This window comes from Leifsonia sp. NCR5 (assembly GCF_002105485.1).
Taxonomy (GTDB): domain Bacteria; phylum Actinomycetota; class Actinomycetes; order Actinomycetales; family Microbacteriaceae; genus Leifsonia.
In genome coordinates this window covers 1-55,505 of the sequence record NZ_NCSR01000003.1, presented here as the reverse complement: position 1 = coordinate 55,505, position 55,505 = coordinate 1, and the positions used below count along the sequence as shown (strand labels likewise).

Sequence of the window (55,505 nt, the reverse complement as noted above, 5' to 3'; positions counted from 1 at the left end):
GGACGGGGTTCCGGTGGTCTCGGCGAGTTCGGTGATGAGCATGCGCCGATAGTAACACTACCGGTAGCGCCACTACCAGTGTCTCAGAGCGCGTCGTCTCCGCGCGAGCGCTTCGATCGGGACGGGGCCTCCTGCAGCGAGAGCCAGAACAGGATCGCCAGCAGGCCGAAGATCACCAGCGAGGAGGCGAGGTCGCTCCAGGTGAACGGCACGAGCTCGCCGTCGATCGACAGCACCAGCGCGGACTCGATGAAACCGAAGACCAGGAAGAACGCGGCGAGCAGCGCCCTCGTCCTCCGCACCGAGCGTCCGCGCCTGTGCAGTTCGAGCCTGCGCAGCTCCACCATCAGGGTCAGCAGCAGCAGCGGAAGGATCTGGGCGAGTGCGGCGGCGGTCGCGCTGTCCATGAGCACGATCCGCACATCCATCGGGTCAACCACGTCCCCATCTTTCACCGCAGGGCCGCCCCGCGCCACCCCGCTCGTTACGGCGGGGGAAACATTTGTTGCGCGTGGCACCGAACAGCGAAATGATGAGCCCGACGGGCCTACAGCGCCGCACACCGACCGTCGTGCGGCGACGCGTGGAGGGGAGCCCACACATGGAGTTGGATGTCGATGGAGTAGCCGAACGGGTCTCGACCGGCGCGCTCCCGTCCTGGGACGACGTCGAGCACCTCGTCCAGGATGCGTACGAGCGCAACCGGGCGGTGACCGCGGGAACGGTCGCCGACTACATCCCCGCCCTGGCCGTCGCCGACCCCGCCCTGTTCGGTGTCAGCGTCGCCGAGGTGAACGGCGCCGTGCACAGCGCGGGCGACGTCGGGCACGCGTTCTCCATCCAGTCGATCTCGAAGGCGTTCGTCTACGCCCTGGTCTGCGAGGAACTCGGCCACGAGCTCGCCCTCGAACGCGTCGGGGTGAACAACACCGGCCTCGCCTTCAACTCGGTGATGGCCATCGAGCTGAACGACGGGCACCCGATGAACCCGATGGTCAACGCGGGAGCTCTCGCCACCACGGCGCTCGTTCCGGGATCGACCGCCGACGAACGGTGGGCGTTCATCCAGGACGGCCTCTCGCGGTTCGCCGGGAGGCGGCTCGAACTCGACACCGGCGTGTACGAGTCGGAGGCGGCGACCAACCAGCGCAACCAGGCCATCGCCCGGCTGCTGGAGAGCTACGGCAGGATCACCGCGGACCCCGTCGAGGTCGTCGACGTCTACACGCGGCAGTGCTCGCTCCTCGTCACGGCACGCGACCTCGCTGTGATGGGCGCCACGCTCGCCGACGGCGGCGTGAACCCGGTCACCGGCGAACGCGTCGTCTCCCCGCACGTCTGCAGGGACACGCTCGCCGTGATGGCGGCCAGCGGACTCTACGAGCAGTCGGGGGAGTGGCTGTTCGAGATCGGGATACCGGGCAAGTCCGGCGTCGCGGGCGGCCTCGTCGCCATCGCGCCGGGCAAGGCGGGGATCGGCACGTTCTCTCCCCCGCTGGATGCGGCGGGCAACAGCGTTCGCGGCCAGCGGGCCACGGCGTTCCTCTCACGCAGCCTCGGGCTGAACGTCTTCGCGTCCGACGTGCACGGCAGGCCGGACGCGCAGCTCCATGACACGTCGACAGAAGGGCAGGAACGATGAGTGCAACAGAAGCCGTCGCACCGGTGATCGAGAAGGCCTCGTGGCGACCGATGATCGCGCTGTTCTGCGCGCAGATCCTGATGTCGTTCAACGTCGCGGCCCTGCCGGTGTCGCTCGGAGGAATGGTCGACGACTTCGGGGTCCCCCCGACCACCGTCAGCACCGCCATCGTCATGTACGGCATCGCGGTCGCGGCGCTCGTGATGGTGGGTGCCAAGCTCGGTCAGCGCGTCGGCTGGGTGCTGATCTTCCGCATCGTTATCGGGCTGTTCGCGGTCGCCGAGGTGATGATGATCTTCGCGCCGACCGTCGGCTGGGTGATCGGCGCCCAGGCGCTCGCCGGAGCGTCCGCGGCCATCATCGTCCCGGCGCTCGTCGCGCTGATCGCGGAGAACTACCGGGGGACGCAGCAGGCGACGGCCATCGGATCGCTCGGCTCTGCCCGCGCCATCTCCGGGTTCAGCGCGTTCTTCATCGGCGGCGCGCTCGGCACCCTGGTGGGCTGGCGGCCGGTGTTCGCGATCCTGGTGGTGCTCGCGGTCGTGGTGTTCATCCTGAGCTTCTCGCTGCGCTCCGACCGTGGGGACAGCAGCGTCAAGATCGACGTGGTCGGCGCCATCCTGATCGGTCTCGGCATCGTGCTGCTGACGCTCGGCTTCAACAATCTGAACGCGTGGGGCATCATCGAGGCCAGGCCGGATGCGCCGTTCGACATCCTGGGGCTCTCTCCCGCGATCGTGTTCATCGTGGTCGGCATCGTGCTCGGGCAGGCGTTCTTCCTCTGGACCCGCCGCCGCACCAAGACGGGCCGGGTGCCGCTGATCGCGCTGAGCGTGCTGCGCTCGTCGCGGGAGCGCTCGGCGGTGTACGCGATGTTCATCATCGTGCTGCTGGAAGCCGCCATCAACTTCACCATCCCGCTCTACACGCAGATCGTGCAGGGCCGCACGCCGTTCGACACGTCGCTCGCCATGATCCCGTTCAACCTGACGGTGTTCGTCACTGCGATGCTGGTGGTGCGGTTCTACCGCAGGTTCAGCCCGCGCACGATCGGCGTCTTCTCCTTCATCCTGACCACCGCGGCGCTGGCCTGGCTGTCGCTCGTGGTGACCAACAACTGGGAGACGCTCCCGACCATCCTGGGGCTGATCGTGTTCGGCATCGGGCAGGGCGCCCTCGTGACCCTGGTGTTCAACGTGCTGGTCACGGCGTCGCCGAAGGAACTCGCCGGAGACGTCGGCTCGGTGCGCGGGACCACGCAGAACCTGGCCTCCGCGGTCGGCACGGCGATCGCCGGCGCGCTGCTCGTCACCATCCTCGGGCTGAACGTCGGGCAGGCGGTGATCGCGCATCCCAAGCTGCCGGAGTCGCTGACCTCGCAGGTGGATCTCGACAACGTCAACTTCGTCAGCAACGACCGCCTCCGCGACGTGCTCGCCCAGACGGACGCCTCACCCGCCCAGGTGGATGCGGCCGTGCAGATCAACGAGCAGGCGCGCCTCGACGCCCTCCGCCTCGGGCTGCTGATGCTCGGCGCTGTGAGTGCGCTCGCCATCATCCCCGCCGCGCGTCTCCCGCGCTACCGCTCCCACGAGATCCCGGACCCGTCGCCGGCCGCCGACTGACCATCGGGCCCCAACACATCCACGCGACACCCGAGACGGGTGCCGCGTGAGTGTGTTCGAACTCGATGATCGCGCTCATTCCGAGGTCAGCTGATCTTCCGCCGGTAGATCGCGATGGCGAAGCCGTAGGCCACCACCAGGATGCCGACGAGCCAGGCGAGGGCGATCCAGATGTCCCCGCCCACCGGCTGCTCGGCGAAGAGCGCGCGGATGGTGTTGACGATCGAGGTCACCGGCTGGTTCTCGGCGAACCAGGCCACCGGGGCCGGCATCGACTCGGTCGGCACGAACGCGGAGCTGATGAACGGGAGGAAGATCAGCGGGTAGCTGAAGCCGCTCGCCCCGTCCACGGTCTTGGCCGAGAGTCCGGCGATCACGGCGATCCAGGTCAGCGCGAGGGTGAACAGGATCAGGATGCCCGCGACGGCCAGCCACCCACCGACCGACGCCCCGGTGCGGAACCCCATGATCAGCGCGACGCCGATGACGACGGCCACGGAGACCAGGTTCGCGGCCAGCGAGGTGAGCACGTGGCCCCAGAGCACGCTCGACCGGGAGATCGGCATGGACTGGAACCGCTCGAAGATGCCGCCCTGCAGATCCAGGAACAGCCGGTACGCGGTGTACGCCACGCCGGATGCGATCGTGATGAGCAGGATGCCGGGGAGCATGTAGTTGACGTACGACTCGTCCGAGCCGGTGTGGATGGCCCCGCCGAGCACGTAGACGAAGAGGAGCATCAGCGCGATCGGGGTGATCACGGTGGTGATGATGGTGTCCGGGCTGCGGAGGATGTGGCGCAGCGACCGACCGGTCAGAACGCCGGTGTCGCTGATGACGTGCGTGGTCATCGGTCTGCCTTTCGTGTGGTTTCGGTTGCGGTCTCTTCGGCTGTCTCGCCCGTCTCACCGACGAGGGCGAGGAACACGTCCTCGAGCGACGGCTGCTTCTCCACGTACTCGACTTTCGCCGCGGGGAGGAGCTGCTTCAGTTCGGCGAGCGTGCCGTTCTGGATGATCGTGCCCTTGTGCAGGATCGCGATGCGGTCTGCGAGCTGCTCGGCCTCGTCGAGGTACTGCGTCGTGAGCAGCACCGTCGTGCCCTGGCCGGCCAGCTGCTTGACCGTCTGCCACACCTCGATGCGCGCCTGGGGGTCGAGGCCCGTCGTCGGCTCGTCGAGGAAGATGACCGGCGGGTTGCCGATCAGGCTCATCGCGATGTCGAGGCGGCGGCGCATCCCTCCGGAGTACGTGGCCGCCTTGCGGCTGCCGGCGTCGGTGAGCGAGAACCGGGCGAGCAGGTCGTCCGCGATGCCGCCCGGGTTCTTCAGGTGGCGCAGCTTGGCGACCAGGATGAGGTTCTCCCTGCCGGTGAGCACCTCATCCACTGCGGCGAACTGGCCGGTCAGGCTGATCGACTCGCGCACGCTGCCCGGCTCGGCCGCCACGTCGTATCCGGCGACCGTCGCGGTCCCCGCATCCGACTTCAGCAGCGTCGACAGGATGCGCACGAGGGTGGTCTTGCCCGCGCCGTTCGAGCCGAGCAGGGCGAAGATGCTGCCGGGGGCGACGTCGAAGTCGACGCCGCGGAGCACGCTCAGCTCCTTGAAGGACTTCTCGATGCCGTGCACCCGGATGGCGGGTGCCGGCATGGTGGTGGTGGTCATTCGTCCGTCTCCTTGTTGTCGGGGGCGGCCTTTCCGCTGACCGCCGCGTCGATCGCGTTGGTGAGGCGTGCCCGCTCCTTGTCGATCCACTGGTGGCCCGAGTACGAGGCGGCGAACTCTTCCGCGAACTCCACGGGGTCGTCGCCGACGATGTCGCGCACCGGAGTGCCGTCGATGGATGCGCGCTCCCACAGGTCGGTGTGGTCGCCGATCATCGTGACCAGGGTGTCGCCGTCTGTGATGCCGCCGTAGTACATGAAGTACCTGTTGAGGGCCTTGGCCGTGCTCCGATAGGGCTCGGGGAGAGCTTCGACGCGGGCGACGGCCTGCTTGTACTGCTTCTTCTGTTCGAGGGAGCCGGTGAGGGCTTCGATCCATTTCGCGACCATGACTACTGTTCCTCTTCCTGGGTGTGTGTTTCGGTCTGTTCGGTGTGGCGGAGCTGTTCCAGTCGCTCGGAGAGGAAGCTCCAGGTGGTCCAGAATTCGTCGAGGTATTCCTGGCCCTGGCTGTTGAGGGAGTACACCTTGCGGGGCGGCCCCTTCTCGGACGGGACCTTCTCCACATCCACGAGGCCGCGCTGCTCGATGCGGACGAGCAGTGCGTAAATGGTGCCCTCTGCGATGTCGGAGAAACCCTGGTCCCTCAGCCAGGAGGTGATCTCGTAGCCGTATGCTGCGCGGCCGGCGAGGATGGCAAGGACGATGCCCTCGAGGGTTCCCTTGAGCATCTCTGTCGCTTGCTTGCTCATGACGCTCTCCTTACTACTCAGTGTTGCTTGGTACTACTAGATAGTAAGGCAGAGTACCGGTAGTTAGCAAGACTGAATAGTGAACTTTTTCCAAGCGGGTGGAAATAGGGGGGTGCGAAAGAAAGTTGAGCCTAGTAGACTCAAGTTTGCCCGACCGAGGAAAGGACACCAATGGCGAACATGCAAGGCGCGCCCTCCACTCAAGAGGAGCAGAAAAGCGCGCTCGAACAGTACGGCGTCAACCTCACCGAGATCGCCAAGAGCGGCAAGCTCGACCCGGTCATCGGCCGGGACGCCGAGATCCGCCGCGTCAGCCAGGTGCTCACGCGCCGCACCAAGAACAACCCCGTGCTCATCGGTGAGCCGGGCGTCGGTAAGACCGCTGTTGTCGAAGGCCTCGCCCAGCGCATCGTCGCGGGCGACGTCGCAGACTCCCTGAAGGGGAAGCAGCTGGTCTCCCTCGACCTCTCCGCCCTCGTGGCCGGCGCGATGTACCGCGGCCAGTTCGAGGAGCGGCTCAAGGCCGTCCTCAAGGAGATCAACGACGCGGAGGGGGAGATCATCACCTTCGTCGACGAGCTGCACATCCTGATGGGCGCCGGTGGTGGAGAGGGCTCCGTCGCGGCCTCCAACATGCTGAAGCCGATGCTCGCCCGCGGCGAGCTGCGCCTCATCGGCGCGACCACGCTCAACGAGTACCGCGAGTTCATCGAGAAGGACGCCGCCCTCGAACGCCGCTTCCAGCAGGTCTACGTGGGTGAGCCGAGCGTCGAGGACACCGTCGCGATCCTCCGCGGCCTCAAGGGCAGGTACGAGGCGCACCACGGCGTCACGATCGAGGACTCCGCCCTGGTCGCAGCCGCATCCCTGTCGAACAGGTACATCACCGCCAGGCAGCTGCCGGACAAGGCGATCGACCTCATCGACGAGGCCGCGAGCAGGCTCAAGATGGAGATCGACTCCGCCCCCGTCGAGATCGACACGCTGCAGCGCGTCGTCGAGCGCATGAAGCTCGAAGAGTTCGCGCTCAAGAAGGAGAAGGACGAGGCCAGCAAGGAGCGCCTGGAGCAGTTGCGCACCCGGCTGCACGAACAGGAGGCCCAGCTGGCCGAGCTGCAGGAACGCTGGCGTGCGGAGAAGGCGTCGCTGAACCGCGTGGGAGAACTGCGCTCCCAGCTGGATGAGGCCAAGACCAAGCGGGACCTCGCGCTGCGGGACGGCCGCTACCAGGAGGCGTCGCGCATCGAGTATGAGACCATCCCGGCCATCGAGCGGGAGCTCGCAGAGGCGGAGAACGCCGAGAAGCACCCCGACCAGCCGCGCATGGTCAACGAGCAGGTGACCGCCGACGACATCGCCGCCGTCGTCGCCGCGTGGACGGGCATCCCCGTCGACCGGCTGACGCAGGGCGAGACGGAGAAGCTGCTGCACCTGGAGGCCGAGCTCGGCCGCCGCATCATCGGGCAGAAGAAGGCTGTCGCCGCGGTGGCGGACGCCGTGCGTCGCACGCGCGCCGGAATCTCCGACCCCGACCGGCCGACGGGTTCCTTCCTGTTCCTCGGGCCGACCGGTGTCGGCAAGACGGAGCTGGCGAAGGCGCTCGCGGCCTTCCTGTTCGACGACGAGAAGTCGATGGTGCGCATCGACATGAGCGAGTACGGCGAGAAGTTCTCGGTGTCCAGGCTCGTCGGCGCCCCTCCCGGCTATGTCGGTTACGAGCAGGGCGGTCAGCTGACCGAGGCTGTCCGCCGCCGTCCGTATTCGGTGATCCTCCTCGACGAGGTGGAGAAGGCGCATCCCGAGGTCTTCGACGTGCTGTTGCAGGTGCTCGACGACGGGCGCCTCACCGACGGCCAGGGCCGCACGGTCGACTTCCGCAACGCCATCCTGATCCTCACCTCCAACCTCGGAAGCCAGTTCCTGGTCGACCCGGCCCTGAACGAGACCGAGAAGGAGGAGGCGGTGATGCAGATGGTCCGCCAGGCCTTCAAGCCGGAGTTCGTGAACCGCCTCGACGACATCGTGGTGTTCTCGGCTCTCGACAAGGAGGAGCTGGGCGAGATCGTCGAGCTCAACATCGACCGGCTGATGCGCCGCCTGCAGGAACGCCGCCTCGAACTGGCGGTGACCCCGGATGCACGGCGCTGGCTGGCCGAGCGCGGCTACGACCCGATCTACGGTGCCCGCCCGCTGCGTCGCCTGATGCAGCGCGAGATCGACGACAGGCTCGCCACGGAGCTGCTGGCCGGAGAGATCCGGGACGGCGACGTGGTGAGGGTCGACCTCGCGGAGGATGGCGAGCACCTGACCGTGGCGCCGGTGCGGGAGTAGCGCGTCCGCCGCTGTGCCGTACTAGCCGCTCTGCCGAACTACGGGCGCGGCGGGAAGACGCCCTGGAGGGCGATGATGTAGTTGAGCGAGAGGTATGGCTGCAGGTTGTTGTGCGGCTGGCTGCTGCCCGCGACGGCGAATGCGTCGGCCGCGAGCGGCACGGTTGCTTGGCCGGTCGAGTACGCCCGCTCGGTCACCCTGCCGTAGCGCGGGATGGCGAGCGAGGCGTTCGGAGACACGACGCCCGTGGTTCCGGGCGCGTTGACGGCGAGCACGTTGTGCGTGTGCGACGGGATCGTGCTCTGGTCGAGCGAGACGGCCGGTTCTCCACCGCTCTGACCGAGGTCGTACGCCGAGAGGACGCCGCGTGGCCCGTTCGGCGTCCAGCCGAGCGCGGTCCGCCCTTGCAGATTCGGCAGCGCGAACGTCGACCTTCCGTCTCCGCCGTACGTGGTGCCGAGCAGGGAGAAGAGCGCCGTGTTCTGCGAGAGCGGCAGGAGCTGTCCCAGGCAGAACGCCCACCCCTGAGGGGCGAACGCGAAGGCGACGAGGCGGATCTCGCCGACGAATTGGTCAGACATCGGTTCCTCAGTTCGGGGTGGGGAAGATGCCCACCAGGGCGATCAGGAAGTTGACGGTGAGGTATGGAGCGGTGTTGGTGTGCGCCAGGCCGCCGCCGACCTGCGACACGGCGATGGGCGCCATCGTCGCCGTCGGAGCGGCTGCGTACGCCGCCTTTCCCGGCTGGGCGAGCTGCGATCCGGTCGGCGTCGCCGTGTTCGGCACGACGGCGACGGCCGCTTGATGCGTGTGCGCGCCGAGCTCGCTCGCGGTCAGCGTGTGGTCGTACTCCCCGCCCGCCTGGCCCTGCGGGAAGTCGTTCGCGAACCCGACGGGCACCCGCCCGCGCAGGTCGGGGAGGCGGAAGTTGGTCTGACCGTTTCCGCCGTAGGTCGTGCCGAGCAGCGAGAACAGTGCTTGATTCTGGTTGATCGGAAGGAATTGCCCGTCGCACATCGCCCAGTTCTTCGGCGCGAATGAGAACGAGGCCAGGCGGATTTCGCCCAGGTACGGTGTGCTCACGCTGGTCTCCTCAATGTGTTCAAGTCTGGGACGGAAACAGGCCGTACAACGAGATGATGTAGTTGATGGCGAGGTACGGCGGCATGTTGTCGTGCGCCTGATTGCCGCCGGCCGGGTTGAGTGCCGTTCCGAGCTGGGCCGTGGGCGTGTCCGTGCTGAACGGGACGTCGGCCCAGCCGGCCAGGTAGTTGCCGGAGGCGGACGGCGTGGTCGCCGTCGCCGCCGCGGCGATCGGGTGCCCGTGCCGGGGGAGCTGCTGCACACCGAGCTGGACCGTCTCCGCCCCAGCGGCTTCGCCCATCGTGAAGGTGCGACCCAGCGAGGGCCCGGTGCCCTGGTGCACGGGAAGGCGCCCGCTCAGGTCCGGCAGGCCGAAGGTCTCGATGCCGTCGCCGCCGTATGTCGTCCCGATGACCTGGAACAGCACATCGTTGTCCGAGATCGGCAGCAGACCGCCGGTGCAGAGCGCCCATCCCACCGGCGCGAAGGTGCCCGCGAACATCCGGATCTCTCCGACGTACGGCTGACTCATGCCTGCTCCTTGTCCTGGGTGAAGACGGCTTCGAGGCGGAGCCCCTCTGCGTCGCGCGCGAGCGGCACGACGAAGACGGGTTCGGCGATCCCGGCGCCGACGATGTCGTAGCTGTTCTGCTCGGCGGGGAAGTCCGTCCCCGCGCGGAACTCGAGTGAGAACGTCGTCCAGGCGCCGTCGGTCTGCTGGTCGCTGATCGACGCCAGGTGGATGCGGTACCGCGTTCCTGCCCCATCCACGGCCTCCAGGTCGGCGCCGTTCGCCGCGCTCCAGCGCTCGTATGCCGTAAGGCTCATCGGGCGGCCCCCGTGCTCATGGCCAGGTAGCCTCCCTGTTCGGACACGGTCGTGAAACCGTGCCGCCGATACAGCCGGATCGCGCCGTCGTTCAGCGCCCAGACGGTGAGGGTCACCCGGTCGGCCGAGGCCGCGAGCCAGGACAGGGCGCGCGAGCCGAGGCCGCCGCCTCTGTGCTGTGAGAGGATCGCGAGATCGACGAGGTGCGCATCCCTGCCGGTGTGGTCGGCCGTGATCGAGCCGACCACCTCGCTGTCGAGGAGGACGAGCGAGGTGACGGCGCCGGGATGCCGCGATGCCCGCTCCGCCGATGCTGCACGGAACTGCAGGTCGAGCAGCTGGTCGAGCGCGGGGCCGTCGATGCCGGGGAATTCGCTCCGCTTTGCGTCGTCGAAGATCGCGCGCACCAGGGCGGCGTCGTCCGGGGTGGCGGCACGGAACCCGATCGTGTCGGTCAGCATCACAGGTTCCGAATGACGATGGCCTGAAGCGAGCGCGTCATGCGCCTCGGCCCGATCGCGACGAGGAACAGCGTCGTCGCCGGCACGCCGTCGGCGGTGAGCGTGTAGATGCCGTCAGCCGCCTCGTATCCGGCGGCGGCGGTGAAGTGCAGACCGAAACGGTGCTCGTGACCCGCGTCCGCCCCTCCGGCGACGTCGTCGACGCTCGCGAGGGTGAGGTGGATGGTGCGCTCGTCCGAGACGGCGGTGAAGGCGCGTCCGACGGCGGGGAGGTAGAGCGAGCGCGTCGGCTCGACGGCGGCCGCAGCGGTCGCCGGGATCGCGGCGGCTGCTCGGGATGCGGTCCCCGCGAACGCGGGAACGGCGGGAGCTGCCGCGGCGACGGCGGCGACACCCAGCCCGCTCAGCGCAGAGACCATGACGGTTCGACGTGACACCTCGGGCACGAGAGTCCTTCCTGCGGGCACCGCGCGGGTCGGGTCGCCGCGGGAGTTCGACTGCGAGCCTAGGGCATCGCCGCCTCGCGTTCTGACACTCACAGAGGGGGCATTCGCGGACGCGCCGGTGCCGATAGCATCGCAATGCACTCATAACTAGGCCAGCGACCCGGGTTGGCAGAGGGAGCCCGACCGCCCATGCCGTCCGTACCCGTGCGCGCCCTCTCGGTCGTCACCGCCCTCCTTCTCGCGACCGCCGGGATACTCACCGGTCCCGCACCAGCGCTGGCGGCGGGCTCGACCGTCGTGGTCACCAGCACGGCCGACACGGATACGACCGGTGCATGCTCGGGCGGGACCACACTGGCGAACCCGGTCACCCTCCGCAACGCGCTCTGTGTCGCGAACAACGCGGGCGGCGCGTGGGACATCACGGTCGGCGCGGGAACGTACGCGCTCGACGACACGCTCGGCCCGCTGACGGTGGGCACCGCATCCGGAGCGGACATCACCCTGGCAGCGGCATCCGGTGCGTCCCCGAAGGTGGTGGGCGCCGGGGAGAAGCAGGTGTTCGTGCTCGACCCGAGCGGTGTCGGCGGCGTCTCCGTGACGCTGGACGGACTCTCGGTGCTCGGCGGCGTCGACAACGTCATGGGAGGCGGGGCACTGATCGGCGGCTCCGGCAGCGCAGCGACGCTCGACTCCCTCACCATCCGCAACTCGACGTTCTCCGGCAACAAGGCCAACGCGGCGACGGGCCAGAGCACAGCGAACCCCGGCGGCGCCATCCAGTTCATCGGCGGTGCGCTCACCGTCGTCGACTCGACCTTCACCGGCAACGACGCCGGCAGCAGCGCGGGCGGTGCCATCGCATACCAGGCGCAGGGCACGGCGTCCGGCGAGAAGCTCTCGATCACCGGCAGCCGGTTCACCGGCAACACCACGACGGCGACGAGCCCGGTCGGCAACGGCGGAGGAGCGCTCGCGATCAGCGACGTCGCCGGGTCGACGCCGATGAGCATCACGGGAAGCACCTTCGCGAACAATGCAGGAGTGTCGAGCGGAGGACCGTCCACCGGCTCGGCCGTCTGGCTGAACGGCGGCTCGCTCTCGATCACCGGTTCGACGTTCACCGGCAACACCGGAACGGGCGGCTCCGCCGTCGCCGTGATGGCCGGTTCCCTCACCGCCCACTTCAACAGGATCACCGGGAACACCGCTCCGGCGCTCGCCGTCGCCGGGGGCTCGGCGCTCGCGACCCAGAACTGGTGGGGATGCTCGACCGGCCCGGGCGGCTCCGGATGCGACACGGTGAGCGGCACCACGGCCGCGGCGTACACGCCGTACCTGCGCTTGACGGCCACCGCGAACCCGTCGCCGATCGTGCGCCCGGCGACCACGTCGACCTTCACCGCGAGCCTCCTCCTCGACTCGGCGGGCGCGGCGGTCGCGTCGTCGTCGCTCACGGCGTTCGACGGCCTCCCCGTCGCCTGGTCGAACGCGCTGCCGGCCGGGTCGTCGATCGGTGCGTCGTCGACCATCGCTGCCGGTGTCGCCTCCTCGACATACACGGCGGGCGCGACGGGCGGGGTGGGTTCCGCGACCGCTCAGCTCGACGGCGGCACGGTGTCCGCCCCCGTCTCGGTCTACACGCTCGCGTCGTTCACGTCGCCGTCCACGTTCGGCGCCGTCGTCGGCACCCCGGCATCGTTCACGGTGGTCGCCACCGGCTATCCCGCTCCTGCGCTCACTTTCACCGGCACCCTGCCGCCCGGACTGACCGCCACGATCAACGGCAACGGCACCGCGACCATCAGCGGGGTCCCGGCAGCGGGCAGCGCGGGCGACTATCCCGTCACCGTCACGGCCAGGAACGCCGCATCGCCGTCCAGTGTCGCTCAGACGGTGACCATCGTGGTGCAGCAGGCCGCCGCCTTCACGAGCGCGGCAGCGAGCACGTTCGCGGCTGGATCGAGCGGGAGCTTCACCGTGACCGCATCCGGCCGCCCGACCCCCACGCCGATCACCGTGACCGGCACGCTCCCGTCCGGCGTGACGTTCACCGACCACCACGACGGAACCGCCTCCATCGCCGGGACACCGTCGGCAGGGTCTGGCGGGGTGTACCCGGTGACCCTCCAGACCTCGAACGGCGTCGGCGCCACGGCTGTCGAGTCGTTCACGCTGACCGTGAACGAGTCGCCGCGCATCACCAGCGCGCCGAGCGTGACCACCACGCTCGGCACCGCGGCGGCGTTCACCGTCACCACCGGGCACGCGTACCCCGCCGTCTCGGCGCTCGCGGTCACCGGGACTCTGCCCGCCGGTCTGGTCTTCGCCGACAACGGCGACGGCACGGGCACCATCTCCGGCACCCCCACCGGTCCCGGCGGGAGCACGGTCGTCACGATCACCGCCGCCAACGGGGTGGGCCAGGATGCGACCCAGTCCTTCCAGCTCCTCGTGCACGCGGCCCCCGTGGTGACTGTCGCCGCGGCGGACCAGACCGCGAACGTCGGAGCCACGGTGAGCTTCACGGCCGCCGCGAGCGGCTTCCCCGCCCCGGCGGTTCAGTGGTGGGTCTCGTCGGACAACGGGGCGTCGTTCGTCCAGATCCCCGGAGCGACGTCGACCACGGTGTCGCTCACCGCGCGCACCATCGACGACGGCCGCATCCTCCGCGCCGTCTTCACCAACGCGGCGGGCAGCTCGCACACCGACGCACGTCTGACCGTCGGCGACGCCCCCACCATCTCGAGCCCGGCCGCCGCCGAGGTCACGGCGGGCGCCGGCGTCCAGGACATCGCTGTCACCACGGCGGGCTTCCCGTCTGCGACGCTTGCCGCGACGGGCGCGCTTCCCGCCTGGGCGACCTTCACCGACCACCACGACGGAACGGCGACCATCTCGGTCGACCCACCCGCAGCATCCGGTGGCCTGTACCCGTTCACGATCACCGCGAACAACGGCTTCACGCCGAACGCCAGCCAGGCCTTCGTGCTCACCGTGCTGCAGTCCCCGGGCTTCACCTCCGCGGCCACCGCCGGGATGAGCGTTGGCAGCGCCGGATCGTTCACCGTCACGACGGCGCCGGGATTCCCCGCGGCGACGACCGTCTCGGCGAGCGGGACACTGCCGTCCGGACTGGCGTTCACCGACAACGGCGACGGCACGGCGACACTGTCCGGGACCCCGGCACCTGGTGAGGGCGGCGCGTACGCGGTCACCCTGACGGCGACGAACGGACGCGCAGCCTCGGCGACGCAGACGCTCACGGTCACGGTGATCGAGACGCCGACGTTCACCAGCCCAGCCGCCCTGACAGTCACGCGCGGTGTCGCGGTCGACGCGACGGTGACCACCGGCCACGCCTACCCGGCGATCGGCGCACTGTCGTCGACACCCCTCCCCGCCGGGCTGACCTTCACGGACAACGGCGACGGGACCGCGAGCATCCGGGGCGTCACGACCGACCAGGCCGGCGCATCCACTGTCACCATCACCGCAACGACGCCGGGACAGCCCGACCTCGTGCAGGTCGTGACCGTCGCGGTCGTCGACGCCGCCGCCGTGCCCCTGCCGCCCCTCCCGCCCACGGCGGCAGGGCCGCTCTCCGGCGTTCCGACGACGGTGACAACGGGCCAGCAGCTCACGCTGACCGCCAGCGGCTTCGCCCCAGCGGCCCCCGTCACCTTCGGCATCTACTCCAGCCCGGTCGTCCTCGCGACGGTCACGGCCGACGCCACGGGCTCGGCCACGGCGACGGTGACGATCCCCGCGGGACTGACGGGCGCGCACTCGCTGGTCGCGAGCGGCATCGGCCCGGACGGCACGCCTCGCTTCGTGCGCACCGACATCGCGTTGCCGACCGCCCCGGTCGACCCGGGGACGCCGGGGACGCCTGGCACGCCGGCCACGCCAGGTGCGCCCAGTGCGCCGACCGCGTCCGGCGGCTCCGGCCTGGCCGCGACCGGCCTCGACGCGTCCGGGCTCGCCGCCCTCGCGGTCCTGCTCCTCGCAGCAGGCGCGCTCGTCGCCTTCCGCCGCCGCCCGCAGCAGCCATAGCGCGACGCGAAGCCGCGCCGAACGTCACCGGTCGTCGGTGGTGCGGAGGTACAGGGCGAGGCAGATCAGCCCGGCCGCGAGCGGCATGGCGAACGCTGTCCAGATCTCACCCGCTCGTCACGATTCCGCCAACCATAACAGAAACCTGACGTGGAAAATGTTACGCCTTGGGTAACTCGCCCACCGTGACCACCCTCTGCGCGGCGGCCCCGGCGAGACAAGCACCTCGCCCTGTCGAGGAGACGCAGGCGAGTAGCATCTCGTTACTGATCTGGTGCATGGTGTGCACGCGGTCTGGAAAGGCGCTGACCATGGGAATGCTCGACGGGAAATGGGTGACTGACGGAGGCCTCGAGACCGACCTCATCTTCAACCACGGAATCGACTTGCCCTCCTTCGCCGCTTTCCCGATCCTGGAGAGCGCCGACGGGATCGACCTGCTGCGGCGCTACTACGCCGACTACGCCGCGATCGCGCACGCGGCGGACGCGGGAGTGCTACTCGAGACACCCACCTGGCGAGCCAACTCGGCCTGGGGCGGTGAGCTCGGCTACGACGAGGCTTCCCTCGACCGGACGAACCGGGATGCGGTCGCGCTCATCCGGTCTGTGCTCGCCGATGCCGGAGCGCTCGACGGCCTGGTTTCGGGATGTATCGGGCCTCGCGGCGACGGGTACATCGCTGCGGATGGCGACGCCGACGAGGCGGCGGCGTTTCACCTGCCGCAGGTGCAGTCGCTCGCCGATGCCGGAGCCGACCTCGTTCACGCTATGACGATGACCGGGGCCGCCGAGGCGATCGGCGTCGTGCGCGCCGCCCGGAGCGTAGGCGTCCCGGTCTCGATCTCCTTCACCGTCGAAACCGATGGGCGACTGCCGGACGCAAGCCGGCTGGTCGACGCGATCGCATCGGTGGATGCGGCGGCTCCGGCCGACTTCTATGGTGTCAACTGTGCCCACCCGACACACCTCATGGCCGCGCTCGATGGTGAATCGTGGCAGGAGCGTCTCACGTTCTTCCGCCCGAACGCCTCGACGCTTTCGCACGCCGAACTCGACGAGATGGAGGAACTCGATTCCGGTGATCTTCCCCTCCTCGTCCGAGCGACACGGGAGCTTCTCGTTCAGCTACCCCAGGTGACGGTCATCGGCGGATGCTGCGGCACAGACAGCCGGCACGTCGCTGCGCTGTGGGCGAGCATTGATCGGTCAGGGTGAATCGGTCGACGCTCCCCGGAGCAGGCGGACAGCCGCAGGCCTCCACCGTGCGGCGTAGGCTTCTGACCATGCTTGCAACGGTCATCCACGGTGAAAAAGACATCCGCGTCGAAGAGGTCCCCGATCCCGTCCTGTCCACCGGGGGCGACGCCATCGTGCGCGTCGTCGCAGCCTGCGTCTGCGGCTCCGACCTGTGGCCGTACCGCGGGGTCACGCCGACGCACCACGCGCACCGCATCGGTCACGAGTTCGTCGGCGTCGTCGAGGAGGTGGGGCCGGACGTGAAGACGATCGCCCCCGGCGACTTCGTCATCGCGCCGTTCTACGACTGCGACATGACGTGCGTCAACTGCAAGAACGGCGTCAGCACCTCCTGCCTCAACGGCGGATGGTGGGGGTCGGACGACAAGCTCGGCGGCTTCGCCGACGGCGGCCAGGGTCAGAAGGTGCGCGTCCCGCACGCGGACGGTTCACTCGTGGCGACGCCGGAATACCCGAGCGACGACCTGATCCCGAGCCTGCTGACGCTCTCGGATGTGATGGGCACCGGCCACCACGCCGCCGTCTCCGCCGGGGTCACCGAGGGCAGCACGGTCGTCGTGGTGGGCGACGGCGCGGTCGGGCTGTGCGCGGTGCTCGCCTCCGCGCGCCTGGGCGCTTCGCGCATCATCGCGATGTCGCGGCACGAGTCGCGTCAGGAACTGGCACGCGCGTTCGGCGCGACCGACATCGTCGCCGAGCGCGGCGACGACGGCGTCGCGGCGGTCAAGGAGCTGCTCGGCGGCATCGGGGCAGACTGTGTGCTCGAGGCGGTCGGCACCAAGGAGTCGATGGACCAGGCGATCCGTTCGGCGCGCCCCGGCGGCATGGTCGGATACGTCGGCGTCCCCAACGGCGGCCCTGAGCTGCCTGTGCGCCCGCTGTTCAACAACAACGTCGGCGTGAACGGCGGTGTCGCTCCCGTGCGCAACTACGTCGAGGAGCTGCTGCAGGATGTCTGGTCCGGCGCCATCGACCCCGGCCGCGTCTTCGACCTGGAGCTCCCGCTCTCCGAGGCGGCCGAGGCGTACGCGGCAATGGATGAGCGCCGCGCCATCAAGGTGCTCCTCCGTCCCTGAGCCGGCCACCATCGAGAAATCGGGGGCGACGCGCACACTGCGCGTCGCCCCCGATCGGTTATCGCGGGTGTCCGGCTAACCCTTGGAGGCTGCCTGGTTGACGGTGTCGATGATGTCCGCCGCCGAGCCCTTGCCTGCGAGCAGGTTGACCACTCCGGTGTTCATCGCGTTGCCGACGTTCTGCCCGAGCAGGGTGTCGAGGAACTGGGCCATGAACTTGGTGTTGTTGTACGCATCCAGCTCCGACTTGGTCACGGAGTCGGTGATGCCGCTCTGCGCGTCCTTGTTGACCGGGATCGCGTTGAAGGCCGTGTAGTTCTCCTCCTGCACCGACTTCGTCGTCATGTAGTTGAGGAACGCGGTGCACTCCTTCTTCGGGGCCTTCGCCGAGCACGAGTACCCGCCGACGCCGCCCATCATGGCGCTGGGATCGCCTGCTCCGCCGGGGACGGACGGGAAGGGGAACCATCCGAGGTCGGGCAGCGGCTTCTGGTCGGGGGTGAGCGACGCGATCACTCCCGGGTCCCATCCGCCCATGAGCTCCATCGCCGCCTTGTGGTTGGCCAGGAGGCCGGCGGAGCTGCCTGCGCCCTGCTGGGCGGGGGTGGTGAGGAAGCCGTTGTTGAACGGGTTGGTGTCGTTGAACGCCTTGAGGTCCTCTCCGGCCTTCGTCCAGCACTTGTCGCTGAAGTCGAGGGATGCCGCCGACTTGTTGAGCGCGCTCTCGCTGCACTCGCGCAGAGCGAAGTTGTAGTACCAGTGCGCAGCAGGCCAGGCGTCCTTCGCGCCGACGGCGACGGGGGCGACGCCGGTCGCCTTGAGCTTGACGATGGCGGCGTTCAGCTCGTCCATGGTGGTCGGGGGAGTGTCGATCCCCGCCGCCTTGAACAGGTCCTTGCTGTAGAAGATGCCCTCGGGGTTCACGTTGACGGGCATCGCGTAGATCTTGCCCTTGTACTCGTTGCTCTTGAGCACGCCGGCGTTCACGGACGCCTTGGTGGTCGCGTCGATCGAGTCGGTGATGTCCATCAGCTGGCCGGCGTCGACCATGGCGTTCATCTTGCCGCCGCCGCGCTGCAGGAAGATGTCCGGTGCGGACGCCGAGTTGAGCGCGGTCTGGAGCTTGCCGTCGAGGTCCTCGTTCTGGACCGTCTGAAGCTTGATGGTGACGTTCGGGTTGGCCTTCTCGAAGTCCGCGATCGTCTTGACCCAGAACGCCTTGCCGGGGCCGGTCGTCGAGTTGTCCCAGAAGGACATGGTGACCTTGCCGTTGCTGGGCGTTGTGCCTGAGCCGCTGCAGCCTGTGGCGAGCAGCGCAGTGCCCGCGACAAGTGCGAGAACGCCCGCGACGCGAATATTCCTCTTCATTGTGGAAACTCCTTGATAACGGTTCACGACGTGCGACGGTCGCGCCGTCGCCTGCCGAGCTTCGCATCCGAATATGTTGTTTGTCCATCGAAATGGCCAAACTTCGATAACGATTTCGAAACGACCGATCCGAGGCCTCGGAAGGGCCTCCGAGCGCGCGCTACTTGACGGCTTTGTTGAACCCGGTGACCGGCTGGCTCTCGTCGAAGCCGGGGACGCTGCGGCGGAAACCGCGCGTCAGCACCAGCAGATAGACGAACCCGAGCGCCATCCAAATGCTCCCGCCGATCAGTGCGTCGACGTGGAGGTTGGCCCACAGGATGCCCGTCAGGAGCATCCCGATCGCGGGCAGGACGATGAACGTGACGATGTCGCGCGGCGTGCGCCTGCGGCCCTTGCGGATGGCGAACCAGGCGATCACCGAGATGTTGACGAAGGTGAACGCGATGAGCGCGCCGAAGTTGATGAACGCGGCGATCGTCTCCAGTGTGAACGCGGCGGCCAGCAGGCTGATCGCGCCGACGAGCACGATGTTGAAGGTCGGCGTGGACGTCTTGGCGTTGATGTGGCCGAAGAACCGGTTGGGCAGCACGTTGTTGCGCCCCATCACCAGCAGCATCCTGGACACCGAGGCGTGCGAGGCCAGCCCGGAGGCCAGCGTCGCGGCGAACCCGGCGGCTGTGAGCACCGCCTGCAGCGTCTGGCCGCCGACCTGCTTGCCGATCTCCGGGAGTGTGCTGTCCTCGATGGCCGCGGTCGGGAACTCGTCGGACGACGGGAACCTGAGCTGGGTGAAGTACGACGTGATCAGGAAGATCGCGCCGCCGATGATCACCGTGAACAGGATCGCCCTCGGCATGATCTTCGGCGACTTCGCCTCTTCGGCGTACATCGTCACGGCGTCGAAGCCGATGAACGAGAAGCAGACGATGGTGGCCCCGGTGAGCACGGCTCCGAGCGTCACGGCGTCGTGGAAGAACGGCTGGGCGGAGGCGATCGTTCCAGCCCCCTCGCCCTGCACCAGCTGCGCGATGACCATGATCACGAACACCGCCATCACCACCACGGCGAACACGAGCAGCAGCATGTTGATGTTCGACGTGCCGCGCATCGTCAGGTAGATGATCGAGGTGACGACCGCACAGTAGATGACCACCCAGATCCAGCCGGGCACACTGGGGAACAGCGCCTCCAGGTAGCTCCGGATGATGAGGCAGTTGACCATCGGCAGCAGCACGTAGTCGATCAGCGACGTCCAGCCCACCAGGAACCCGACGTTCGGGTGGATGGACTCGCGCACGTAGGTGTACGCCGATCCGGCGCTCGGGATGGCCCCGGCCATCTTGCCGTAGCTGACGGCCGTGAACATCATCACGACGAGAGCGACCAGGTAGGCGGATGGCACGACGTTGTTCGTGTCGCGTGCCACCATGCCGAACGTGTCGAAGACGACGGTCGGGGTCATGTAGCCGAGCCCGAGGCCGACGATGGCCCACAGGCCGAGGTTGCGCTTGAGCTTCCCGCCGGTGGCGATCGCCGGGGCGATGGGAGTCGTCATCGTCTCTCCTTCAGCGGGCGACGCTGCGTCCCTGCAGCGACCCGCGACAGTGCTTGGCCGTCTGAGTTCGGCCATATTCCCACAGATCGGGCGGCCGGCAAATTCGACGAAGACGCGAAAAAAGGAGGGCGTCGCTGACGACGCCCTCCTCGGGTACTGCTGACCGGCTGCTCTCAGGCGTTGACGACGACGATCTCGTCCAGCGCGGCACGCGAGCGGGGTGCGAGCTCGCGCTCGCGCAGCGGGTCGGGAAGGGCCTCCGGGTCGCCGAGGATGCCGATGGCGCTGACGGAGGTGGGCACGAAACGCTCCTCGATGTCGAACGCCGAGCGGAGCGCATCCACGTCGAATCCGCCCATCTGGTGCACGTGCAGTCCGTCGTGGTGGGCCTGGACGCTGAGGTGCGCGACGGCCTGACCCAGGTCGTACGTCGCCCAGCGGCGCGGGGTGCCCTCCGCGTCCTCCATCTCGGCGATGGCGACGATCAGCGCGCTCGCCGAGCCCGCCCACGCCTGGTTGAAGCCCATCAGGGCGGAGGCGATGGTGTCGAACTCGGCGCTTCCGCGACGGGCGACGATGAAGCGCCACGGCTGCGTGTTGCTGGCGGACGGCGACCAGCGCGCTGCCTCGAGAGCCGCGGTCAGAGCGGTCTCCGGAACGACGGCGGTCGGGTCGAAGGCGCGGGGGCTCCAGCGCTCGGCGAGTGCGGGGATGAGGGGTGCTGCGGTGACGGCGGCGCGCGAATTCAGCTCGGCGATGGACATGACTCTCCTGGTGCTTGACGACATGGATGCGCTTGTCTCCATTGCCAAGCTATCTCCATGCAAACACATTTTGCTGGCGAGTATTCCTGCTCCCGGGAGTGAATCGATTGTTACGGCTGTGTTAATTCTCAGCCGTTTCGCGTCATAGTTTTTCTACCCGCATCCGGGGTACAAAACGGCCCCGTCGTCCCCCGGTCATCGTCCCCCGGTCGCCCGATCGACCGTCCGAGCGATTCCATTCCTGACCTGCCGTTACGCCTCCCCTGAACGGGGGTGTGTCCACCATTCTGCCGACAGCCTCCAGGTGTCCGCGTGTCGGCGGACAGGGGCACATCCGGGGCCGCCGTTTCCCGCCGTGACCACCGAGAAAACCTCGCTTGCGCCGTGAGAGAGCCCACAGCTACAACTTGATCAACCCGACCGCCCAGATCCCCAGAGACGTGGATGCAACCCCTGTCCCCCCTGAGAGGTCTCGTCCCGTGTTCATTTTCATTTTGCAGATCCGGCACATGCTGGAGGGCCATCCAGAGTTCTATCTGTTCGCCGTCTACTCCGCTTTCATCTGGGTCATCTGGATCATCAAGGTGGCCGTCTCCCGGCGATACCGCGCATACACCGAGGACTTCGAGGTCTCCACGAGCGTGGTCGTCCCCGTCGTCGACGAACCGCTCGACCTGTTCCGCGACGTCATCGGCCGCATGGTGGAGCAGAAGCCCGGTGAGATCATCGTCGTCATCAACGGCGCCCCCAACCCCGGCCTGGTCGAGGTGTGCGAGGAGTTCGCCCCGCTGGTGCGCTGGGTGCACACCCCGATCCCCGGCAAGCGCAACGCCGTGATGATCGGCACGAGGATGTCCACGGGCGACATCACCGTGCTGGTCGACTCCGACACCGTCTGGACGGAGGACACCCTCTCCGAGCTCGTCAAGCCGTTCAAGGACGAGCGCGTCGGCGGCGTCACGACCAAGCAGCGCATCCTGGAGCCGGAGCGCAGCTGGATCACCCGCTGGGCGGACTGGCTGGAGAACTCCCGGGCGCTGTACTCGATGCCGGCGCAGAGCGTCGTCGGGCAGATCGGCTGCCTTCCCGGTCGCACCATCGCGTTCCGCCGCTCGATCCTGATGCGCGTCATGGACAAGTTCATGAACGAGAAGTTCCTCGGCGTCTTCCTCGAGGTCTCCGACGACCGCACGCTCACCAACCTCACCCTCAAGGAGGGCTACCGCACCGTCTACCAGCACACCAGCCTGGTCTACACGGATGCGCCGCTCAAGGTGAAGAAGCTGTTCAAGCAGCAGCTCCGCTGGGCGCGCGGCAGCCAGTACAACACCCTGCGCATGCTGCCCTGGATGCTCGGCCACGCCCCGCTGCTGGCGTTCTTCTTCATCTCGGACATCATCCTGCCGTTCGTCCTCGCGGGCGTGCTCGGCGGCTGGGTCTACCGCTCGATCACCGGCGAGGGCTACAACTTCTACGCCGGCTTCCTGCAGGCCTACGGCGTGCAGGGCGGTGTGCTCACCGTCGTCGCCCTGATGGTCGCGTCCTCCGTGATCAGCATGTCGATCCGCCAGATCAGGCACCTCTCCGAGAAGCCGTCCGACTTCTTCCGCCTGCCGGTCTTCATCATCGTCTCGACGTTCTTCCTCATGCCGATCCGGCTGCTCGGCTTCTTCCGCATGGCGCACGCCAGCGGCTGGGGCACCCGCGCCGGCGCGTACAACGGCGGTCCGAACGAGATCAGCAGCGACGACGAGATCGCCCTGGCGGCCTCGGCGAAGGATGCGCCCACCACTCCGGATGCGCTTCCGCAGCTCCCCGACTCCGTCGGCGGGCTGACCACCACCACGGCTCTGGCCACCCGCGCAGAGACCCGCAGGGCGACGGCCGCAGCGCCGGCGTCCGCATCCACACCCAAGACCAAGACCGCTCGCGCCGAGCGGCGTCGGCTCAACCCGCTCGCCGCCATCCCGTACCTGATCGGTATCGCGATCCTGACCCTGGAGGCCCTGTTCCTTGTCTAGCAAAGCAGTTCACTGGTGGGCGGCGACCAAGTCGCGCTCCCTGATGACCACCGCAGCCTTCGTCGTCCTCAGCCTCGTGCTCGGCGGCATCTCCTACTACGTCTGGTCGTCCCCGACGAGCGCGGTCCGCACCGTGGTCGACGCGGCGGCGACCGCCGTCAACCCGCTGGCCGCGCAGAACGCCAGCCTGCAGAAGAACCTCAGCACCGCCAAGAAGACCATCGCCACCCAGAGCGGCAAGCTCACCTCGCTGCAGCAGCAGGCGCTCGCCGCCCAGGCGTCGACCGCGAAGCAGCTCGCCACGGCGCAGCAGCGCGCGGTGAGTGCGGAGAAGGCGCTCGCCCAGGCGAAGCTGCAGCTCGCCAGCGCGAAGGGCGCACTCGCCGCGAACACGGCGGCGGGTGCGAAGGGCAGTGGAGCGTCCGGAACCAAGAGCGGAACCGGCGGCAACAGCGGCACCGGCGGCAGCGGCAACGGCGGCGGCAACATCGCGCCGGAGCCCACCCCCATCACCGCGCCGAGCAAGGCGGAACTGCTGCAGCCGGCCAGCCGCTACTACGGCATGTACACCGAGCAGGCTCCGTTCAACTGGGCCACCTTCGACGCGACCAGCGCGAAGGTCGGCGTGCAGCCGAACCTCGTCGGCTACTTCAGCGGCTGGGACGAGACGTTCCGCGCCAACGCGGTCACCCGCGCCTGGCAGCAGGGCAGACTGCCGATGATGACCTGGGAGTCCCGGCCCATCTCGGCAGGCAACGACTCGGTGGATGCGCCGGAGTACTCGCTCCCGAAGATCATCGGAGGCGACTTCGACGCCTACCTGCACCAGTACGCCAAGGACATCGTCGCCACCGGACTGCCGCTCGCCATCCGTCTCGACCACGAGATGAACGGCGTCTGGTACCCGTGGTCGGAGACCGACGGCAAGGGCAACTCGATCAACGGCAACAGCCAGGGCGACTACGTGAAGATGTGGAAGCACGTCCACGACGTCTTCCAGGCGGAGGGCGCGAACGACCTGGTCATCTGGGTCTGGGCGCCGAACATCGTCAACAACCTGCCTGCCCAGCACAAGGTCGACGGCTACCTCCCGTCGCTCTACCCCGGCGACGACTACGTCGACTGGGTCGGGCTCTCCGGCTACCTGCGTCCTCCGTATAAGGCCGACCAGTCCTTCACCTTCGATTACACCTTCACGCCGAGCCTCGACCAGCTCCGTGCCATCACGAAGAAGCCGATCGTCCTCGCCGAGGTCGGGGCATCGGAGACCCAAGGACACAAGACGGCCTGGGTCACCGACTTCTTCAACGCGCTCGGCAAACCGGAGAACGACGACATCGTCGGCTTCTCCTGGTTCAACCTCGCGGTCACCAGTTACGTCGAAGGGGTCAGAGCCACGAACGACTGGCGCATCGACTCCCGTGCGGACACGCTCTCGGCGTTCATCGCCGGGCTCACGCGACCAGAAGACCGCTTCACCCTCACCCCGGCCTCCTAGCCATCCCCGCGAAAGGACAACGCGAATGACGACCAAGAAGAAGGAACAGCCCGCCCCGCGCATCAGCGTGATCGGCACCGGATACCTCGGCGCGACCCACGCGGCGGCGATGGCGGAACTCGGCTTCGACGTGATCGGCGTCGACACCGACCAGAGCAAGGTCGACGCCCTCCGCGACGGCCGCGTGCCGTTCTTCGAGCCCGGGCTGCCCGAGCTCATCACCGAGCACGTCGCATCCGGTCGGTTGAACTTCACCACCGACATCGCCGAGGCCACCGCGCTCGCCGACGTGCACTTCATCTGCGTCGGAACGCCGCAGCAGTCCGGCAGCTTCGCCGCCAACCTCAGCTACGTCGAGGCCGCCGCACGGTCGATCGCGCAGAACATGACCCACGACGGCGTCATCGTCGGCAAGTCGACGGTGCCGGTGGGCACCGCGGCTCGCCTCCGGGCCATCGTCGCCGCCGAGCTTCCGGATGGGGTCTCCGCCGAACTCGTCTGGAACCCCGAGTTCCTGCGCGAGGGCAAAGCGGTGGAGGACACCCTCTCTCCCGACCGCCTGGTCTTCGGCGGAACGTCGGAGCGCTCGGAGGCGGTGCTGCGCCGCATCTACGCGACGCCGATCGAGGCGGGGACGCCGGTGCTCGTCGCCGATCTGCCGACCGCCGAGCTGGTGAAGGTGAGCGCGAACGCGTTCCTCGCCACCAAGATCTCGTTCATCAACGCCATCGCGGAGGTGTGCGACGCTGCGGGCGCCGACGTCTCCCTGCTGGCGGATGCGCTCGGTCACGACGTGCGCATCGGCCGCCAGTTCCTCAACGCGGGGCTCGGCTTCGGCGGAGGGTGCCTGCCCAAGGACATCCGCGCCCTGATGCACCGGTCGAGCGAGCTCGGCGCCCACGCGGCCGTCGGACTCCTGCAGCAGGTCGACGAGATCAACATGGGCCGCCGCCAGCGGGTCATCGACCTCGCCCTCGAAGCCTGCGGCGGCTCCGTGCTCAACCGCAGGATCGGCGTGCTCGGCGCCGCCTTCAAGCCGCACACCGACGACGTGCGCGACTCGCCGGCCCTCAACGTGGCTGCGGCCCTGCACCTCCGCGGAGCCCAGGTCGTCGTCTACGACCCGGAGGCGCGTGCCACCGCCCAGCGCATGTTCCCGACGCTCGGCTACGCCGACTCCGTCGAGGAGGCGGTGAACGGGGCAGACGTCACGGTCGTGCTCACGGAGTGGCCCGAGTTCGTGGAGGCCGACCCGGCCGCGCTCGCCGCCATCGTGCACGGCAAGACCGTGATCGACGCCCGCAACTGCCTCGACGCCACCGCCTGGTCGCGTGCCGGCTGGGCCGTGCACGTCATGGGCAGGGTGCCGGAGGGCGCCCCCATCGCCGACGACCTCGCCGCCCTTGCCGGCGTGCGCTGAACGAGAGGAAACCATCATGTCCAGTTACGTCACCAAGGCCGTCATCCCCGCCGCCGGGCTCGGCACCCGCTTCCTGCCCGCCACCAAGGCCATGCCGAAAGAGATGCTTCCCGTCGTCGACAAGCCGGCCATCCAGTACGTGGTCGAGGAGGCGGTCGGTGCGGGACTCCACGACGTGCTGCTCGTCACCGGCCGCAACAAGAACGCACTGGAGAACCACTTCGACCGCAACACCGAACTCGAGGACACCCTCGCCAGGAAGGGCGACCTCGACCGCCTGGAGAAGGTGAACCAGTCCACGGCGCTCGCCGACATGCACTACGTGCGCCAGGGCGACCCGAAGGGCCTCGGCCACGCCGTGCTGCGCGCCAAGATGCACATCGGCCATGAGCCGTTCGCCGTGCTCCTCGGCGACGACATCATCGACGCCCGCGACCCGCTGCTGTCCAGGATGCTGGAGGTGCAGCAGCAGCTGAACACGACGGTCGTGGCGCTCCTCGAGGTGGACCCCAGCCAGATCCACCTCTACGGCGCCGCCGCTGTGGTGGAGACGGACGAGGACGACGTGGTGCGCATCACCGGACTGGTCGAGAAGCCCGACCGCGCGAGCGCTCCGTCGAACTACGCGGTGATCGGCCGCTACGTCCTCCGCCCGGAGATCTTCGACATCCTGGAGAAGACGGAGCCGGGCAAGGGCGGCGAGATCCAGCTGACGGATGCGCTGCAGGGCCTCGCGACGGCTCCCGACTGGACAGGCGGCGTGCACGGCGTGGTCTTCTCCGGCCGCCGCTACGACACGGGCGACCGTCTCGACTACATCAAGGCGATCGTCCAGCTGGCCGCCGCCCGCGACGACCTCGGCAAAGACCTCGTGCCGTGGCTGCGCGAGTTCACGGCGGCGGAGGGCGCCCAGGATGCTCCTGCCGCGGAAGCTCAGGCACCGGCCGCCCCCGCCAAGCCCGCCGTTCCTGTCAAGCCGGCAGCGCCCGCCGAACCGGCCGTCGCCACCGCGCCGGCCGCTGCTCCGGCCGCTCCGGCCCCTGACCGGTCGCCGCGCAAGCGCGACCTCGTCCCGGTCGCCGGAGCGTAACCTCCGACCCACGCATCGAGCTGGCTCGGGCTAATCCAGCCCGAGCCGCTTGAGCGTGTGGTGGTCGCTGTGTCCGGGGTCGGACTCGATCTCGTCGACGGAGACCGGGATGCCCGGCCCGATCGCGAGCCACACGAAACCGTCCCTGTGCACCAGGGGAACGAGATCGGTGGTGCCGTCTTTGAGCAGCGTCCGGATGCGCTTCAACAGCGCATACCCTTCGGACGGCTTGGTCACGTAGGTCTTGCGTCGGTAGTGGACCACGTGCGCGACGGTCTTCGCGCCCAGTCCGGCGACGACGGATTCGGTCAGCGTCTCGGTCATTTCGGTCCTTTCGGGTGCGGCATCAGCCGCTCACCGACGCTACTCGCCTCCCCGGCGGAGTCAACCGGCGATGCCATCGTTCCGGGATAGCGTTGCCGTCATGCAGTCCCTCCCGTCGCCCGCCGAGCTGGACGTGCTCGCCGACCGCGGCTGGCCCTCCGTCCAGCGCGAACCCCTCGGCCCCTGGACCCTCCGCTTCGCCTCCGGCGTCACCAACCGCGCCAACTCGGTCCTCCCCACCGGCCGAGTGGATGCGGAGAGCCTGCCCGCCACGCTCGCCGCGGCCGAGCGCGCATACCGCGACCGCGGCCTCCCCGCGGTGTTCCAGGTCAGCCCGGCCACCGACCCCGCCCTCGTCTCTGCGCTCGCCGCGAGGGGCTATCGCGAACACTCCGACACCCTCGTCCTCGTCGCCGACCGAGCGGCTGTGGCGTCAGCCGGTGCCTCCACCCCTGCCGCACCGCTCTCCATCGCCACCACCCCATCCCGTGCCTGGATGGACCTCTGGTGGTCCGTCGACGGGCGCGGCGGCGCTGACGCAGAGGCCGTCGCCGAGCGCATCCTCACCGGCGACCCGGCGCTCTACGCCTCGACGGGCGACCCTGACCATCCGGATGCCGTCGCGCGCCTTGCCATCGTGGGCGAGTGGGGCGGCGTGTTCGCCGTGGCGACCAGGCCGGACCAACGCCGCCGCGGGCACGCAGCGGCCATCATCCGAGCTCTCGCCGCAGACGCCGAACGGCACGGCATCCTGCACCTGTGGTTGCAGGTCACCGCGGCCAACTCCCCGGCCCGCGCTCTCTACGAGCGGCTCGGTTTCGTCGAGGCGTCCCGCTATGCGTACTGGACCGAACCCGCCACCGAACCCACCCGTTAAACCCACGATGCCGGGTGCGGGGACCTAGGGAATCCACGCAGCCCGGCATACGTTCGGGGTTACCTTCGGAGGATATTCGGGTTCCTCCGCCGGCTATTACAGACTAGCGAAAAAAGTGCTCGTGTGGGTCATATGGAGGACACGTTTTGTACCCCAGTAGGAGTGTCATTCTGGCCCTCACTTGGGGTGTTCGCACCTCTTGACGTCAGAAATCTGACGCTGTAGCGCAAAAACCGCACTGCTTAGGCGGCGAGCTCCTGCTTCAGGGCCTCCACGAACGCGTCGATGTCGTGCTCGGTGGTGTCGAACGAGCACATCCAGCGCACCTCGTGACGCGCCGCATCCCAGTCGTAGAAGCGGAAGTGCTCGCGCAGGCGGTCGGCGACGCCGGCGGGCAGCGTGGCGAACACGCCGTTCGACTGCGTCGCCTGGCTGAACCCGACACCCTCGATGCTCCCGTCGGCGATGCCGGCTTCGAGCGCCGTACGGAGACGGTGCGCCATCGCGTTCGCGTGCGATGCGGAGCGCAGGTAGAGGTCGTCCGTGAGCAGCGCGATCAGCTGGGCCGAGATGAAGCGCATCTTCGACGCGAGCTGCATGTTCAGCTTGCGCAGGTAGATCAGCCCCTCGGACGCCTCGGGGTTGAGCACGACGACGGCCTCGCCGTAGAGCATCCCGTTCTTGGTGCCGCCGAAGCTGAGCACGTCGACGCCGGCGTCGGTGGTGAACGCGCGCAGGGGGGCGCCGAGCGATGCTGCAGCGTTCGCGATGCGTGCGCCGTCCATGTGCAGCTTCATGCCGAGCGAGTGGACATGGTCGGCGATCGCCCTGACCTCGTCGACGCTGTATGCCGTGCCGAGCTCGGTGGTCTGGGTGATGGACACGACGAGCGGCTGGGCCCGGTGCTCGTCGCCCCAGCCCCACGCCTCCTTGTCGATCAGGTCGGGGGTGAGCTTGCCATCCGGGGTCTCGATCTGCAGCAGCTTGATGCCGGCGACCCGCTCGGGAGCCCCTGCCTCGTCGGTGTTGATGTGCGCCGTCTTCGCGCACACCACCGCGCCCCAGCGGGGGAGCATCGACTGCAGCCCGACGACATTCGCTCCCGTGCCGTTGAACACAGGGAAGACCTGGACGCCCTCGCCGAAGTGCTCGGCGAACACGTCGTGCAGGCGTGCCGTGTAGACGTCTTCGCCGTAGGCGATCTGGTGGCCTTCGTTGGCGGCCGCGATGGCGTCGAGGATCTCGGGGTGGACACCCGCGTAGTTGTCGGAGGCGAATCCGCGCAGGTTGAGGTCATGGAGTTGTAGCGTCACGTATCCATCCTTGCAGGAGTGAGAGAGTCAGTTCGCGGCGTCGGCGGAAGTTGTGAGCAACTCGCGCGTGCCGTTGATTGTGGAGGGATCGCCCTCCCAGAGCTGCACGACGGCTGCGCCGAGCGTGTCCTCGAGCCCGGACAGCGACGTCACCACGAAGACGACGGCCGCCGCGTTCGGCGCCTCCTTCGCGAACCCCTGCGCGACCGACCTGGTCCACGCGTCGGCGGCCGCCTTCGCGGCGGCGTAGTTCGCGCCACCGGCGTACGGCCGTTCGACCGCGGTGGACGACACGATGGCGAGCCGCCCGGCCGGCGACGCGACGAGGTCGTCGTAGAACACCCGCGTCGTGTTGCGCAGCGTGCGGAACCCGCGCTCCAGGAAGTCCCAGTCGTCGTCGGACTGCCCGGCGATCCCGCCGCCGCCTCGCCAGCCGCCGACCAGGTGGATCAGCCCGTCGATCGCGCCGAACTTCAGGTGGATGCGCATGGCCAGCTCGGCCACGGCATCCCGGTCGGCCAGGTCGCAGACCCGGGTGTCGACGCCGGGCACGGCAGCGGCCAGGGCGTCGAGCGCCTCCCGCCGCGTGCCGACGGCGAGGACCGTCGCGCCCGCCTCGACGAGCGAACGCGACACGGCCTCGCCGCTGGTGCTGGTCGCACCGGCGACCAGCACCAGCCGCCCGGAGAGGGGCAGGCTTTCCGTCACTTGTCGTCCGAGTGGCCGGTGATGCCTGCTGTGGATTCGATGACGGTGGCCATCTTCTTGTTCAGCGCCTCGTAGAACATCGAGAGCGGGAACTCGTCGTCCAGCACCGCATCGGTGTAACCCTTCGGCACCCCGGCGAGGATCTCATCCGGAAGCCCTCGCGCCCAGTTGGATGCCGGGTTCGGGGTGAGCGTCTCGGTCAGCATCTCGTACGCGGCCAGCCAGTGCGCCACCTTGGGACGGTCGATGGACCGCCAGTACAGTTCGTTGATCCGGTCGCTGAGTGCGACGACGACCTCGGGAACACCGTCCCAGTCGATGGTGAGCTGCGTGTCCGTCCAGTGCAGCACGTCGTGCTGGTGCATCCACGCGAACAGCAACTGCCCGCCCAGGCCGTCGTAGTTCCGGACGCGGCTGCCGGTGATCGCGAACCGGAAGATCCGGTCGAAGATCACCGCGTACTGCACCAGCTTCGCGTGGTCACGGATCTCCCGCTGCGCGTCGGAGAGCTCCGCATCCGGCAGCGCCTTCAGCTCGCGCTCCTGCCGCACGGACTCGCGGAACGCCGTCAGGTCGCAGCGCAGCTCCTCCAGCGAGTAGAGGAAGAACGGCATCCGCTGCTTGATCATGAACGGATCGAACGGCAGATCCCCGCGCATGTGACTGCGGTCGTGGATGAGGTCCCACATCACGAAGGTCTCCTCCGCGAGCTTCTGGTCGTCCAGCATCGCCGCCGCATCCTCCGGCAGCTGCAGCTTCGTGATCTCCGAAGCCGCGCGCACCACCCTGCGGTACCTGGCGGCTTCGCGGTCCTGGAAGATCGCGCCCCAGGTGAACTGCGGGATCTCGCGCATGGCCACCGTCTCGGGGAACAGCACGGCCGAGTTGGTGTCGTATCCGGGAGTGAAGTCCACGAACCGGAGCGGCACGAACAGCTTGTTGCCGTAGTCGCCCGCTTCGAGCTCCGCGATGAACTCCGGCCAGATCACCTCGACCAGCACGGCCTCGACGAGGCGGTTGGTCGAACCGTTCTGCGTGTACATCGGGAAAACGACCAGGTGGCCGAGCCCGTCGACGCGGTGCTGCTGCGGCTGGAACGCGTTCAGCGAGTCCAGGAAGTCCGGGACGCCGAGACCCTCGTCCGCCCAGCGGCGGAAGTCGGCCTGCAGCGCATCCAGGTAGGCGGCGTCGTGTGGGAAGTGCGGAGCGAGCTCGGCGATCGACGCGATGACCGCATCCACCTGCTGTGCTGCGCCGGCCTTGTCGGCCTCCTCCGGCACGGACCCGTCCTTGACCTGCACCTGCTGCAGAGCGACGGCGGCCTCTTTGAGGGCCAGCCACGCGGGATGCGTCGCCAGCGACCGCACGGAACGGACGTCCTCGACGACCTCGGGCTCTCCGACAATGGCGTTTGCACTGAACTGGGAAACGAATTGTGACATGACGAACCTCCCGTCGTTGGTCGTCCGCGGCTGCGGCGCTTGGTCCGGACGCAGAGCGCGCCCGCATTCGAGCCTATCCACTCGTCTTCGAACTTTTATTGCCCATCCGGTGTCGTCCCTTGCGCCCCACGGCTCGCCGACGCACTTTTCCAGCGCCGGGACGCCTCGCTATGCTCGCCGGGTGACGGCAGCAGAGGTGCGGGATGCGCTCGCGGAGGTGGCCAGCCCGGAGGACGCGGTGTTCCTGCAGCGCTTCTTCAAGGCCGGGGAAGGGGAGTACGGGGAGGGCGACGTCTTCATCGGCGTGCGCGTGCCGCAGACCCGCGCCGTCGCCAAGCGCTTCGGCGGGCTGCCTCTCGACCAGCTCCGCGAGCTGCTGGACAGCGAGGTGCACGAGCACCGCCTCGCCGCGCTCATCATCCTCAATCGCGAGTTCGAGCTCGCCAGCCGTCCCGCGGCCCGCGACGACGCGCGGCGCGAGGAACTGGCGGCGTTCTACTTGGATGCGGTGCGACGAGGCCGCGTGAACAATTGGGATCTGGTCGACTCATCCGCCGAGTACGTCCTGGGCGAGTTCCTCTGGGATCGCCCCCGCGACGTGCTCGACGAACTGGCGGCCAGCGAGGTGCTCTGGGAGCGTCGCGTCGCCGTGCTCAGCACCTTCGCGTTCATCAAACGCGGGGACGCATCCACCACCGTCGACCTCGCGGCCAGGCTCCTCGACGACCGGGAGGACCTCATGCACAAGGCGGTCGGCTGGATGCTCCGCGAGGTCGGGAAGCGCGTCGACCGGGATGTGCTGCTCGCGTTCCTGGACAAGTACGCGCCCCGGATGCCGCGCACCATGCTGAGCTACGCCACCGAGCACCTGACGCCGGAGGTGCGGGCGGAGTACCGCGCCCGGCGGTGACGCAGCACGGGGCCTCCCTCGACTTGGGATGATGTACCTATGACGAGAACGGTTCGGGGTGCACGCGTGCTGATCACGGGCGCCGCCTCCGGGATGGGATACCTGTTCGCGGAGCGCGCCGTGCGCGAGGGTGCGGCGGCCGTCGTGCTCTGGGACCGGGATGAGGCTGCACTGTCCGCGCTGACCGCCCGCCTGCGCGCGCAGGTGATGGAGCAGCGCTCGGCGTCGCCGTGGGGCGGCCCCACCCGGTCGCCGAGTTCGTCGGCCGGGCGGCCCGGGACGACCGTGCATCCCTTCGTGCTCGACCTGGCGGAGCTGGGCGCCATCGCGCAGACGGCGCAGGCGGTCCGCAAGGAGCTGGACGGCGTGGATGTGATCGTCAATGCCGCGGGAATCGTGCGCAGCTCCCCGTTCTGGGAGCACGACAACGGCGACGACACCCGGCGCACCATGCTGATCAACGCGCTCGCCCCGATGCACATCGCGCGCGAGTTCCTTCCCGCCATGATCTCGAGCGCCAGGGAGGCCCGCATCGTCACCATCGCGGGCGGCACCGGCGCTGGGGCGGGCGCCGGTGCGGGCGATGTCGGTGCTGTCCACAGCGCGTCCGTGGCAGCGGTCGTCGCCTGGAGCGACAGCCTGCGTGCCGAACTGCGGCACCAGGGCTTCGGTCACGTCAGGGTCACCGCGGTGGTCCGGCCCTGGATGCTCGACGGAGCCGTCGACCCGCTGCTCGCGCGGGTGCTCACCCCCGAGCGCATGGCCGACGGGGTGTGGAAGGCGATGCTCGCCGGCCGCAAGCGCTGACCGGCCGCAAGCGTCGACCGACCGCCGCGAAGGTATACCGGCATGTCGCGCCCCCTTCGGGTGACATTCCTGAGAACTTTCACATAAAGTAGCTCCCACCGTCGACCGACAACGGAGCCATCGTGAGCAATCCTTCCTGGACCCAGGTCATCAAGACCGCAGACAGCGAGCAGCCCGAACTGAAGCGCGCACTGGGCCCCGGCCTGCTGCTGCTCTTCATCGTCGGGGACATCCTCGGCACGGGCGTCTACGCGCTCACCGGCCAGGTGGCCGCCGAGGTGGGAGGCGCGGCCTGGCTGCCGTTCCTGCTCGCGTTCGCGGTGGCGACGGTCACCGCGTTCTCCTATCTGGAGCTCGTGACCAAGTACCCACAGGCCGCTGGCGCAGCTCTGTACACGCACAAGGCGTTCGGCATCCACTTCTTCACGTTCATCGTCTGCTTCATCGTGATGACGTCCGGCATCACGTCGGCGGCCACGGCATCCCGGGCGTTCGCGGTGAACCTGTCCGTCGGGTTCGGGCTGCCGTCGGACAACTTCTTCACAATGATGGTCGCGCTCGCGTTCATCGTGCTGATCATGCTCGTGAATCTGCGCGGCGTGACGGAGAGCGTCTGGCTGAACGTGGTGCTCACCCTGGTGGAGCTGTCCGGTCTGCTGCTGGTCATCATGATCGGCCTGTGGGCGATCGGCGGCGGCAACGCGGACCTCTCCCGGGTGGTGGCGTTCGAGACGCCGGAGGACAAAGGCATCCTGCTCGCGGTGAGCACGGCGACGTCTCTGGCGTTCTTCGCGATGGTCGGCTTCGAGGACTCGGTCAACATGGCGGAGGAGACCAAGGAACCGAGCAGGATCTTCCCCAAGATGATGCTGACGGGCCTCGGGATCGCGGCGGTCATCTATGTGCTGGTCTCGATCTGCGTGGTCGCCCTGGTGCCGATCGGAGAGCTGGCCGGCAGCGAGACCCCGCTGGTCACCGCGGTCAACGCCGCGGCACCGGACTTCCCGATCGCCGACCTGCTGCCGTTCATCTCGATGTTCGCGGTGGCCAACACGGCGCTGATCAACATGATGATGGCGAGCCGCCTGCTCTACGGCATGAGCAAGCAGAAGGTGCTGCCCGGCTTCCTGTCCAAGGTGCAGAAGAAGCGCCGCACGCCGTGGGCCGCGATCCTGTTCACCAGCGCGCTCGCCCTCGGCCTGATCGTCTACGTGTCGCTCGACCCGAAGGGTTCCATCGTCGCCCTCCTCGGCGGGACGACGTCACTCCTGCTGCTCGCGGTGTTCGCGGTCGTCAACATCGCGGTGCTCGTGCTGCGCCGCCAGCCGGTCGACCACAAGCACTTCCGCACGGCGCGCGTCCTGCCGACCATCGGTGCGATCACCTGCCTGTACCTGGTCTTCCCGTGGACTTCCGGCCGCCCGGTCGGCCAGTACGGCATCGCGCTGGCCCTCCTGGCGATCGGCGTGATCCTGTGGGCCATCGCCCGCGCCTTCACCGCCGCCGCGGAGCGCCGCTCCCGCTGACTGGCGGCGCCGCTCACGGCGACCGCGGCGCGCGTCAGCCCCAGCGCTTCGCCGACCACCGTTCGAACAGCCCCACCAGGGAGTCGCTCAGCTTGCCCAGAATGGCGAGCAGGATGATCGCCAGGAACAGCCGGTCGGTGCGTCCGTTGCTCGCGGAGTCGTTCAGCATGAAGCCGAGACCCATCGACGACGCGATGAGCTCAGCGGCCACCAGGAACAGCCACGACTGCGCGAGCGCGAGTCGCAGCCCGGAGATGACCGTCGGCAGCACGAACGGCAGCTGCACCGTGGTGAACAGCCGCACCCCGCCCAGCCCGAACGCCCTGCCCGCCTCCACCAGATGCCGGTCGACGTGCTTGAGCGCCGCCGCGACCGTCGTGTAGACGGGGAAGAACGCCCCGATGGCGATCAGGATGACCTTCGACTCCTCGCCGATCTTGAACCAGAGGATCAGCAGCGGCACCCAGGCCAGCGACGGCACGGCCCGGATGGCGCTGAGCGTTCCGCTGAAGAAGATGTCCCACAGTCGGGACAGGCCGACCAGGGCGCCGAGCACCAGTCCGAGCAGCGCACCGCAGGCGAAGCCGATCAGCACGCGCTGGGTGGAGATCGCGATGTAGAGCCCGAGCAGTCCGCGCTGCGCCAGATCGACCGCCGCGTCCCACACCATCGCGGGCGACGGGAGCTGCGCGGAGGTGAACGCACCGGAGGTCGACGCCAGCTGCCACGCCACGAGCAGGATCAGCGGGAGGACGAAGCCTCCCACAATCCTGGTCGAGCGCCGCGACAGGAACGGGATGCGCGCATCCCGTTCCTGCACGCCGTCGCGCGCGCCGGGCACCCGGCGCTCCGGCTCCTGGTCGCGTGGCTCGCCGTCGCGCGCCACCGAGGTGCCGTACATCGACGTCGCGACGAGCGCCCCGTCGCCCTCCGGTGAGTTCTGGTAGCTCATGCGCGCACTAGCCTCCGATGGCGCTCGGGTCGGCCTTCTTGGCGAAGGTCGGGTCGAGCAGCGTGTCGAGCGCCTTGTCGATGTCGGACTGGCTGCGCACGTCACCGGTCGTCACGAAGATCGGGCCGACCTTCTTCAGGACCTTGAGCTGTGCGTCGCCGGGGATGTTCGACACGTCGAGGTTGGTGCGCTCCGTGATGACGGTGGTGGCGACAGCGGGGTCGATCGACGCGACATCGGAGAGGATGCTCGCCGTCTCGTCCGGGTGCTTGAGTGCCCAGGCGCGGGCGTACTCGTACGTGTTGACGACGGTCTGCGCCACATCCGGCTTGTTCTTGAGGAACGACTCCGTGGCGTTGAGGAAGCCGTAGGTGTTGAACCCGACGTTGCGGTAGATCAGCTTCGCACCGGCCTTCTCCGCGTTGGCCATGATCGGGTCGAGACCGGCCCAGGCGTCGACCGAGCCGTTCTGCAGTGCAGCCCAGCCGTCGGCGTGCTGCAGGTTCTGGATGGTGACGTCGCTGGCGGACAGGCCGTTCGCCTCGAGCGACTGGAGCAGGAAGAAGTAGGGGTCCGTGCCCTTGGTGGCGGCGACCTGCTTGCCTTTCAGGTCTTTGACCGACGTGATCGTCGAGTTCTGCCCGACCACGATGGCCGACCACTCCGGCTGCGAGAAGATGTCGATCGTCTTGATCGCCGAACCGTTGGAGCGGGCCAGCAGCGCGGCGGAGCCGGCGGTCGATCCCACGTCGATCGCGTTCGAGCGGAGCGCCTCGTTGGCCTTGTTCGACCCGGCCGACTGCACCCAGTTGACGGTGATGTCCTGCTTCTTCAGCGCCTTCTCGAGCCAGCCCTCCTTCTTGATGACGAGGCTGAGCGGGTTGTACGTGGCGAAGTCGATGTTGAGCGTTCCGCCCGTGGTGCCGGCCGACTTCGCGGGGTCTGCCGCTGCCTGGCCCTCTCCGGCGACGCAGCCGGTGAGCATCAGGCTGGCGGCGGCCGCGATGGCGGCGACGGCGGTGACGATGGTGGATGTGCGGCGCATGATGCCTCTCAGGTTGTCAGTCGTGCTGTGCTGTGGAAGTGCGTGGGTCGAGCATCCCGGACCTGCGCGGCCTGCGGGGGCCGCCTGCCAAAACTGTGGATGACTCGGGGCTGTGGATGATGCGGTGCGGTGGGAGAAAGCACCGGCGGCCCGCACCAGTGCATCCGGGTCCCGGGTCCCGGATCCCCGATCAGTACGGGAAGGCCGGGATCGTGCTGGTCGCCGGGATCCCGCGCGCGTGACCGTGACGGTCGATGCCGAGTCCGTCGAGCAGTTCGGCGCGGAGCTCGGCGAGTTCCGCTGAACCCCGGTCGCGCGGGCGGCTGCCCGGCACGGTGACGACGCGCCGGATGGTCGCGCCCTGTCGTCCTTCCTCGGCGCCCAGCAGGATGATGCGGTCGGCGAGTTGGAGGGCCTCGTCGACGTCGTGGGTGACGAGGAGGATCGTGGTGGGGGCTGCTCCGTGCACGTCGAGAAGCAGGTCCTGCATCTTGAGGCGGGTGAGCGCATCCAGGGCCCCGAAGGGCTCGTCGAGCAGCAGGACGCCGGGGTTGCGGGCGAGCGCCCGTGCGAGGGATGCGCGCTGCGCCATCCCACCGGACACCTCACGGGGCCGCAGCCCGGCCGAGGTGGACAGGCCCACCAGGTCGAGGAGCTGGGCGACGCGTTCGCGCCCTGCCGTCCTGTCGATGCCGCGGGGGAGTCCGAGGGCGACGTTGTCGGTGATCGAGCGCCAGGGGAGCAGTCGGGGCTCCTGGAATCCGACGGCGCAGCGTCCGTCGATTCCGGCCACCGCCGTCCCGTCGATGAGCGCTGCCCCAGCGCTCGGGCTGTCGAGGCCACCCGCGATGCGCAGCAGCGTCGACTTGCCGCATCCGCTCGCGCCGAGGATGGCGACGACCTCGCCGGCCGCGACGGTCAGCGACACGTCGCGCAGCACGACCCGCTGGGTGGTGCCCCGCTCGCCCTTGGCCCGCGGCGCCACGAACGTGCGCCCCACGTCGACGAATTCGACGGGGTATGCGGACGGGGTGGCGGGCATGGTGGTTCGACGCTATCGCTCGGCACTTCTCCCCGCAGCGCCCGCTGAAACGCGGCGTAACGAAACCGTGCGTTCCGTTCGTTCCCGCCCGAAAAGAAATGCAACGTTATTGCGGCCGCTCTCTCGGCTCTAACAGCGTGAACATTTCGCACACCACCCGGAGAAGACAGAGATATGAGCGTGCTTTCACCCGAACGAGACACGGAGGGCCGGATCGACGCCCCGCCGCCGGAGCGCGGCAAACGCAGAACCCGCGGAGCCCGGATCGCGCTCGCCATCGTCGCCTTGGTCACCGTGTGGCACATCTTCGCGAGCTTCCTCTGGATCGGCCCGCCCACCCCGCTTCGCCAAGTCGTGCCAGGCAATCTGCTGACCCAGTACATGATCCCGTGGCTCGGCCAGAGCTGGAGCGTGTTCGCGCCGGCGCCGATCAACGGCAACTACGACCTCAAGATCCGCGCCGTGCTCGCGGACAAGAACGGCGCCGAGATCTCCACCGAGTGGATCTCCGCCGTGGGCATCGAGCAGAAGATGCTGGTGCACAACCTGTTCCCCCCGCGCGCCTCCAACCTCGCGATCAAGCAGGCGTCCTCGCTCAAGGGAGCCTGGGATGCGCTGACACCTGAGCAGCAGAAGATCGCCGAACTCAACTACTTCAAGGGCGACGACTGGCTCGGCCGGATGCAGGTGGCGATGAACGAGGCGAACGACAAGAAGAATCCGATGGTCGTCGCGTCATACATCGTGCAGGAGCGATACACCGACGCATACGCTGTCCAGGCCGCCCGCGCCGTCTGGGGCACGTCGGTCGTGCGCGTGCAGTACATGACCAGCCGCCAGAACATCATCCCGTTCACCGAGCGGAACAACCCGGACGCGAAGCTGCCGCCGCTGCAGTTCGCGACCACCGGCTGGCGCGGTCTCATCGTCATGCCAGGACAGTCGGAGGAGCAATTCGCCGAGATTTTCGCTCCCCTCCACGCGAAGGTGAGCAAGAAATGACCGTCTCCGGCTTCTTCCGCAGGCTCGGCGCCCTGATCGCCGACCTCGTCCGACGCGGGATGCGCGGAGGACTCTCCCTCATACGGTCCCTGTATCTGCAGGGCGAGTCTTGGATCCTGGACGGCAAACGTGCCTCGTACGGCCTCGCGGTCACACGCATCCTGCTCGGCACGATGATGCTCGGGCTGATGCTCACGAACTTCTCCACCCGGTTCTACACCTGGGGTGCCGGGATGGCGTGGAGCGGCCAGTTCGAGTATCCGGGCAACGACTTCGTCAAGCTGTGGCCGTTCAGGATCTTCCTCGACCAGGCGCAGAACCCGCCCCTGTTCACGGTGCTGTACCTGATCGCGATCCTGCTCGCGCTGAGTTTTGTGATCGGCTATCGCACCAGGCTGTCGCAGTTCTTCCTGTTCTTCTTCTGGGTCGCAATGGTCGAGTCGAACGCGAACGTCAACGACCAGAGCGACAACCTCACGCGCATCGCGCTGATGGTGATGTTCTTCACCGCTGCCGGCGACCGCTGGTCAGTGGATGCGCGGCGTCGCAGGAAGGCGGACGAGAAGGCGGTGCGGAAGGGCACGAAAGCCGTCTTCCTTGTGCGCTGGTGGCGCTTCCAGCGGGTCGTCCCCGAGCACTACACGAACATCCTGCACAACTTCGCGGTCATCGCGCTTGCCGCACAGGTCTCGTTCATCTACGTCTCCGGTGGCCTGTACAAGGCCGGAGGCGCCCCGTGGTCGGGCGGCTGGGCGATCTACGACCCCCTCCACGTAACCCAGTTCGGTCCGTGGCCGGAGCTGAGCGACTTCGTCACGACGTGGGGTCCTGGTGTCGCGTTCGCCACTCTGCTGACGCTGATGGTGCAGGTGAGTTTCCCCATGTTGCTGATGCGCCGCGGCACGCGCATCTTCGCGCTGATCGTGATGCTCAGCTTCCACATCGGGATCGCCGTGCTGATGGGGCTGCCGTGGTTCTCGTTGGCGATGATCGCGATCGACGCGATCTTCATCCGCGACGTGACGTACCTGGAGCTCAGCGGCGGCCTGGCGAAGGCCTGGCGGAGGACGCGGACAGCCGGTGCGTCGACGGCCGCGCCGCTGGAGGCGTCGACGGAGGCACCGGCTGACGCCGACGCCGCGGCCGACGCTGACGCCGCCCCCGCCCGGCACGCCGACCACGACACCGACCCTGCCGAGGAAGACGTCCCCGTGCTCGCGTCCACCGCCTCCGCTCCGTGACGGACAGTCTCGACGCCATCGTCGTCGGCAGCGGCCCCAATGGACTGGCCGCTGCCGTCACGATGGCCAGGGCCGGGATGCGCGTCCGCGTCTACGAGCGAGCGGCCACCGTGGGCGGAGGCACCCGCACCAGCGAGCTGACCCTCCCCGGCTTCCACCACGACGTCTGCTCCGCCGTGCACCCGATGGCGTTCGCCTCCCCGTTCTTCCGGGCGTTCGGGCTGGCGGAGCGGGTGGAGTTCGTGATTCCCGAGGTGTCGTACGCGCATCCACTGGCCGATGGCACCTCCGGGATCGCCTACCGCGACCTGGACCGCACGGTCGACGCCCTCGGCGTGGACGGGCGGGCCTGGCGTCGGCTGATGGAGCCGCTGGTGCGGCACGCGGCGGACATCGCAGGCATCTCCGCCGGGCACCTCTTACACATCCCGACCCCGCTGTCGGCCGCGGTCCCGCTCGGGCTGGCGGTGCTCGAACACGGGACCCCGGCTTGGTCGGCGCGCTTCCGCGGCAGGCACGCTCCGGCCATGATCGCCGGCCTCGTGGCGCACGCCATCCAGCCGCTGCCGTCTCTGGCGGCCGCAGCCACCGGCATCGTGATCGGCGCGTACGCGCACGCCCACGGCTGGCCCATCCCCGTCGGCGGCAGCCAGGCGATCGCCGACGCGCTCGCCGCGGAGCTGGTGCGGCTCGGCGGCGAGGTGGTGCTCGATCATCCGGTGTCGTCGCTCGCCGAACTGCCTCCGGCGCGTGCCGTTCTGCTCGACGTGAGTGCTCGCGCGATGCTCGATCTCGCTGGCGGGGCGTTCCCGCCGAGGTACGAGCGCGCTGTCCGGGCGTTCCGGTACGGCCCCGGCGTCGCCAAGGTCGACTTCGCGCTCTCCGGTCCCGTGCCGTGGACCGACCAGGAGCTCGCGAAGGCCGCCACCGTGCACCTCGGCGGCACCCAGGCCGAGGTGCAGGCCGCGGAGCGCGCCGTCGCGCGCGGCAGGCACGCGGACGCCCCGTTCATCCTGGCGTCGCAGCCCAGCACCTTCGACCGGTCCCGCGCGCCACAAGGAGCGCACACCCTGTGGACGTACACGCACGTCCCGTCCGGCTCGGACGTCGACCAGCGCGAGACGATCACTCGCGCCATCGAGCGCCTCGCCCCCGGCTTCCGCGACCTCGTCGTCGGCTGCCGCAGCACGACGGCCGTGGATGCGGCCCGCTACAACCCGAACTACGTGGGCGGCGACATCTACGCGGGTGCTCCGAGCATCCGGCAGCTGCTCAAGCGGCCCGTGCTGTCCGCCGACCCGTGGCGGACGCCGCTCCGGGGGGTCTATCTGTGCTCGTCCTCCACCCCGCCGGGGCCGGGCGTGCACGGACTGTCCGGCTGGAACGCCGCCCGTTCAGCGCTGCATCACGAGTTCGGCGTGCTGGACGATCCGATGGGCGCGGACGACAGCGACGGCGCCGATCGCGCGGGCGGTAGCGATCGCACCGGCGGCATCGCCGCCGGGTGACCGTCCGCATCCATCGAGGACTGCCACGCCTTGCGTAGGCCCTGGCGAGCACGGAACGCCAGCATGGCCGCCGCCGACGACGAGATGCCGAACACCTCGCCGAGTTCTGCGGGGTTGAGGTCTTCCACCTCGCTGTACCAAAGCGCCTTCCTCCACCGTTCCGGCAGGGAGCGGAAAGCTTCGAATCCGGCGAGCCTGTCGAGTCGGTCCAGGCCGCTGGACGTCTGTGGCAGGTCGTCCAGGTCGTCGAGTTCCTGCAGGGAAAGCCGGGCCGCCTGCCGCGCCCATCCCGCCGCCACGTTGCGCATCGTCACGATCAGGTACGCGCGGAACGACAGGTCGGGACCCCGCCCGGCCTGCAGCGAGACGAGCACGCGCGCGAACGCCTCCGAGGCGAGGTCCGACGCGTCGTACGACAGCGTGATGCGCCTCGCTGCGGCGAGGGCCGCGGGCAGATGGCGCTTCCACAGCTCGGCGAACGCGTCCGTCGCCTGGAACTCACCCGCGCGCACCAGGGCGATCAGGAGGTCGTCGTCAAGGGCGCTGATCGGTCCGGGGCGCTTCTCCGACGGCTCGGAAGAGCGGGGTTCTCGGCAGCTGGTCTCTCCGGGATGGATCATTCTCTGAGCTTCGGGCTGAGCTTTCTCATACGTGTAGTGATAAATACCTATTCTAATGCCTCACGTATGGTATCCGCGACTTCGCAGCCGCCAGGCCGCCACCTGGGTGCGCGAGGTGAAGCCGAGCTTGGCCAGGATGCGCTGGACGTGGTTGTTGACCGTGCGCACGGAGAGCACGAGACGAGCGGCGATATCGCGATCGGTCAGTCCCTCGGTGATCAGGTCGCAGACCTCCAGCTCGCGCGCGCTCAGCTGCCCGTCGACCAGGCGACGGGCAGGCGCCGGCGGAACGGCGATGGCCTCACCGAGAGCGAGCCGGATGGCGTCCTCGATCGGAAGCTCGCGCGGGCCCCCTTCCCCGCCTGCAGCCCGTCCCTGGTGCGAGGGCGACCCGTGCCGCGCGCCCAATCGGACGGCGTCGCCGGGGAACGGCCCAGGCTGCGGCAGCTCGCCGGCTCCCCGCCACACGGCTTCCGCGGCGTCGATGATGACGTGCCCCTTGGCGAGGTCCCCGGCCGAAAGATCTGCCCGCCCGATCGCGTGCAATGCGTGCGCGATGCCGAGCGGGGCGCGCAACTCCCGCAGCAGCACGAGAGACTGACGTGCCAGCTCCTGCGCCTGCTTCGCGTCGCCGCGGCGCAGGCTGTACGCGGCGGAGTGCAGGAGCAGGGCGGCTCCCTCATAGCGCTCGCCGTTCGCCGCTGCTGCGCGGAGGAAACGCTCCCGCACGATGGTGGCGCTCCGATCGAACCCGAGACGGTCGTATGCGAGCGCCAGCCCGGAGGTGAAGAAGGCGACGTCGGCCGGCGATCCCGGTTGAGGGTCGAGCCGGAGCGCGCTGTGGAAGAGCCGGATGGATTCGCGTGCGTCCCGTTCCGCCGACGCGGCCGCTCCGTCGACGAAGGCCATCGCCGCCGCGTCGCAGAGCGCGCTCGCAATGCCTCTGGCTTCGGCGAGGACGCTGTGCGCCCCGGCGTCCCCGTCGAGGCCGAGGAGGCTCCCGCTGATCGCCAGGGCGATCGCGTGCTCGGCTGTCTCGAGCCCGCACGCCGCCCCGAGAGCACGGTTCAGCAGCAGCCGGAATTCGGCGAGCCGGCCGTGGGTGCCCCACGCGATTCTCCACCCCCGCACCAGGATGGCGAGGGCCGCGTCGGGATCGAGGTCGTCGATGCAGAACTCCACCGCTGCCGTGAGATTCGGCAGCTCGTGGGCGAACCGGGTGAGCCACGCGCCCTGCCGGTCGCTCAGCCAGGTCTCGTTCGCCTCCACGAGCTGCTGCAGATACCAATCGCGATGGCGTGCGCGGGTCTCGCGGTATGCGGGATGCTGGTGCAGCAGTTCGCGTCCGAATCGGCGGGTGCCGTCGAGCATCGAGTACCAGATGTGACCGTCGGCCTCCTCCCTGCCCACGATCGACTTCGCCACGAGCTCCTGCATCAGGTCGAGCATCCGGACGGGGGACAGCTCGCACGGTGCGAGGACGGCGGCCGTCGCCTCCGGGCCCCACCGGCCGTCGAACACCGACAGCAGCGTCCACGCCTCCTGCTCGATCGTCGTGAGCGTGTCGTGGCTCCACTGCAGCGCCGCACGCAGGCTGCGGTGCCTCCCGATCACATCCCTGTCCTGGCTCGACAGCAGCTCCAGGTCGAGCCGTTCCAGGATGTGTCTCGCCGAGAGCACGACGCGGCGGCCCGCAGCGTGCTCGATCGCGAGGGGAACGCCGTCGAGACTGCGGCAGATCGCGGAGATGGAGGCGAGATCCGGGCCGCCGGTTAGCGGAGCGTCCCTGTCCGGCAGGGAGCGATCCAGGAACAGCTCGACAGCGCCCGTCGTACTCTGCCGCGGATCGAAGGCGTCTGACGTCGGGGTCGACAGCGGATGGACGACGTGGATGCGCTCCCCGGCGATGCGCAAAGCCTCCCGCGTCGTCGTGACGACCTTGACGTGCGGGCACGAGTCCATGATCGCGACGATGAGTTCGGCGCACCCGTCGAGCACCCTGTCGCAGGTGTCGAGCACGAGCAGCAGGTCCTTGTCTGCGAGGGCGGCGACCACCGCGGCGGGTGTGTCCTGAGTCGGAGTGTCCGGAGCCGCGGTGGAGCGCCCCAGGCCCTCGGCGACCGCGTGGACGACGTCGTGCGCGTCCGATGCGTCATCCAGCCGCACGAGGAGTGCGCCGTCGCGGAAGCGTCGCTTGACGTCGTGCGCGAGCCGGAGAGCGATGCGGGTCTTGCCGATGCCCGCCGCACCGACGATGGTCAGGATGCGGGTCTCGCCCAGCGCAGAGCGCGCGTCGGCGATATCCGCCTTCCTTCCGATGAGGGGCGTTGTCTCGGTCGGGAGGTCGGCGGTCGACGACATGGCGGTGCTCTGTTCTCGGGCGGGTTTTCCAGTCAACGCCGGCGCAACCGTCGCCGAAATCCGCTCAGGGTGTGCGAACTATCCACTTTCGGCCGCCCCGCGACGCGATAACGCGGTCGCCGCTCCCATCGGCTCGCGCCCGCGTTATCGCGTCGCCGTGCCGGGCTCTTATCCATCGAATGGATGCCACAGGCAAGGAGCGACATGACGATCGAGGAGAGCGGGTTCACGGAGCCGCTGCGAACGACGATGACGGTCCGCGTGCGTCTCTCCGTGAAGAAGAGCGCAGAGACCGCCGTGCTCAGTACGGCGGGCAGGGCAGGAGGCCATTCCTCGATGAACTCTCTCGTCGAGGCGGCCATCCAGCGCGAGCTCGAGAGCCTGGCGACGCAGTTCAACGAAGGCGACCCGTTTCCGCCGAACGACGGCCGGTTCCGCAAGGGCAGACCGGCCATGACGAACACACGCGATGGAGATGAAGCATGAGCACGATACCGTCCGGCCGTCCCACCCAGCAGGTGGCAGACGCGTCCCACTTCGAGCAGTCGATCAGCGGCGTGACCGGGGAGCTGATCCGCATCGAATGCGACTGCCCGATCGGTGAAGACCACACGTACGCCGACTGGCTGGCGCGGTTCACCAGGGCGGGGTTCTGATGCAGCGCTACGAAGCGGTCGTCGAGACCGCGCAGCAGCGCAGGTTCGTGGTCGAAGTCGAAGGGGACGACCCGGTGACCGCCACGGCGCGGCTCCGTCGCGCCTTCGGCAGCGACGTCGTGGTCTTGACGCTGAAAGCGTCCCGTCGTCGCGTGTAGCGCTCAGCCCTCGACCGCCGCTCGATCGTCCGCCCGCTCCGCCGTCCCTTTGGCGGGGCGGGCGGACGGCCGTCTGCGCCCCACGATCATGATGGCCACGAGCGCGAGCACGTACAGCCCGATCGCGGTCAGCCCGAACGGGGTCCGGGCTGCGAGGGCGAGCGTGCCGACCCACGGCACGTGGAAGAGGTACATCCCGACCCTTGTCGTGACGTACGGCAGCGGGTCCTCCGTGATGTTCGCATCGCCCTTCAGCCGCAGCGTGGTGGTCGTACCTGCGGTCTCCACGCTCACGACCCGGTGTGTGATGAGGCCCTTCGCGCCGTCCTGACGCTGCGTCGTGACGATGTCGCCGACCCGCACCGTGCTGGCGGGAACGTCCTGCGCGAAGACCATCGAGCCGACCGGGAGGACGGGCTCCATCGAGCCGGAGATCACGACCACGGGCCGGATGCCGAGGATGGCGCTCGCCGCGACGGCCAGCACCGCGGCGACACCGACGATCGCGGCGATGGTGAGCATGACCGAGCCGACCATGCCGAGCATGCTCCGCCTCGGTCGAGCGCGCCTACGAGCTCGACGAGCCATCGAACACCACCTCCAGTGCCGTCGCGCCGCCGTTGTACGCGCTGGTCTCCGGTGTGTCCACGTAGTAGAGGACGATCGTCAGGTCGCGGCGGCTGTCCGCTGCGCCCGGCGCCCACGTGTCGCCGTCGGTCAACGGGGCGGCCCCCCGGGCGCCGAGGCGCCCGATCACCGCGTTCGCCGCGTCGACGGGCACGCCCTGCGATGGATCGCTCGCGCTCCCGCCGAGCAGGAGCTGACCGGTGCTGGTGTCCACGATGGTGACCCGGATGAACGGGGTGATGTTCGGCGCGCTGCCCACCTGGCCCGTGCCCGCCGCATCAGAGGGGCCGATCGTCATCGTCACCTGTGCGGCGACGCCGGGAGAGTTGTTGGCGACACCGAGGTGGACGGAGAGGGAACGGCCGGGCACGAACGCGTCGTCTCCTGTCAGCGGGACCGCGGCGGCCGCTCCGGGCGGGGCGTGGTGCACGGTGCCGTCCGGATGGACTGTCACGATCCCGAAGGGCACGTCAGAGCCGATGCCGCCCTGGCCGAGGTTGAGCGCGGCCGTGTCGGTCAGGGCGCTCATCGTGGAGGTCGTGCCGAGGACCGCCAGGGCGGTCGCGACAACGCCGGCGGTGATCAACGGGAGGGTGATTCTGATGCGCGGCATGTCACAGTCCTGGTGGGGTCATCGGCAGAATGCCTTGGACGGCATTGTTCGTCGGTTGGGTCGTATACCAGTCGGGCCTGATCGAGTTGTACAGGTTGCTGTTCCCGCCCTGGGTGCTCCCTCCCCAGGAGGCAAGCGTGCCGTCGGCCAGCAGCGCGGTGCCCGAATACCCGAAGCCACCGACGGCGGCCACCGGCCCGGAGAACGCCGTGATGGCTGTCGGGGTGACGATGTTCGTCGCCGAGACGGCACCTGTGGCAGGGTTCGGACCCCAGGCGAACGAGTACCGGCCGTAGATGTAGAGCGTTCCCGAAGCTGCGAGCACCTCCACGTAGTCGACGGTGACGGAGACGGATGCGACCGTGTCGCCGTTCGGAAGCGGCACGACCGTCGGCGTGGCCGACTCGGCCCCGCTGACGTATGGGCGGCCCGTGCCGTATTGGCTGCCGGCGCCCCAGGCGATGAGCTGTCCGTCGGAGGTGACCAGCTGGTTCCCGAAGTAATGCCCGTTGAGCTGTTTGATCGAGCACTCGTCGTCTGCCGAGCCCATGATCACGCCGACGGTGTCGCATCCACTGGTCGCATACGCGGACAGCGCCGTCGAGCGGGTGGGGGAGTTGGCATTGGTACCGATGTTGTCTCCCGACGGGTCGGAGGCGTACGCGGAACCCGTATTCGCCCAGCCCCACCAGAACACCCCTGTCGTCGTGTCCCCCGGGCTCGAGTCGCCTCTGATCGCCCAGCCGTTCCACAACCCGGCTCCGATGCTGTGGACGCCGGACATGATGAGGGACGGCGTGGCCGACGAGGCGGTCGCTGTGCCTTGCCCGGTCACGCCCCTGGCCTGCGCGTAGCCCCAGGTGTAGACGTCCCCGGTGTCGGTGAGCGCCATGTAGACCGTGGCGGACGAGGCGAGGTCGACCACCCGGCCGGGGATGGAGACGAGGCCGGGCAGGGTGTACGGAGTGGGTGTGGACGGTCGACCCATGATGTTGTTGGCCGAGTTTCCTCCCCAGGTGTACACCTGGCCGTCGTCGGACAGCGCGGCCAGCCCGGTGGTGTTGACGTCGGTCGGGTAGTAGCCGTCCAGGCTGGTGCCCGCGACTTTCACGATGCTCCGGCGGCCGGGGCCGGCGTACCCGTCGTTCGGGAGGATCACCGCGGACGGCGCGGTGTTGTTGTTGGGGACGGTGGCAGACCCGGACCCGGAGAGCCCGTTGCCGCGGAAGCCCCACACCCACAGCGTCCCGTCGCTCTGCAGCCAGGTGATCGTGTTGGCGATCCGCGTCTGCGTCGGGATCATCCTGGCGGACTGCGCGGTCAGCGGCGATTGGCTCTGCGAGGTCTCCGCCGCCGTGGCGTCGGTGTACGCGGCGGTCGTGGTGCCTGCACCGAGTCCGAGCGTTGCGAGCACCAGCCCTGCGGCGGCGACGGCGCCGATGGATGCGGTGAGGATGCGCGATCGAGGTGCGCTCACGGCTCCTCCCTCCTCTTCTTCTTTCGTCGGACGATGAGCAGGATCGCGCCGCCGACGATGGCGACGGCCGCGACCGCGATGGCTGTGACTGCGATGGTCGACCCCGTGCCCGGCAGTGCGATGGGCGGGGCGACCGGCGGGTGAGGCTGCGTCTTCTCGACGGCGGTGAGCTGGAAGACGACCGCTGCGCTGAGACCCTGGAACTCGTCCCCGGCATCCCTCGCCAGCGTGACGGTGCCGTCGATGGTGACCGTGGCTCCTGCGGCGATAGGGCCGAGGGCGATCGGCGCTCCGCCGAGCATCCGGGCGACCGGCGTCTCCGGGATGAGCACCCTGCCGGACGGGAGGGTGACGGTGGCCGTCAGCAGATCGCCGAACGCGTCGGCGGAGCCGCCGACCTCCGTCACCGTGAGGAACGCCTCCGCCGCATCCCGTCCGGGGTTCGCGAGGGAGCCGGACCAGGAGGAGGAGTGACCGGGACCCGGCATGGCCACGCTCACGGTGGACGATCCGGAGGGTGCGGCCTCGGCGGCGCCGGAGGGAAGGAGTGCGCTGCTCAGCGCGAGCGACGCGGCGACTGACACTGCGACGATGGAGGTGGTCACGGCCCGGATGGCGCTCACGGCGCGCGCGCCGCCCATCCGCCGGGTCACGATGTCGCCCCGTCGAAGCGGATGCCGATGGCGAACGACCTGTTGAACGCGTAGGCGTTGCCCGCCGCGCGCATCATCTGCGGCTGGACGGTGATGGTCTTCGGCACATCCTTCGTCCATCCGCCGATGACGATGGCTGCGGCGTTGAGGTCGGTGGCGGACAGTGCTGTGGCCACGGGTGTCCCGTCCACACTGACCGTGTAGAGGGCGTAGTCGTACGGGTCGGCTCCCGCCCCCGCGATGCCGGGGTCGCCGGGGCGCGTGCCCTGGTACGCGTTATAGAGCGTGAGGTGCACGAGGCCGGTCGCAGCGGTGGTGGTCACGACGCGCGTCTCGACGGAGGTGGACGCCGAGGCGTCGAGGGTGACCGTGCCGGTGTTCGTGGTGTCGAGGATGACGGGGTCAGGGTCGCCCTGCACGACGGAGTCGTCCGGCGCGAGCTGGGCGATGTCGTACGAGCCGCCGACAGAGCCGTTCGTGCCGATGGCGCTGGCGGCCTGGTCGGTGAAGCTCGCCGACGTGACGCCGATGGATGCGACGGCCGCGACCGTCGCGGTCGTCAGCAGGGCGGCGACGGCGACGGCGGGAAGCCGGTGGACGTGGGGTCCGCGGAGGATACGGGGTCTGCTCGTCATTCGCTCACTCCGGAGAATCGGACGGACACGGGGGTTCTGAGCCCTTCGAGCTCGTCCGTGGCATCTGCAGGGACGGACACGGTCACGTCCAGCGTCCGCGACGCTCCGGATGCGGTCGGTCCGGTCAGCGCGATGGCCGACGCGTGCGCCGCATCCACATCGCTGGCGTAGACGTGGCCGCCCTCGGAGACGGTGAAGCGGAGCTGGTCGAAGAGAGGGTTGGGGGTGGCGGGGCGCATCACATGGAAGACCACGATGGCGCCGAGCCGCGGGCTGGCGTTCCGCACCGCGACGCGCGTGGCGATGGACGTGCCCGGCCCGATCGTCGCGTCCCGGAGGACGACGACGATCGGGTCGGGGCGGCCCTGCTCCCACGACGCCGCGGTGGGTGTCCAGCCCGGCTCGTCACTGCCTGCTGCCTGCAGGTCGAAGGTGTTCTCCGACCCGTCGACCGCGACGATCAGCTGACCCCAGTCGACCGTGCTCGCGGCGGTGAGGCCGACGAGAGCGAACGCTCCGACGCCGACGAGCGACGCGAGCACGCGGACCACCGGGGGCCGACGCGACGACGGGCTGAACAGGCTCACGGCGGTGATCAGACAGACGTGCCGTTGAACTGCGCCTGCACGAACGCCTTCGCGCCGTTCAGCGAGTTGTCGTCGAAGGCAGCGCCGGACTCGGCCTGGTCGAGCAGTCGGACCGTGATCGTCACGCTCGACTCCTCGCCGGCGGCGAGGCCGTTGAGAGCGACGTCGTTGAGCTGAGCGAAGGTCAGGTCGGTGCCGCTGATGGCGGTGCCGTCGACGGACGTGGCGGCCTGCGCGTATGAGAACCGCAGGCTCGACAGGTAGTTCGCGTCCGTCACGTTCGCGCCGGCATCCGGGAGCTGCGCCAGGGTGAGCGTCAGCGTGGAGCCGAGCGTCGTCGACGCGTTGCGCACCGGGATGTCGACGCTTATCGCCGCGCTCCCGGGGAACAGCGTCTGCGCGCCGACGAGCTCGATCGGAGCACCGGCGGGGGTGTCGGCCTCCTGCCAGGATCCCGGGTTCTGAACGCCGGTGACCGGGTCGGTGTCGACGACCTGGATGTTGTACTGGTCGGCGCCGATGCCGTTTGCCCCGAGGTTCAGGTTCGCGAAGTCGGTGAAAGCCGCTGCGGTGATGCCTGCGCCCACCGCGACCACTGCGCCGAGGGCGAGGAACGCCCGCTTACGGCTGGAGCGTCGCCGAGGCTGCGCATTCTCGATTGTCATGCTGATCTCCTTGCTGTGGGCACGCTGTCGGTGATGCGCGGAGCTCCGGTCGAGCCACCGCGCTGCCCTCAGGCGCTCATTCTTACCCGCCCGACATGGTTACGCAATGCATGCTTAATATCAGTTTGGAAGCGGAATCAAGAACTGAAGAGCGACCATTCCGAGATGGGCAGCACGACGCGGTCTGTGCCGCTCTGAAGCAGCCAGTGCGTGGTGTTGTGCGCCACGTAACTGCCGGCGCGCACATCGAAGGCCCACCCCTGCTTGGTGCGTCGCCACGAGATGAGGGTGATCGCCTCTCCTGCCCGAAGATGCGGGATGCCCAGCCCGACCTGATCGGTGCGGCTCGGCGACGTGATTCGATGAGGGTCATTTGCCATGCGCAAATACTGACCCAAAAGTGTTCCGAATACCAATATCAATTCTAGGCAATATGGACGTTTGTTACGCTCGCCTCGTGAACGACGCTGACGACCCGGGCTGGACGACCCCAGCGTTCCGTCACTGGGCGCCCAGCGTTCCGGGCTACCGACGCTCGGAGGTCTCCGCCCCCATCGGCTCCGGAGACGAGCAGTGGATTCGCGCGGCCACGGACATCCTGCGCTGGCGGGTGAAGACGGCGAGCGGCTTCCTGGTCGGCGGCACGGCCGACCCGCCGCGCGTGATCCCGGGGCAGCGGCAGGTGATCACCGCGCGCGTCCTCGGTGTCACCGTGACGGAGCCGGTGGAGGTGGTGCGCGTGGTGGACGACCCGGATCGCGTCGGATTCTCCTACCGCACACTCCCCGGGCATCCGGTTGCCGGCGAGGAGGCGTTCATCGTCGAGCGCAACGGCGACGAGGTGCGCATCGTGGTGCGCTCGCTGACCAGGGCGGCGCCGCAGCAGCCGTGGCGCGCACTGTTCCCGGTGCTGCTGGTCGCGCAGCGCGTCGCCAAGCGGCGCTACCTGCGGGCGTTGCGCTGAGCGTGGGCAGGCTACTCTCGCTGTCGTCGAACGTTTACCACGACTCCGACTGCGCACGCTAGGGCGGCGTTGGGGATGCCCGTGCTGAGGAGGGTATTCCCGTCCCGCCGAAGGTTGACGAGAAACCCCACGACGGCTGCCGCGAGCGCCGCCACCGTCGCGAGGAGGAAGAGTGTCTGGGAGCCGCCGTCGGCACCCGGTATCCCCGCGACGGCCAGAATCGCGCCGGCCGCGAGGAGACCCGCTCCGATGCCGAGGATGGTGATGCTGGCGGCGTTGGGCCGGAAGTCGTCAGCGATTCTCCGCATTTCACGTCCATTCGTGAGGTCCCCGTCGATGGGGAATCACGACCAGGAAACCGTCACAAACGCAGAATGTCAGGATATTCTCCGACCGCAGACGCGCCGCCGACCCCTATCCGAAGATCATCGGCCGGTCGTCGTCGTCCTCGTCGCCCCCGAGGTCGAGTTCGACCAGCACCGGCACGTGGTCGCTCGGGGCTTCGCCCTTGCGCTCGTTGCGGTGGATGCTCGCCGACGTGACCAGATCGGCGAACGGCTTGGAGCCGAGGATGAAGTCGATGCGCAGGCCTTCGTTGCGCGGGAAACGCAGCTGCTTGTAGTCCCAGTAGGTGTAGCCCTCCGGCACGAGCGGGCGAACGACGTCCGTCAGCCCGATCGTCTCGAACGCGCTGAACGCGCTGCGCTCCGGCGGGGAGATGTGGGTCGAGACGCCCGGGATGAGGCTGGGGTCGCCGACGTCGGAGTCGAGCGGGGCGACGTTCCAGTCGCCCATCAGCGCGAGCGGCAGGTCCGGCTGCTCGGCGAGCCAGCGCTGGGTGTCCGCGGCGAGGGTGGCCAGCCAGTCGAGCTTGTAGTGGAAGTGCGGGTCGTCGAGCGCCCTGCCGTTCGGCACGTACAGGCTCCACACCCGGATGCCGCCGATGGTCGCACCGATCGCCCGCGCCTCCTTGGGCAGGTCGGGGCCCTCGTGTCCTTTGAGGAAGCCCGGCATGTCTGGGAAGCCGATCTCGACGTCCTCGATCGGCAGACGGCTCGCGATCGCGACGCCGTTCCACTGGTTGAGCCCGTGCAGCACCACCTCGTATCCGGCATCCTCGAACTGCTGCATCGGGAACTGCTCCGGCTTGCACTTGATCTCCTGCATGGCCAGCACATCCACGTCTTCGCGGACCATCCAGTCGACGGTACGGCCCACTCGGGTGCGGATCGAGTTCACATTCCAGGTCGCAACGCGCATGCCTCGATCGTATCGGCCACCGCAGACAGCCACGGGTCACGGCCTGGTGGGGAGGCGTTTTCGCCGTGTTCCCCCCTAGAATCGGGGACGTGACCGACGCAAGACAGCAGCTCATCGACTACATCTCGGCCGAAGCCGTGTTCCACGGGGACTTCACACTCACGAGCGGCAAGAAGGCGAGCTACTACGTCGACCTGCGCAAGGTCAGCCTCGACCACCGTGTCGCGCCCCTCATCGGCCAGGTGATGATCGACCTCATCGCCGACGTCCCCGACGTGTTCGCGGTCGGTGGGATGACGATGGGCGCAGACCCCGTCGCCGCCGCGATCCTGCACCAGGGCGCCGCCCGCGGGCTCGCGTACGACGCGTTCGTTGTCCGCAAGGAGCCCAAGGACCACGGCCGCGGCAAGCAGGTCGAGGGCCCGGACCTCGCCGGCAAGCGCGTGATCGTGCTCGAAGACACGTCCACGACGGGCGGTTCGCCGCTGAAAGCGATCGAAGCGCTGAAGAAGGTCGGCGCTGAGATCGTCGGCGTCGCCGTCGTCGTCGACCGCAACACGGGCGCGCGCGAGGTCATCGAAGAGGCCGGCTACCCGTACTTCGCCGCCATCGGCCTGAAGGACCTGGGGCTCGAGTAGTGACCGACGAACGCCACCCGGGATCGGACGACGCCGAGGGCGACGAGCGCCCCGACACGCACGAACCCGAGTTCGGCAGTTCGGAATGGCTGCTGCAGCAGCTCACCGGCGGGCGGCGCGTGGCGCGCCCGGCGGAGCAGGCGGATGCGGCGGATACGCCGGATGCGGGTGGGGTGGATGCGCCGGATGCTGGTGCTCCGGACGCTCCGGACGCAGATACTCCGGATGCTCCTGCCGTCCCCGCCGCCCATGTCGCGCCGGAGAACGCTCCAGTGCCCAGCCACGAACCGGAGGCCGCAGAGCCGACGGTCGCGTTGCCCGTCATTCCAGAGGCCGCAGAACCGACGGTCGCGTTGCCCGTGGTTCCCGAGACCGAACAGCACCGCTCCGACGAGGCGCCGAACGCCCAGGACACGTTCGAGCTGTTCCTGAACCCGGTGGTCGAGCCTGAGCTCCCGGCCGAGGGTCCGGTGCAGCCCGAGCAGGCAGCCGAACCGGTCGAGGAGCCCGAGCAGGGTTCCGGCTTCAGCTGGCACCTCACGCCCGGCGTCGGGACAGACCCTCTCGTGGACGAGCCCGCCCAGCCCGCCTCCAGCACCGTCTGGCACCTCGACGACACCAGCACCGAGCAGGCGGAAACCCCCGACGAGTCCGCGCCCGTCGCGGAGCCCGTGGCGGAGCCGATCGCTCCCGCAGCGCCGGCGGTGCCGCCGGTGATCCCGGTGCCGTCGTTCGATTCCTACGAGTCGTCGTCCCACACGGAATCCGCGGAACCGGAGGCAGCCGAGCCGGAGCGCCGCGAGCCGACCCCGCCGGACACCACCACCTTCGAGCCGCCCAGCTTCTACGAATCGCTCCGCCTCCCGCAGCCCCCCGTGTGGAACATCGACGCCGAGCCCGCGGTCGCACCCGAGCCCACCGCCGCTGAGCCTGCTGCACCCGTCGAGCCCGCGGTCGCACCCGAGCTCACCGCCGCCGAGCCCGCTGCACCCGTCGAACCCACTTCAGCCACGCCGGACGAACCAGCAGAGCCGCCGCTGTTCCGCCCATCCATTGCTGTCCCCGTGACGCCCGAGCCGGTGCCTGCGCAGCCAGCACCAGCGCAGGAAGCTGAGCCAGAACCTGAGCCAGAGCCGGAGCCCGCACCCGAGCCAGAACCGACGTCGGCAGGCGAGCCCGAGGAGGAGAGCCACGGCCTCGCCGCGCTGCTCGGCTTCTTCGGCGAGGACGACGAAGAGCCCACCTCCACCAGCCGTTCGGTAATCGGCGACACCACTGGCATCATCCCGATCCCGCCCGGCGCACTGACGCCTCCGGAAGCCGCGCCCGCTGCGCCCGCCGCCTTCACGCCTCCTGCGCCTCCCGTCCCGCCGACGCCGCCCGTGCTCCCGCCCCCGGACGCGTCGCGCCTCTTCGAGCCGACCGCCACCCCCGAGCCGAGCCAGGCCGACGTCCCCACGGCCAAGCTCGACACGGCGGAGATCGCCGCACTCCTCCGCGCCAGGCCCGGTGACCCCGAGCCGGGCGAGCCGGAGCCCAGCGAGCTTGCTCCCACCGACACCGACTCGATCCCGGATGTTCCTCCGGCCACGGTCCCGCCGATCGAGGAGGCGACGCTGCTGCTCGGCGCTCTGCCGTCCCCGGCCACCCAGCCCCTCGACGCCGAGAGCATCGGCGAGGCGAGCGAGCCCGCACCGTTCACCGGATCGACCGCGGCAGTGGATGCGGGAGCCCCCGACGACCACGACAGCGAGCAGGACGACGACACCCGCGACACCGACGAGGAGGGCCAGGCACCCACGGCGGCGACCATCCTCTTCCCCGAGCTCGCCTCCCCCGCGACGGCGGAGACCATCGCCCTCGCGCCGCCGGTGGCGCCAGCCGCCCCCGCGCCGGTAGCCACCGGCCAGACTCCCACCGCCTCCGGCCCCACACCCCCACGCTCCGGCGG

At 68.9% G+C, this 55,505-nt stretch carries 57 protein-coding genes (1 of these 57 running past the window's edge); 23 read left to right on the top strand and 34 right to left on the bottom strand.

Annotation, left to right across the window (positions count from 1 at the left end):
- Together B7438_RS03750 and B7438_RS03745 are read right to left on the bottom strand one after the other, a co-directional pair.
- On the bottom strand, positions 1-42 hold the start of the coding sequence (locus tag B7438_RS03750) for a MerR family transcriptional regulator (protein WP_085368216.1). It extends 585 nt beyond the left edge of the window; the window shows 42 of its 627 coding nt (coding positions 1-42); its start codon is at positions 40-42; the stop codon falls past the left edge of the window.
- Positions 43-83: 41 nt separating this feature from the next.
- Positions 84-440 carry a hypothetical protein gene (locus B7438_RS03745; protein ID WP_085368215.1) on the bottom strand — a complete coding sequence of 119 codons (357 nt, stop codon included), beginning with the start codon at positions 438-440 and terminating at the stop codon, positions 84-86.
- Positions 441-601: 161 nt separating this feature from the next.
- On the opposite strand from B7438_RS03745, the gene glsA reads away from it, so the two are divergent.
- The gene (gene glsA, locus B7438_RS03740) at positions 602-1,642 is read left to right on the top strand and encodes a glutaminase A (RefSeq protein ID WP_085368214.1); all 1,041 of its coding nucleotides are present in this window, start codon (positions 602-604) and stop codon (positions 1,640-1,642) included.
- A complete protein-coding gene (locus B7438_RS03735) occupies positions 1,639-3,267 on the top strand; it encodes an MFS transporter (RefSeq protein ID WP_085368212.1) in 1,629 nt (542 codons plus the stop codon). The genes glsA and B7438_RS03735 overlap by 4 nt, the downstream gene beginning before the upstream one ends.
- An 86-nt stretch (positions 3,268-3,353) precedes the next feature.
- Here B7438_RS03735 and B7438_RS03730 read toward each other — a convergent pair whose 3' ends face one another.
- The 4 genes from B7438_RS03730 to B7438_RS03715 are packed head-to-tail and all read right to left on the bottom strand — an operon-like array spanning position 3,354 to position 5,684.
- Positions 3,354-4,118 carry an ABC transporter permease gene (locus B7438_RS03730; protein ID WP_085368210.1) on the bottom strand — a complete coding sequence of 255 codons (765 nt, stop codon included), beginning with the start codon at positions 4,116-4,118 and terminating at the stop codon, positions 3,354-3,356.
- Positions 4,115-4,918: an ABC transporter ATP-binding protein gene (locus B7438_RS03725; protein ID WP_085368391.1), complete on the bottom strand. Its 804-nt coding sequence runs from the start codon at positions 4,916-4,918 to the stop codon at positions 4,115-4,117. The genes B7438_RS03730 and B7438_RS03725 overlap by 4 nt, the downstream gene beginning before the upstream one ends.
- 11 nt (positions 4,919-4,929) lie before the next feature.
- Positions 4,930-5,322 (bottom strand): DUF1048 domain-containing protein, encoded by a 393-nt coding sequence (locus B7438_RS03720; protein WP_085368209.1) that lies wholly within the window; start codon positions 5,320-5,322, stop codon positions 4,930-4,932.
- A gap of 2 nt (positions 5,323-5,324) precedes the next feature.
- Positions 5,325-5,684 (bottom strand): PadR family transcriptional regulator, encoded by a 360-nt coding sequence (locus B7438_RS03715; protein WP_085368206.1) that lies wholly within the window; start codon positions 5,682-5,684, stop codon positions 5,325-5,327.
- A gap of 171 nt (positions 5,685-5,855) precedes the next feature.
- Between B7438_RS03715 and B7438_RS03710 the strand changes: the two genes are divergently transcribed.
- Positions 5,856-8,015: an ATP-dependent Clp protease ATP-binding subunit gene (locus tag B7438_RS03710; RefSeq protein WP_085368204.1), complete on the top strand. Its 2,160-nt coding sequence runs from the start codon at positions 5,856-5,858 to the stop codon at positions 8,013-8,015.
- Between the two features lie 38 nt (positions 8,016-8,053).
- On the opposite strand, the gene B7438_RS03705 is transcribed toward B7438_RS03710, so the two are convergent.
- Genes B7438_RS03705 through B7438_RS03680 form a run of 6 tightly spaced genes read right to left on the bottom strand, consistent with a single transcriptional unit; the run spans position 8,054 to position 10,824 of the window.
- Complete coding sequence (locus tag B7438_RS03705) at positions 8,054-8,596, bottom strand: phage tail protein (RefSeq protein WP_085368202.1); 543 nt, start codon at positions 8,594-8,596, stop codon at positions 8,054-8,056.
- Positions 8,597-8,603: 7 nt separating this feature from the next.
- Positions 8,604-9,098: a phage tail protein gene (locus tag B7438_RS03700; RefSeq protein ID WP_085368200.1), complete on the bottom strand. Its 495-nt coding sequence runs from the start codon at positions 9,096-9,098 to the stop codon at positions 8,604-8,606.
- Positions 9,099-9,117: 19 nt separating this feature from the next.
- Positions 9,118-9,630: a phage tail protein gene (locus tag B7438_RS03695; RefSeq protein WP_085368198.1), complete on the bottom strand. Its 513-nt coding sequence runs from the start codon at positions 9,628-9,630 to the stop codon at positions 9,118-9,120.
- On the bottom strand, positions 9,627-9,926 hold the full coding sequence (locus B7438_RS03690; RefSeq protein WP_085368196.1) for a hypothetical protein: 300 nt from the start codon (positions 9,924-9,926) through the stop codon (positions 9,627-9,629). The genes B7438_RS03695 and B7438_RS03690 overlap by 4 nt, the downstream gene beginning before the upstream one ends.
- On the bottom strand, positions 9,923-10,387 hold the full coding sequence (locus tag B7438_RS03685) for a GNAT family N-acetyltransferase (RefSeq protein WP_085368194.1): 465 nt from the start codon (positions 10,385-10,387) through the stop codon (positions 9,923-9,925). Before B7438_RS03685 ends, B7438_RS03690 begins: the two co-directional genes overlap by 4 nt.
- A complete protein-coding gene (locus B7438_RS03680; protein WP_143465575.1) occupies positions 10,387-10,824 on the bottom strand; it encodes a hypothetical protein in 438 nt (145 codons plus the stop codon). Before B7438_RS03680 ends, B7438_RS03685 begins: the two co-directional genes overlap by 1 nt.
- 198 nt (positions 10,825-11,022) lie before the next feature.
- Between B7438_RS03680 and B7438_RS03675 the strand changes: the two genes are divergently transcribed.
- From B7438_RS03675 to B7438_RS03665, 3 genes are all read left to right on the top strand, one after another.
- Positions 11,023-14,889, top strand: a complete 3,867-nt coding sequence (locus B7438_RS03675; protein WP_085368191.1) for a putative Ig domain-containing protein — start codon at positions 11,023-11,025, stop codon at positions 14,887-14,889.
- Positions 14,890-15,200: 311 nt separating this feature from the next.
- On the top strand, positions 15,201-16,106 hold the full coding sequence (locus tag B7438_RS03670; RefSeq protein ID WP_247597185.1) for a homocysteine S-methyltransferase family protein: 906 nt from the start codon (positions 15,201-15,203) through the stop codon (positions 16,104-16,106).
- A 68-nt stretch (positions 16,107-16,174) separates the two neighbouring features.
- Entirely contained in the window at positions 16,175-17,224 is a 1,050-nt protein-coding gene (locus tag B7438_RS03665; RefSeq protein ID WP_085368189.1) for a zinc-dependent alcohol dehydrogenase family protein, read from the top strand.
- Positions 17,225-17,299: 75 nt separating this feature from the next.
- On the opposite strand, the gene B7438_RS03660 is transcribed toward B7438_RS03665, so the two are convergent.
- The 3 genes from B7438_RS03660 to B7438_RS03650 form a co-directional block, all read right to left on the bottom strand.
- Positions 17,300-18,592: an ABC transporter substrate-binding protein gene (locus B7438_RS03660; RefSeq protein WP_085368187.1), complete on the bottom strand. Its 1,293-nt coding sequence runs from the start codon at positions 18,590-18,592 to the stop codon at positions 17,300-17,302.
- 160 nt (positions 18,593-18,752) lie between these two features.
- Positions 18,753-20,150, bottom strand: a complete 1,398-nt coding sequence (locus tag B7438_RS03655) for an APC family permease (RefSeq protein ID WP_179150714.1) — start codon at positions 20,148-20,150, stop codon at positions 18,753-18,755.
- 173 nt (positions 20,151-20,323) lie between these two features.
- The gene (locus B7438_RS03650) at positions 20,324-20,914 is read right to left on the bottom strand and encodes a nitroreductase family protein (RefSeq protein ID WP_085368184.1); all 591 of its coding nucleotides are present in this window, start codon (positions 20,912-20,914) and stop codon (positions 20,324-20,326) included.
- Between the two features lie 479 nt (positions 20,915-21,393).
- On the opposite strand from B7438_RS03650, the gene B7438_RS03645 reads away from it, so the two are divergent.
- From B7438_RS03645 to galU, 4 genes are read left to right on the top strand one after another with little or no spacing between them, the layout of a single operon-like run.
- Positions 21,394-22,935 (top strand): glycosyltransferase, encoded by a 1,542-nt coding sequence (locus tag B7438_RS03645; protein ID WP_085368182.1) that lies wholly within the window; start codon positions 21,394-21,396, stop codon positions 22,933-22,935.
- 43 nt (positions 22,936-22,978) lie between these two features.
- The gene (locus B7438_RS03640; RefSeq protein ID WP_085368180.1) at positions 22,979-24,433 is read left to right on the top strand and encodes a glycosyl hydrolase; all 1,455 of its coding nucleotides are present in this window, start codon (positions 22,979-22,981) and stop codon (positions 24,431-24,433) included.
- Positions 24,434-24,458: 25 nt separating this feature from the next.
- Positions 24,459-25,853 (top strand): UDP-glucose/GDP-mannose dehydrogenase family protein, encoded by a 1,395-nt coding sequence (locus B7438_RS03635; RefSeq protein ID WP_085368178.1) that lies wholly within the window; start codon positions 24,459-24,461, stop codon positions 25,851-25,853.
- A gap of 16 nt (positions 25,854-25,869) precedes the next feature.
- Positions 25,870-26,943, top strand: coding sequence for a UTP--glucose-1-phosphate uridylyltransferase GalU (gene galU / locus B7438_RS03630; RefSeq protein WP_085368176.1), 1,074 nt, complete (start codon positions 25,870-25,872; stop codon positions 26,941-26,943).
- 30 nt (positions 26,944-26,973) lie between these two features.
- On the opposite strand, the gene B7438_RS03625 is transcribed toward galU, so the two are convergent.
- On the bottom strand, positions 26,974-27,267 hold the full coding sequence (locus B7438_RS03625; protein ID WP_085368174.1) for a hypothetical protein: 294 nt from the start codon (positions 27,265-27,267) through the stop codon (positions 26,974-26,976).
- Between the two features lie 100 nt (positions 27,268-27,367).
- Between B7438_RS03625 and B7438_RS03620 the strand changes: the two genes are divergently transcribed.
- Positions 27,368-28,144 (top strand): GNAT family N-acetyltransferase, encoded by a 777-nt coding sequence (locus B7438_RS03620; protein ID WP_085368173.1) that lies wholly within the window; start codon positions 27,368-27,370, stop codon positions 28,142-28,144.
- A gap of 242 nt (positions 28,145-28,386) precedes the next feature.
- Here B7438_RS03620 and B7438_RS03615 read toward each other — a convergent pair whose 3' ends face one another.
- The 3 genes from B7438_RS03615 to B7438_RS03605 are packed head-to-tail and all read right to left on the bottom strand — an operon-like array spanning position 28,387 to position 31,607.
- Entirely contained in the window at positions 28,387-29,457 is a 1,071-nt protein-coding gene (locus B7438_RS03615) for a low specificity L-threonine aldolase (RefSeq protein ID WP_085368171.1), read from the bottom strand.
- Between the two features lie 27 nt (positions 29,458-29,484).
- Entirely contained in the window at positions 29,485-30,165 is a 681-nt protein-coding gene (locus B7438_RS03610) for an SDR family oxidoreductase (protein WP_256921851.1), read from the bottom strand.
- Positions 30,162-31,607, bottom strand: coding sequence for a DUF6421 family protein (locus B7438_RS03605; protein ID WP_085368168.1), 1,446 nt, complete (start codon positions 31,605-31,607; stop codon positions 30,162-30,164). Before B7438_RS03605 ends, B7438_RS03610 begins: the two co-directional genes overlap by 4 nt.
- A gap of 181 nt (positions 31,608-31,788) precedes the next feature.
- On the opposite strand from B7438_RS03605, the gene B7438_RS03600 reads away from it, so the two are divergent.
- From B7438_RS03600 to B7438_RS03590, 3 genes are all read left to right on the top strand, one after another.
- Positions 31,789-32,517 (top strand): DNA alkylation repair protein, encoded by a 729-nt coding sequence (locus tag B7438_RS03600; protein WP_218775128.1) that lies wholly within the window; start codon positions 31,789-31,791, stop codon positions 32,515-32,517.
- Between the two features lie 39 nt (positions 32,518-32,556).
- On the top strand, positions 32,557-33,324 hold the full coding sequence (locus B7438_RS03595; protein WP_085368164.1) for an SDR family oxidoreductase: 768 nt from the start codon (positions 32,557-32,559) through the stop codon (positions 33,322-33,324).
- Between the two features lie 122 nt (positions 33,325-33,446).
- A complete protein-coding gene (locus tag B7438_RS03590) occupies positions 33,447-34,850 on the top strand; it encodes an APC family permease (RefSeq protein ID WP_085368161.1) in 1,404 nt (467 codons plus the stop codon).
- Positions 34,851-34,884: 34 nt separating this feature from the next.
- Here the strand turns inward: B7438_RS03590 and B7438_RS03585 are convergent, their stop codons facing one another.
- The 3 genes from B7438_RS03585 to B7438_RS03575 form a co-directional block, all read right to left on the bottom strand.
- Complete coding sequence (locus B7438_RS03585; protein WP_256921850.1) at positions 34,885-35,802, bottom strand: ABC transporter permease; 918 nt, start codon at positions 35,800-35,802, stop codon at positions 34,885-34,887.
- A 7-nt stretch (positions 35,803-35,809) separates the two neighbouring features.
- Positions 35,810-36,847 carry an aliphatic sulfonate ABC transporter substrate-binding protein gene (locus tag B7438_RS03580; RefSeq protein WP_085368159.1) on the bottom strand — a complete coding sequence of 346 codons (1,038 nt, stop codon included), beginning with the start codon at positions 36,845-36,847 and terminating at the stop codon, positions 35,810-35,812.
- A gap of 190 nt (positions 36,848-37,037) precedes the next feature.
- Positions 37,038-37,889, bottom strand: coding sequence for an ABC transporter ATP-binding protein (locus B7438_RS03575; protein ID WP_085368158.1), 852 nt, complete (start codon positions 37,887-37,889; stop codon positions 37,038-37,040).
- A 174-nt stretch (positions 37,890-38,063) separates the two neighbouring features.
- Between B7438_RS03575 and B7438_RS03570 the strand changes: the two genes are divergently transcribed.
- The 3 genes from B7438_RS03570 (at position 38,064) to B7438_RS03560 (ending at position 41,640) form a co-directional block, all read left to right on the top strand.
- On the top strand, positions 38,064-38,891 hold the full coding sequence (locus B7438_RS03570) for a DUF5819 family protein (protein WP_256921849.1): 828 nt from the start codon (positions 38,064-38,066) through the stop codon (positions 38,889-38,891).
- Positions 38,888-40,132: an HTTM domain-containing protein gene (locus B7438_RS03565; protein ID WP_085368156.1), complete on the top strand. Its 1,245-nt coding sequence runs from the start codon at positions 38,888-38,890 to the stop codon at positions 40,130-40,132. The genes B7438_RS03570 and B7438_RS03565 overlap by 4 nt, the downstream gene beginning before the upstream one ends.
- A gap of 62 nt (positions 40,133-40,194) precedes the next feature.
- Positions 40,195-41,640: a phytoene desaturase family protein gene (locus tag B7438_RS03560; protein WP_373270184.1), complete on the top strand. Its 1,446-nt coding sequence runs from the start codon at positions 40,195-40,197 to the stop codon at positions 41,638-41,640.
- On the opposite strand, the gene B7438_RS03555 is transcribed toward B7438_RS03560, so the two are convergent.
- Entirely contained in the window at positions 41,538-42,260 is a 723-nt protein-coding gene (locus B7438_RS03555; RefSeq protein ID WP_085368153.1) for an RNA polymerase sigma factor, read from the bottom strand. The two genes, B7438_RS03560 and B7438_RS03555, sit on opposite strands and share 103 nt — an antisense overlap.
- Positions 42,261-42,320: 60 nt before the next feature.
- On the bottom strand, positions 42,321-44,621 hold the full coding sequence (locus B7438_RS03550) for a LuxR C-terminal-related transcriptional regulator (RefSeq protein ID WP_085368151.1): 2,301 nt from the start codon (positions 44,619-44,621) through the stop codon (positions 42,321-42,323).
- Positions 44,622-44,825: 204 nt separating this feature from the next.
- Here B7438_RS03550 and B7438_RS03545 point away from each other — a divergent pair, with 204 nt between their 5' ends.
- Genes B7438_RS03545 through B7438_RS20465 form a run of 3 tightly spaced genes read left to right on the top strand, consistent with a single transcriptional unit; the run spans position 44,826 to position 45,435 of the window.
- On the top strand, positions 44,826-45,107 hold the full coding sequence (locus tag B7438_RS03545; protein ID WP_085368149.1) for a hypothetical protein: 282 nt from the start codon (positions 44,826-44,828) through the stop codon (positions 45,105-45,107).
- Positions 45,104-45,277 (top strand): hypothetical protein, encoded by a 174-nt coding sequence (locus tag B7438_RS20470; protein WP_179150713.1) that lies wholly within the window; start codon positions 45,104-45,106, stop codon positions 45,275-45,277. Before B7438_RS03545 ends, B7438_RS20470 begins: the two co-directional genes overlap by 4 nt.
- Positions 45,277-45,435, top strand: a complete 159-nt coding sequence (locus tag B7438_RS20465) for a hypothetical protein (protein WP_179150712.1) — start codon at positions 45,277-45,279, stop codon at positions 45,433-45,435. Before B7438_RS20470 ends, B7438_RS20465 begins: the two co-directional genes overlap by 1 nt.
- Positions 45,436-45,438: 3 nt before the next feature.
- On the opposite strand, the gene B7438_RS03540 is transcribed toward B7438_RS20465, so the two are convergent.
- The 8 genes from B7438_RS03540 to B7438_RS03505 form a co-directional block, all read right to left on the bottom strand.
- On the bottom strand, positions 45,439-45,981 hold the full coding sequence (locus B7438_RS03540) for a signal peptidase I (protein WP_179150711.1): 543 nt from the start codon (positions 45,979-45,981) through the stop codon (positions 45,439-45,441).
- 22 nt (positions 45,982-46,003) lie between these two features.
- Complete coding sequence (locus B7438_RS03535) at positions 46,004-46,675, bottom strand: hypothetical protein (protein WP_085368144.1); 672 nt, start codon at positions 46,673-46,675, stop codon at positions 46,004-46,006.
- A 1-nt stretch (position 46,676) separates the two neighbouring features.
- Positions 46,677-48,152 (bottom strand): hypothetical protein, encoded by a 1,476-nt coding sequence (locus tag B7438_RS03530; RefSeq protein ID WP_085368142.1) that lies wholly within the window; start codon positions 48,150-48,152, stop codon positions 46,677-46,679.
- Positions 48,149-48,805: an LPXTG cell wall anchor domain-containing protein gene (locus B7438_RS03525; RefSeq protein WP_179150710.1), complete on the bottom strand. Its 657-nt coding sequence runs from the start codon at positions 48,803-48,805 to the stop codon at positions 48,149-48,151. The genes B7438_RS03530 and B7438_RS03525 overlap by 4 nt, the downstream gene beginning before the upstream one ends.
- On the bottom strand, positions 48,802-49,440 hold the full coding sequence (locus B7438_RS20460; protein WP_179150709.1) for a hypothetical protein: 639 nt from the start codon (positions 49,438-49,440) through the stop codon (positions 48,802-48,804). Before B7438_RS20460 ends, B7438_RS03525 begins: the two co-directional genes overlap by 4 nt.
- Positions 49,437-50,027: a hypothetical protein gene (locus B7438_RS03515; RefSeq protein WP_085368135.1), complete on the bottom strand. Its 591-nt coding sequence runs from the start codon at positions 50,025-50,027 to the stop codon at positions 49,437-49,439. Before B7438_RS03515 ends, B7438_RS20460 begins: the two co-directional genes overlap by 4 nt.
- Before the next feature lie 8 nt (positions 50,028-50,035).
- Positions 50,036-50,692, bottom strand: coding sequence for a hypothetical protein (locus B7438_RS03510; protein ID WP_085368133.1), 657 nt, complete (start codon positions 50,690-50,692; stop codon positions 50,036-50,038).
- Between the two features lie 137 nt (positions 50,693-50,829).
- Entirely contained in the window at positions 50,830-51,072 is a 243-nt protein-coding gene (locus B7438_RS03505; RefSeq protein ID WP_085368131.1) for a hypothetical protein, read from the bottom strand.
- Positions 51,073-51,149: 77 nt separating this feature from the next.
- On the opposite strand from B7438_RS03505, the gene B7438_RS03500 reads away from it, so the two are divergent.
- On the top strand, positions 51,150-51,656 hold the full coding sequence (locus B7438_RS03500; RefSeq protein WP_256921848.1) for a DUF1990 family protein: 507 nt from the start codon (positions 51,150-51,152) through the stop codon (positions 51,654-51,656).
- Positions 51,657-51,667: 11 nt separating this feature from the next.
- On the opposite strand, the gene B7438_RS03495 is transcribed toward B7438_RS03500, so the two are convergent.
- Positions 51,668-51,964, bottom strand: coding sequence for a hypothetical protein (locus B7438_RS03495; protein ID WP_085368127.1), 297 nt, complete (start codon positions 51,962-51,964; stop codon positions 51,668-51,670).
- 106 nt (positions 51,965-52,070) lie between these two features.
- Positions 52,071-52,916, bottom strand: a complete 846-nt coding sequence (locus B7438_RS03490; RefSeq protein ID WP_085368124.1) for an exodeoxyribonuclease III — start codon at positions 52,914-52,916, stop codon at positions 52,071-52,073.
- An 89-nt stretch (positions 52,917-53,005) separates the two neighbouring features.
- Here B7438_RS03490 and pyrE point away from each other — a divergent pair, with 89 nt between their 5' ends.
- Positions 53,006-53,554, top strand: a complete 549-nt coding sequence (gene pyrE / locus B7438_RS03485; protein WP_085368122.1) for an orotate phosphoribosyltransferase — start codon at positions 53,006-53,008, stop codon at positions 53,552-53,554.
- Positions 53,554-55,505 (top strand): hypothetical protein (locus tag B7438_RS03480; protein ID WP_373270183.1); only part of this gene is annotated, 1,952 nt, incomplete at its 3' end. The genes pyrE and B7438_RS03480, both read left to right, overlap by 1 nt.

Bases quoted from the DNA above. Each gene is read 5' to 3' on its own strand.
- glsA (WP_085368214.1), top strand. From the start codon at position 602: ATGGAGTTGGATGTCGATGGAGTAGCCGAACGGGTCTCGACCGGCGCG.
- B7438_RS03735 (WP_085368212.1), top strand. From the start codon at position 1,639: ATGAGTGCAACAGAAGCCGTCGCACCGGTGATCGAGAAGGCCTCGTGG.
- B7438_RS03730 (WP_085368210.1), bottom strand. From the start codon at position 4,118: ATGACCACGCACGTCATCAGCGACACCGGCGTTCTGACCGGTCGGTCG.
- B7438_RS03725 (WP_085368391.1), bottom strand. From the start codon at position 4,918: ATGCCGGCACCCGCCATCCGGGTGCACGGCATCGAGAAGTCCTTCAAG.
- B7438_RS03720 (WP_085368209.1), bottom strand. From the start codon at position 5,322: ATGGTCGCGAAATGGATCGAAGCCCTCACCGGCTCCCTCGAACAGAAG.
- B7438_RS03715 (WP_085368206.1), bottom strand. From the start codon at position 5,684: ATGAGCAAGCAAGCGACAGAGATGCTCAAGGGAACCCTCGAGGGCATC.
- B7438_RS03710 (WP_085368204.1), top strand. From the start codon at position 5,856: ATGGCGAACATGCAAGGCGCGCCCTCCACTCAAGAGGAGCAGAAAAGC.
- B7438_RS03705 (WP_085368202.1), bottom strand. From the start codon at position 8,596: ATGTCTGACCAATTCGTCGGCGAGATCCGCCTCGTCGCCTTCGCGTTC.
- B7438_RS03695 (WP_085368198.1), bottom strand. From the start codon at position 9,630: ATGAGTCAGCCGTACGTCGGAGAGATCCGGATGTTCGCGGGCACCTTC.
- B7438_RS03690 (WP_085368196.1), bottom strand. From the start codon at position 9,926: ATGAGCCTTACGGCATACGAGCGCTGGAGCGCGGCGAACGGCGCCGAC.
- B7438_RS03685 (WP_085368194.1), bottom strand. From the start codon at position 10,387: ATGCTGACCGACACGATCGGGTTCCGTGCCGCCACCCCGGACGACGCC.
- B7438_RS03675 (WP_085368191.1), top strand. From the start codon at position 11,023: ATGCCGTCCGTACCCGTGCGCGCCCTCTCGGTCGTCACCGCCCTCCTT.
- B7438_RS03670 (WP_247597185.1), top strand. From the start codon at position 15,201: ATGGGAATGCTCGACGGGAAATGGGTGACTGACGGAGGCCTCGAGACC.
- B7438_RS03665 (WP_085368189.1), top strand. From the start codon at position 16,175: ATGCTTGCAACGGTCATCCACGGTGAAAAAGACATCCGCGTCGAAGAG.
- B7438_RS03660 (WP_085368187.1), bottom strand. From the start codon at position 18,592: ATGAAGAGGAATATTCGCGTCGCGGGCGTTCTCGCACTTGTCGCGGGC.
- B7438_RS03655 (WP_179150714.1), bottom strand. From the start codon at position 20,150: ATGACGACTCCCATCGCCCCGGCGATCGCCACCGGCGGGAAGCTCAAG.
- B7438_RS03650 (WP_085368184.1), bottom strand. From the start codon at position 20,914: ATGTCCATCGCCGAGCTGAATTCGCGCGCCGCCGTCACCGCAGCACCC.
- B7438_RS03640 (WP_085368180.1), top strand. From the start codon at position 22,979: ATGACCACCGCAGCCTTCGTCGTCCTCAGCCTCGTGCTCGGCGGCATC.
- B7438_RS03635 (WP_085368178.1), top strand. From the start codon at position 24,459: ATGACGACCAAGAAGAAGGAACAGCCCGCCCCGCGCATCAGCGTGATC.
- galU (WP_085368176.1), top strand. From the start codon at position 25,870: ATGTCCAGTTACGTCACCAAGGCCGTCATCCCCGCCGCCGGGCTCGGC.
- B7438_RS03625 (WP_085368174.1), bottom strand. From the start codon at position 27,267: ATGACCGAGACGCTGACCGAATCCGTCGTCGCCGGACTGGGCGCGAAG.
- B7438_RS03620 (WP_085368173.1), top strand. From the start codon at position 27,368: ATGCAGTCCCTCCCGTCGCCCGCCGAGCTGGACGTGCTCGCCGACCGC.
- B7438_RS03605 (WP_085368168.1), bottom strand. From the start codon at position 31,607: ATGTCACAATTCGTTTCCCAGTTCAGTGCAAACGCCATTGTCGGAGAG.
- B7438_RS03595 (WP_085368164.1), top strand. From the start codon at position 32,557: ATGACGAGAACGGTTCGGGGTGCACGCGTGCTGATCACGGGCGCCGCC.
- B7438_RS03585 (WP_256921850.1), bottom strand. From the start codon at position 35,802: ATGAGCTACCAGAACTCACCGGAGGGCGACGGGGCGCTCGTCGCGACG.
- B7438_RS03580 (WP_085368159.1), bottom strand. From the start codon at position 36,847: ATGCGCCGCACATCCACCATCGTCACCGCCGTCGCCGCCATCGCGGCC.
- B7438_RS03575 (WP_085368158.1), bottom strand. From the start codon at position 37,889: ATGCCCGCCACCCCGTCCGCATACCCCGTCGAATTCGTCGACGTGGGG.
- B7438_RS03570 (WP_256921849.1), top strand. From the start codon at position 38,064: ATGAGCGTGCTTTCACCCGAACGAGACACGGAGGGCCGGATCGACGCC.
- B7438_RS03565 (WP_085368156.1), top strand. From the start codon at position 38,888: ATGACCGTCTCCGGCTTCTTCCGCAGGCTCGGCGCCCTGATCGCCGAC.
- B7438_RS03560 (WP_373270184.1), top strand. From the start codon at position 40,195: ATGGCCAGGGCCGGGATGCGCGTCCGCGTCTACGAGCGAGCGGCCACC.
- B7438_RS03555 (WP_085368153.1), bottom strand. From the start codon at position 42,260: ATGATCCATCCCGGAGAGACCAGCTGCCGAGAACCCCGCTCTTCCGAG.
- B7438_RS03550 (WP_085368151.1), bottom strand. From the start codon at position 44,621: ATGTCGTCGACCGCCGACCTCCCGACCGAGACAACGCCCCTCATCGGA.
- B7438_RS03545 (WP_085368149.1), top strand. From the start codon at position 44,826: ATGACGATCGAGGAGAGCGGGTTCACGGAGCCGCTGCGAACGACGATG.
- B7438_RS20470 (WP_179150713.1), top strand. From the start codon at position 45,104: ATGAGCACGATACCGTCCGGCCGTCCCACCCAGCAGGTGGCAGACGCG.
- B7438_RS20465 (WP_179150712.1), top strand. From the start codon at position 45,277: ATGCAGCGCTACGAAGCGGTCGTCGAGACCGCGCAGCAGCGCAGGTTC.
- B7438_RS03540 (WP_179150711.1), bottom strand. From the start codon at position 45,981: ATGCTCGGCATGGTCGGCTCGGTCATGCTCACCATCGCCGCGATCGTC.
- B7438_RS03535 (WP_085368144.1), bottom strand. From the start codon at position 46,675: ATGCCGCGCATCAGAATCACCCTCCCGTTGATCACCGCCGGCGTTGTC.
- B7438_RS20460 (WP_179150709.1), bottom strand. From the start codon at position 49,440: ATGACGAGCAGACCCCGTATCCTCCGCGGACCCCACGTCCACCGGCTT.
- B7438_RS03510 (WP_085368133.1), bottom strand. From the start codon at position 50,692: ATGACAATCGAGAATGCGCAGCCTCGGCGACGCTCCAGCCGTAAGCGG.
- B7438_RS03505 (WP_085368131.1), bottom strand. From the start codon at position 51,072: ATGGCAAATGACCCTCATCGAATCACGTCGCCGAGCCGCACCGATCAG.
- B7438_RS03495 (WP_085368127.1), bottom strand. From the start codon at position 51,964: ATGCGGAGAATCGCTGACGACTTCCGGCCCAACGCCGCCAGCATCACC.
- B7438_RS03490 (WP_085368124.1), bottom strand. From the start codon at position 52,916: ATGCGCGTTGCGACCTGGAATGTGAACTCGATCCGCACCCGAGTGGGC.